The following is a 57671-nucleotide window of genomic DNA, read 5'->3' as shown; positions in this document are numbered from 1 at the left end:
CATCCGCATTCGTGGAACAACCCGCCGATACTCGACGGGCGCATTTATCACTGTACCCCGTAAGCGCGCATCTGTGACCGGGCTGTCCGATGCGGGGCATCCGCGGGCATGGCTGACCAGGCCCTTCCCCGGGGCGCGGAGCGGGCTATTGTGCGCTCCATGGAGACGCCTGACACGCCTGAGACGCCCGCCGCGACCACCGGGGACCGCGCCGGGGACGACGCAGCTCCGGGGAAGGGCGGCGGGGAGAAGGCCCCGGAGCCCACCGGGATCGCCGCCCAGGACTGGGACACGGCGGCCGCCGATCCGCAGTACCGGGCCGCCGTGGTGGATCTGCTCGGCGCCCTCGCGTACGGCGAGCTGGCCGCGTTCGAACGGCTGGCGGAGGACGCGAAGCTGGCGCCCACCCTCGAGGACAAGGCGGAGCTGGCGAAGATGGCGTCCGCCGAGTTCCACCACTTCGAGCGGCTTCGGGGGCGGCTCTCGGCGATCGGCGAGGAGCCCACGGAGGCGATGGAGCCGTTCGCGGCGGCGCTGGACGGGTTCCACCGTCAGACCGCGCCGTCCGACTGGCTGGAGGGCCTGGTCAAGGCGTACGTGGGCGATTCGATCGCCAGCGACTTCTACCGCGAGGTCGCGGCCCGGCTGGACTCCGGCACCCGTGATCTGGTGCTCCAGGTGCTCGACGACACCGGCCACGCGTCGTTCGCGATCGAGAAGGTGCGGGCCGCGATCGAGGCCGATCCGCGGGTCGGCGGGCGGCTGGCGCTGTGGGCGCGGCGGCTGATGGGCGAGGCGCTGTCGCAGGCCCAGCGGGTGGTCGCGGACCGCGACGCGCTCTCCACGATGCTGGTCGGCGGGCTGGCCGACGGCTTCGACCTGGCGGAGGTGGGCCGGATGTTCTCCCGGATCACCGAGGCCCACACCAAGCGGATGGCCGCCCTGGGGCTCGCCGCCTAGGTTCGAACGACTGCGGAACGGGGGGCTCCGGCGGCCGGCGGCGGTCCGGAGCCCGGTCCGAAATGGGTCTGTCCGAAAAAGGTCTATTGGAAAAGGTCTGTCGGAAAAGGTCCAAGGGGCAGGGCCCACGGCCCCGCGGCCACGGCCTTACGGCAGGGCCGAACGCCCGTGGCCCTACGCCGGGACCGAGCGCCGGCGGCGCGTCCTGGCCGGGCGGATGAGCAGCGACAGCAGCGCCGCCGCGAAGCCGAGCGCGACGATCAGCACGGCCGTCGTGTGGCCCGAGCCCAGCACCGTATGGGTCAGCAGAGCGCCCAGCAGCGCGGCGGCGGGGCCGGTGGACAGGACGAGGGGCCGTGCGGGCAGCCTTCGGGGGAGCCGTTGGAGCGCCCCGTACGCGATGACGAGACCGATCAGTACCGAGGCGAGCGCTTCCCAGAACAGCATTGGCGCGTCCTTCCCGTGAGCGGACCGGGACCGATACGTGATCACGAGTCGGTCACGCCCGTCCTACCCGTGCCCGACCGGAGGCAACCCTGTCCATGGGGGCGGTCTGTGGCGCGGGTCGAGCCGGGGGTGCGTGCGAGCGCAAACAGCGGCGGGGTCCGGTGGTCTTCGTGCCACCGGACCCCGCCGCTGTGGGTGAATCCTCTCAGGCCGCGCCGAAACCGACCTTGCGGGCGCTCGGCTCGCCGAGCTCGACGTAGGCGAGCCGGTCGGACGGGACCAGGACCTTGCGGCCGTGGGCGTCCTCCAGGGTCAGCACCTGAGCCTTGCCGCCGAGCGCCTCGGCCACCAGGCGCTCGACCTCCTCGGCAGACTGCCCGCTCTCCAAGGTGATCTCGCGGGGCGCGTGCTGCACGCCGATCTTGACCTCCACGGCCTTGTCCCTCCGACGGTCATTTGGGGTAGCGCGGCCATCCGCGCTGTACCCAGCACACACTAGCCCGGCCGGGACGCCGGCCGGGGGCCGCGGGCGCACGCCGGGAGCGAACACGCCCGCCACCGCGAACGCGCCTCTTCGCGGCCGGGAACGTTTCCCCGGCCGCTCAGCGGCCGCGCTGTCCGCCGCGCTCGGCGGTCCCGCTCAGTGGCCGCCCTCGGACCCGTGCAGCGGGAAGCCCGCGATACCCCGCCAGGCCAGCGAGGTGAGCAGCTGCACAGCGGTGTCCCGTGGCACGGCGCTCTCGCTGGAGAGCCAGTAGCGCGCGACCACCTGGGACACCCCGCCGAGGCCCACGGCCAGCAGCATCGACTCGTCCCGGGACAGCCCGGTGTCCTCGGCGATGACCTCGCAGATCGCCTCGGCGCACTGCAGCGAGACGCGGTCCACGCGCTCGCGCACCGCGGGCTCGTTGGTCAGATCGGACTCGAAGACGAGCCGGAAGGCACCGCCTTCCTCCTCGACGTAGGCGAAGTACGCCTCCATGGTCGCCGCGACGCGCTGCTTGTTCTCGGTGGTCGAGGCGAGCGCGGTGCGCACCGCCTGGAGCAGGGCGTCGCAGTGCTGGTCGAGCAGGGCCAGATACAGCTCCAGCTTGCCCGGGAAGTGCTGGTACAGCACTGGCTTGCTGACCCCGGCGCGCTCGGCGATGTCGTCCATCGCGGCCGCGTGGTAGCCCTGCGCGACAAAGACCTCCTGAGCCGCTCCCAGCAGCTGATTACGTCGGGCTCGGCGCGGCAGGCGCGTACCCCGTGGGCGCGCCTCGGTCTGCTCGATGGCTGTCACGCCGCCTCCCAATGAATGATCCCTGTGCACGATGTCCATCGCGCCCGCCATCGTACTTTTGGGTAACAGTGCGGCGCGCTGTTCGTGCGGAGAATTTCACGTACCGGACTCTATGAAAAGCCCATAAATGACGCTGGTCACCGGTAGTCCTCCTCGTTCTCCTCGACGACCCGTGCCTGTTCCGCCCGGTCGGCCTCGTTGGCTTCCATGGACTCGTCGGCCCTGGGCCGTTCGTCGCGGCGGGAGATCACCTCGCGGTGCTGTTCGACGGCGTCCGCCTCGGGAGCCTCGACGTCGCGCGTGGCGGCATCGTCGGTGTTCTCCACGGAGTCCTCGAAGGTGTCGGGGTCGGTTGGGTCGATGGACATGTACTCCCCTTCCCTGTTCCCTGTGGCGGCTTCGCACCGGTGGTTCGCCAGTGGTGGGCGCCAGTGATGGGTTCCCACTTACGGCGGCTTTCCACCGACGGCTGCCCAGTGGCGGCCATCCGGCGGCGAGCCAGTGGCAAGGTGATCGCCCTTGTGACTTACGAGCCTAGGAGAGGTCACTTTCGGACGCTACGTGGTCTGTGAGCGTGAACACACGGTCGCGCGCGTGATCGTCTCGTAACATTGCCGCATGTCCTCGACCGAGCCGCCGGAAGCCCGCATCGTCGCGGCGGTGCCGCCCGCGAGGCCCGTGCGGGTCGGAGCGGGTGAGAAGCTGCGAACCGCCGCCCTTCCGGGGCTCACGATGGCCGTGCGCTCCCGTCCGCCGTCCGTCTCCGGGCTGCCGCCCGCGCTCTTCGTCCACGGCCTCGGCGGCTCCTCGCAGAACTGGTCCGCGCTCATGGAACTGCTCGCCGACCGGGTGGACGGCGAGGCGCTCGACCTCCCCGGCTTCGGCGACTCCCCGCCGCCGGACGACGGCAACTACTCGATAACCGGCCATGCCCGCGCCGTGATCCGCTACCTCGACGCGCAGGCCCGCGGACCGGTCCATCTGGTCGGCAATTCGATGGGTGGCGCGATCGCCACCCGTGTCGCCGCGGTGCGGCCCGATCTGGTGCGCACCCTCACGCTCGTCTCGCCCGCGCTGCCCGAACTCCGCCCGCAGTGCACCGCGGTGCCGACCGGGCTGCTCGCGGTGCCCGGGGTGACCCGGCTGTTCACCCGCTTGACCAGGGACTGGGACGCGGAGCGGCGCACCCGCGAGGTGATGCTGCTCGTCTTCGGCGATCCGTCACTGGTCACCCGGGAGGCTTTCGCCCACGCGGTCGAGGAGTTCGAGCGCCGGCTCACCCTCCCGTACTTCTGGGACGCGCTCACCCGCTCGGCACGCGGTGTCGTCGACTCGTACACCCTGGGCGGTCAGCACTCGCTGTGGCGTCAGGCCGAGCGGGTGCTCGCCCCGACACTGCTCGTCTACGGCGGCCGCGACCAGTTGGTGTCCGTAAGGATGGCGGACCGGGCCAACGCCACCTTCCGCGACTCGCGTCTGTTGACGCTGTTGGACGCCGGGCATGTCGCGATGATGGAGTATCCCGGGGCGGTGGCGCGCGGGATGCGCGAGCTGCTCGACGACGTTGATCAACGAGATGACCGGGACAGCCGGGAGGCGCGGGGGGCCGTACCGGCGTCCGGTGCGGACGGGAGCGGTGCGGCGCGTGGGTAAACACAGCGCACGTGGCAGCCAGGAGGGCCGGGAGCGCCGGTCCGTCGCGGCGGGCTCCGGCCAGGGGCAGGGCTCGGGCCCCGAGTTCGTCGAGTACACCGCGTCCGGCGAGGCCCCCGCGGCCGACGGCGGCAGACCGGGGACCGGGCGCCGCCGGGCCGCGCCGGGACCCGGCGCCCCGGACCCCGGGGTCACCCCGCCGCAGGGCGTACCGAGGCTGCCGTACGGAGCCGACGGGCCCGCGGCGCGCACCAGGGGCGGACATCCCGAGCAGCGCGAGGCGGGCGGCGGCTGGGGCGCGGTCGGTGGCCGCGGCGGCGGTCCGGCCGGGGTCCCCGGCGGGCCCGGCGGTCCCCGCGGTCAGCGGCCCCCTTACGGCATGCGCACCATGAACCCGCCGCAGCGCCCGACCACGGGCGGCACGGGCGGCGCGGCCGGTCTGATGCCAGGACCGCGCAAGGAGTACATCGAGGCGTTCGACACCCCCGACGCCCTGGACTGCGACGGTGACGACGTCTTCGCCGCCGGTGCGCCGGGCGGAGTGCCCCCGCAGCGCTGTACGCAGCGGGCGGGCACCGCCTCCGAGGGGATCGGCGGCGGCTCCTCGGGCGGCGACGGCGGAAGTGGGCCGGGCGACGGCGAGCAGGAGCCCCCGGGCAAGGGGGCGCGCGGTGTCGCCAAGGGCGGTAAGGGGCGCACGTTCACCGGTGTCGCCGCTGCGGCCGTGACCACCGTGCTGGCCGTCGTGGTGGCCGGACAGGTCGCGAGCGGACCGCAGGGCGGCGGCGGTAAGACGCAGGCCCAGGGCGGCTCTGAGCGCGGCGGCGACGCCTCGTCCCGTGGCTCCCACGCCGACGACGGCCGCGGTGCGGCCCGCTCGGCGAACTCGCCCGCCCCCGTCACCTATGACGAGAAGATGGCGACCCCCTATCCGCTCGATGCCAAGCTGCGCGGATCCGGCGCCTTCCAGACCGTCGGCGGGCACGACAAGGCGCCCGGCCGCGGCCAGCTGCTGCGCTACCGCGTCGATGTGGAGAAGGGGCTGCCGCTCGACGGCGAGCTGTTCGCCGAGGCCGTGCACAAGACGCTGAACGACGACCGCAGTTGGGGGCACGGCGGCGTTCGCACCTTCGAGCGGGTCTCGTCCGGGCATGCGGACTTCGTGATCACCCTCGCGAGCCCCGGGACCACGGCGGCCTGGTGCGCCAAGTCCGGCCTGGACACCACCCAGGACAACGTCTCCTGCGACTCGGCGTCCACCGAGCGCGTCATGATCAACGCCTATCGGTGGGCGCAGGGCGCCAAGACCTTCGGCGACGACAAGATGCACTCCTACCGCCAGATGCTCATCAACCACGAGGTGGGCCACCGTCTCGGCCACAACCACGAGATCTGCTCCAAGCAGGGCGCGCTCGCGCCGGTGATGATGCAGCAGACCAAGTTCCTGTCGACGGACGGCGTCACCTGCCGCGCCAACGCCTGGCCGTTCCCCAAGGGCTGACGGGCCCGTACCGGCCCATATGGCGCCCGTATAGCGCCTCGCAACGCCCGAATTCCCGATAGGTCACGTGCGTTCACCCCTTCCGGTGGTGCGACGGACAACCGTCCATCACGCCACGGCCCTGCGCGCATAACGTGCTCCCGCTGCCTGATGGCGGCCGCCGCCGGTGACGGCGGCAGACGAACGGCCCGTTTGGGAGATCGGGGGTGCGCTCATGCGCGTGGGACTGCTTACGGAGGGTGGCTATCCGTATGCGACCGGTGATGCGCGGGTGTGGTGCGACCGGCTGGTGCGCGGGCTCGCCCAGCATGAGTTCGAGGTGTACGCGCTCAGCCGCGGCCCCGGTCAGGAGGGTGCGGGCTGGGGCGAACTGCCGCGGCACGTCGGCAGGGTGTGCACCGCGCCGCTGTGGGGAGAGCCCGAGCCCCGGCGGGGCGGGTGGGGCGGCCGTCGGCAGCGGCGGCGGTTCGCCGAGCACTTCGGGGAACTGGCCGCGGCGATCAGCGCGCCTTACGGTTCCGGCGCGCCCCATGGTTCCGGCGCCCCCTATGGTTCCGGTGCCCCCTATGGTTCCGGCGCGCCCCATGGCTCCGAAGCGCCCCATGGCTCCGCTGTGCCCGGGTGTTCCACGGACCAGGCGGACCGTTTCGCCAATGGTCTCCACGGCCTCGCGGACCTGGCGGGGGAGTACGGCGGACTGTCCGCCGCGCTCCGCTCCGAGGACGCCGTAAGGACGCTGGAGCGGGCCTGTCGCACCCTCGGGGCGCCGCACGGCGCGCAGCGGGCGCGGGTCGCCGATCTGCTGACCGTCATCGAGGCCCTGGAGCGCGCACTGCGCCCACTGTCGCTCGACTGGTACGGCGACGGGGCCGACGGCGACCCGGGGCTGTCCGGGGTGGATCTGTGCCACGCCGCGAACGGCGGCGCGGCCGTGCTCCCCGGGCTGCTGGCCAAGCGCCGCTTCGGCACCCCGCTGCTGCTCACCGAGTACGGCGTACGGCTGCGCGAGTGCTATCTGGCGGGTGCGGCGGGTGCGGCGGGTGCGGCCGGTGTGGCCGGTGTGGCCGGTGTGGCCGGTAAGGGGGGTGCGGCCGGTGCGGCCGGTGCGGCGGGTGCGGCCGGTAAGGGGGGTGCGGAGGGCGGACGGCCGCTCTCCGCACCCGTACGGTCCCTGCTGACCGCGTTCCACGGCCGGCTGGCCGCCGAGGCGTACGCGCGGGCGGATCTGATCACCCCCGGCAATACCCACACCCGCCGCTGGCAGGAACGGTGCGGCGCCGACCGGGAGCGGCTGCGCACCGTCTACCCGGGCATGGACGCCGCCCGCTTCGCGGAGGTCGGCGAGCAGGGCGCGGCCCCGTCCGAAGGCGACGACCGGACGCTGGTGTGGGTGGGCCGGATCGAGCCTCCCAAGGACGTCATCGCGCTGCTGCACGCCTTCGCGGAGGTGCGCCGGTGGCAGCCGGACGCACGGCTGAGGATCATCGAGACCCGGCGCGGCGAGGACCCGGAGCCGGACGGCTATCCGGCCCACTGCCGGGCGCTGGCCGACCATCTCTTCCCCGACGAGGCGGCGGACGCCCACTCCGCCGGTGACAACCCCGTCTCCTTCGAGCGGCTCGGCGACCCCGCGGTGCCGACCCTGGCCGACGCCTATGGGGCGGGCGGCGTCGTGGTGCTGTCCAGCGTGGTCGAGGGCTTTCCGGTCGGGTTGGTCGAGGCGATGTTCTGCGGACGGGCCACGGTGTCCACGGACGTGGGCGCGGTGTGCGAGGTCATCGGCGGCACCGGCCTCGTGGTGCCCCCGCGCAATCCCCGGGCGCTCGCGGACGCGTGCCTGGCGCTGCTGAGCGACGCCGAGCGCGGTGCGCGCCTGGGCGCCGCCGCGCGTGCCCGTGCGCTGGAGTTGTTCACGGTCGAGCAGAACGTCGCGGCGTTCCGCGGGATCTATCTGGAGCTGATGTCGCACTGCCCGGTGCCGCGCGAGGAGGTCGGCGAGGGCGGCGGGCCGCTGCCGTTCGCCCGCCCCGCCGAGGCCCATGTGCCCGGGAGCTGGACCGCGGGCCGCGACGGTGACGGCTTCGGTCACCGGCTGCCCGGCCCGGCCGCCTCCCGCCCCGCCCCGGAGCACACCCCCACCTGGGCCGGTCCACCGCCACGCGAACCGCTGGGCGTGGGCCCGCGCCCGTCCGAGGAGGGCCCATGACCACGCCTCCCCAGCGGAACAACCCGTTCGATCCGGCCGCCTCGGATCGTGGCTCCGCATCGGACCGTGGCCCCGTCCCCGATCGCGGCCTCGCCGCCCTGTCCGGGGCCGGTCGGGTGCCGGTCTCCCGGGTGCCGGTCTCCCGGCGGCCGGACGAGGCCTCCGTGCGCACCGGCGGGGGGAAGGGGCGGCGGGGGCCCGCCGATCCGGTGCGGGCGCTGATGCACCGCCACCACGACCTGTGCGCCCGCGCCGTCGATCCGCTGGAGATCGCCGCCGGGCTGGAGGCCCACGGTGTGACGGACCGCACCGCCGCGCGCTTCCGGCACCGCGATGTCTTCTCGCTCGCCGAGGAGCTGTACGCCCGGGTGCCGCGCGCCGAGGAGCCCGCGCTCCCGGCCGTCCCCGCGCCTGGGCGTGCGCTGGGCGTGCGGATGACGCTCGCGGCGCTGTGGCTGCTGCCGGGCGCCCTGTGCGCGGCGACCACCTCCGCCGCCCTCCGCGTCGATGCCATCCGTAAGGACACCACCGTCGGCCTCGCCCTGGGCGCGAGCGGCGCCGCCCTGACGCTCATCGGCCTGTGGCTGTGCCTGCGCCGCGGCCCACTGCGCTTCCGCGGGCGCGGGGGCGGGCGCGGGGGCGGGCGCGGGGGCCGTATCGCGCATGCCCTCGGCTCCGGCTGGCTGCTCGGCTACGCCGCCGCCGGGGACTGGCTGCTCACCGGGCTCCTCGACGGACGCCGCCCTTACGACGCGGCGCCCGCGGCGGAGGCCGCCGTCCTCCTCGCCCTGGCCGCCGCGCCCGCCGCGTGGTGCGCCCGCTGGTTCGCCGTCAGGGCGCGCCGCAGGCTGGCGGTCAGCCGTGGTCTCGAGGAGTTCGCGGCGGGGGTGCGCCCGCTGTTCGCGGGCGTGGTGACGGCCTTCCTCTCCGCTCTGGCGGCCGTGGTGCTCGCGGCACGGCTCACGGTGCCCGGATCGCCTCCCGCCGCCGCGCCCCTCTCGACGGCCGAGGCCGCCGTCGTGGCGCTCTGCGTGCTGCTCTTCGTCGCCCGGCTGCTCGCCGTCCACGGCTTCCGGAGGGCCGCGCTGAGCGGCATCGCCGCGGCCTGCGCGGTCCAGGCCGTGGCCCTGGCGATGGCGGCGGCCGCCCGGCTGCCGGGCGCCGCGCCGCTCGGGGAGCCCGTGGCACGGCTGACCGCCGCCCAGGGCGCGGCCGCCGTCCCAGCGGCCGCCTGCGGCGCCGCCGCGCTCGCCCTGCTGGCCCATGCGTTCGGCGCCCTGTGCCGGGCCTCCGCCCACGGCGACCCCGGCGCGGGTACCGCCCGGGCCGCCCGTGACACCCGTACGACCCGCACCGCCCCGGACCGCGCCCCGTAAGGCGTCCACCGCGCCCGTAAGGGGCCCACCGCGCCCGTAAGGCGCCCACCGAACCCGCCACCCCCCGTCCCTTCCCTTCCCTCTCGACGAGTCCGAGGAGCAACCACATGAGCTGCGACATGACCGATCAGCGCGCCGGTACGGGGAGGCGCGACCGATGAGAGTCCTGTTGCTCGGGTCCGGCGGATTTCTCGGCCGCTATGTGGCCGAGCACCTGCTCGCCGACCCTGCCGTCCAGCTCACCGCGCTCGGCCGCGGCGACGACGCCGATGTGCGGTTCGACCTCTCCAACGGCAGCCCGGGCGCGCTCACCCGCTTCCTCAACGCGGTCCACCCCGGCGTCGTGATCAACTGCGCCGGGGCGACCCGCGGCGGGGCGCGCGAGCTCACCCGGCACAACACCGTCGCCGTGGCCACCGTCTGCGAGTCGCTGCGCCGCAGCGGCTGCGGGGCCCGCCTCGTCCAGATCGGCTGCTCCTCCGAGTACGGGCCCTCGCAGCCCGGCTCGTCGACCGCCGAGGACGCCGTGCCGCGCCCCGGCGGCCCGTACGGCGTGAGCAAGCTCGCCGCGACCGAGCTGGTGCTGGGCTCCGGGCTGGACGCGGTGGTGCTGCGGGTCTTCTCGCCAGTGGGGCCCGGCACCCCGGCCGGGTCGCCGCTGGGGCGGCTCGCGGAGGCGATGCGGCGCGCGATGCAGTCCGGGGAGAGCGAGCTCAAGCTGAGCGGCCTGGGCGTGCAGCGCGACTTCGTGGACGTACGGGACGTGGCGCGGGCGGTCCACGCGGCCTCGCTGTCGGCCGCGCAGGGCGTGGTCAACATCGGCAGCGGGCGCGCCGTAAGGCTGCGCGAGGCGGCCTCCGTGCTCGCCAGGGTCGCGGGTTTCGGCGGCGCCCTGCACGAGATCGACAGCCCGCCGGGGCGCGGGGGGCCGCCTTACCTCCCGGCCGCCGCGGCCCACGTCCCGGCGCCCGCCCACCCCCATGGCGCGGCCCACGGCCATGCCACCGCCCACGGCCACGCACCCGCCCACCCCCAGGTGGCGGGCGAGCACGGTGGCGGCCCGGCAGGCGCCGGCGGCGCCTGCCGGGCCGCCACCTACCCGTACCCGGACGGCTGCGGCAGCTGGCAGCAGGCCGATGTGCGCACCGCCCGCGACCGGCTCGGCTGGCGCTCCAGGATCCCGCTGGAGGAGTCGCTCGCCGACATCTGGATGGAGGCGGCATGTCGCATCTGATCCCCGCGGACCCGGGGCACGAGGTCCCGGCCACCGCGGCCCGGCTGGGCTTCGGAGTGCCCGGCTACGCCCACCCCCTGGTGGCGCCCACCGAGTGGGCCGAGCTCACCCGCCCCGGCGCGCCCCTGCACTGGGCGGTCCTCAATGTGGCCCGCGGCCCCGGCTCGCGCAGGGATCCGCACTGTTTTACGGCGGCAGCCCGGCTGCGCGCCACGGGCGTACGGGTGCTGGGCCATCTCGACCTGCGGTGCGGCACCCGCCCCTTCGGCGAGTTGATCAGCGACGCGAACCACTTCCTGGACTGGTACCAGGTCGACGGCTTCTGTCTGGAGCGCTGCCCGGTGGACCGCCCCGGGCTGCCCGAGGTCCGCCGTACGGTGGCCACGCTGCGTGCGCTGCTGGGCGGGGCCTATCTGGTGCTCGGCCAGGGCATCCATCCCCATGAGGGCTATATGGAGCTCGCCGATCAGCTGGTGACCTTCCGGGGCTCGTGGCCGGACTACCGCTGGTCCCAGGTGGCCGAGTGGACCGCGGGATATCCGCCCGAACGGTTCTGCCACCAGGTGCACGGCGTCCCGCGCCGGCATCTCGAGGAAGCGCTGAGGATCGCCCGCTGGCAGGGCGCGGGCACGATCTACTTCACCGACCGTACGGCCCATCCCGAGGGACGGACCTGCATCGATTCCCCCTGGACGGCCCTGCCCGGCTACTGGGACGAAATCGTCTCGCGACTCGGACCACGTGTCATGGAATGAGATGGGGCGTGGCAGTGTTACGAGAAGAAAACCTCCCCGCTCACGCGGGGGTGAACCGTCTGCTCCCTCCCCTTACGGAGTCCCCGTGTCGCTGCCACCCCTGGTCGAGCCGGCTCCCGAGCTCACCGTCGACGAGGTCCGCAGGTACTCGCGCCATCTGATCATCCCCGATGTCGGGATGGACGGGCAGAAGCGGCTGAAGAACGCCAAGGTGCTCTGTGTGGGCGCCGGCGGCCTCGGCTCCCCGGCCCTGATGTACCTCGCCGCGGCCGGCGTGGGCACCCTCGGCATCGTGGAGTTCGACGAGGTCGACGAGTCCAACCTGCAGCGCCAGGTCATCCACAGCCAGGCGGACATCGGCCGGTCCAAGGCGGAGTCCGCCCGTGACACGGTCCTCGGCATCAACCCGTACGTGAACGTCGTGCTGCACGAGGGCCGCCTCGAGGCCGACAACGTGATGGAGATCTTCTCCCAGTACGACCTGATCGTGGACGGCACCGACAACTTCGCCACCCGCTATCTGGTCAACGACGCGTGCGTGCTGCTGAACAAGCCGTACGTCTGGGGTTCGATCTACCGCTTCGACGGCCAGGCGTCGGTCTTCTGGTCCGAGCACGGCCCCTGCTACCGCTGCCTGTACCCGGAGCCCCCGCCGCCCGGCATGGTCCCGTCCTGCGCCGAGGGCGGCGTGCTGGGCGTGCTGTGCGCCTCCATCGGCTCCATCCAGGTCACCGAGGCCATCAAGGTGCTCACCGGCACCGGGGACCCGCTGGTCGGCCGTCTGATGATCTACGACGCCCTGGAGATGACCTACCGCCAGGTCAAGGTCCGCAAGGACCCGAACTGCGCGGTCTGCGGCCCGAACCCGACCGTCACCGAGCTGATCGACTACGAGGCGTTCTGCGGTGTGGTGTCGGACGAGGCCCAGGAGGCGGCGGCCGGTTCGACGATCACTCCCAAGCAGCTCAAGGAGTGGATCGACGACGGCGAGAACATCGACATCATCGATGTCCGCGAGCCCAACGAGTACGAGATCGTCTCGATCCCCGGCGCCCGGCTGATCCCGAAGGACGGGTTCCTGATGGGCGGCGCCCTCCAGGACCTTCCGCAGGACAAGAAGATCGTCTTGCATTGCAAGACGGGTGTCCGGTCGGCGGAGGTCCTGGCCGTTCTGAAGTCCGCGGGCTTCTCCGACGCCGTCCACGTGGGCGGCGGCGTGATCGGCTGGGTCAACCAGATCGAGCCCGACAAGCCGGTCTACTGATCTCCGGTACGCACCGCCCGTAAGGGGGCCGGACCGCCGCGCCGACGGCGATCCGGCCCCCTTACGGTTGTCGTCGGCCTCCTTACGGGTGCCGCGAGAGCCTCAGCGGCACGTCTTGCCGCTCGCGGGCACCTTCCCGTCCAGCAGATAGGCGTTCACGGTCTTCGTCATGCAGGCGTTGCCGCTGTTGTACGCGCCATGGCCCTGCCCCTTGTAGGTGACCTCGACGCCCACGCCCTCGCCCAGCTCCTGGACCATCTTCCGGGCCCCCTCGTACGGCGTGGCCGGGTCGCCGGTGTTGCCGACCACGAGGATCGGCGCCGAGCCCTCGGCGCTGACGTCCGGGGTGTCCGTGGTGCCGTCCACCGGCCAGCCGGTGCAGCCGAGCAGGCCCCAGGCCAGATACTCGCCGAAGACCGGTGACGCCTTGCGGAAGCGCGGCAGCTGGGCCTTCACATCGGCCACCGTGTAACGCTGCCTGTCGTCCACGCAGTTGATGGCCGCGTTGGCGGCGTTGATGTTGCTGTAGTGGCCGTTCTCGTCGCGGCCGGACATCGAATCGGCCATGGCGAGCAGCATGTTGCCCTCCTCGAGCTGCATCGCCTCCTGCAGCCCGAGCGTCAGGTACTTCCAGCTCTCCTTGTCGTAGAGCGCGGCGGCGATACCGCTCAGCGCCCCGTCCTGGGTGAGCTTGCGGCCGCTCTCGGTGGACAGCGGCTTCTTGTCGAGCTTCTTCAGGAAGGCCACGATCCGGTCGGTGCCCGCCGCCGGGTCGCCGCCGGTCGGGCAGGCCGTGCCCTTCTTGGCGCAGTCCTCGAGGTAGTTGTCGAGCGCGAGCTGGAACCCCTTCGCCTGGCCGTAGGAGCCCTGCTCGGGGTCCTCGGTGGGGTCGACCACGGCGTCCAGGACCGCGCGTCCCACCCTCTTCGGGTACAGATGGGCGTAGACCCCGCCGAGTTCGGTGCCGTAGGAGATGCCGAAGTACGACAGCTTGTCGTCGCCCAGCACCTGCCGCATGAGGTCCATGTCACGCGCGGCGCTCACGGTGTCCACATGGCCCAGCACCTTGCCGGAGCGCTTCTCGCAGCCCTTGATGAACGCCTTGGCGTCCGCCATCGCGGTCTTGACCTCGGCGTCGTCGTCCGGCGTGCTGTCCACGGAGTTCGAGGCGTCGATCTCCTCGTCGCTCCGGCACCGCACCCCGGCGCTCTCGCCGACCCCGCGCGGATCGAAGCTGACGAGGTCGTAGCGTGAGCGCAGGGTGTCGTAGGCGGTGGCGAAACCGGGGAGCGAGGAGACACCGGAGCCGCCGGGTCCGCCGAAATTGAACACCAGGGAGCCGATGCGCTTGCCCGATCCGGTGGCCTTGGCGCGGATCATGGCCAGATCGATCGTTTCGCCGCTGGGCTTCGCGTAGTCAAGCGGCGCCTTGAGAGTGGCGCATTCCCACTCGCTTCCCGGCTTCTCACCGGTGCCCTGCATCGCGGTCGGGGCAGGGCAGGACGACCAGTTGAGCTTCTGAGCGGTGAGCGAGCCGGGGAGCCCGGAACCCGAAGGCGCGGCGGGGGCCGACGCCGAGGGCTCGGACGACGCCTTGCCCTGCTCGTTTCCCCCGTCGCCGTCGCAGCTCGCGACGGTGAGGAGGGTGACCATGGCGGTCATGGAGACCAGGGCCCTGGTCCGTATGGTGCGTGAGGAACTCGGCATATCCGGAGATCCTATGAGGAGGCGGGGGCGGAATCGTCGGCAACTCTTCTCGAAGCCGTCACGGTTCGCACGACGTTCGCGTGGCGTTCGCGCGGCGGGCCCGGCCGCGGACCCCGGGCTCTAGGTGCAGACCTTGCCCTTCGGAGGCACCGTGCCCTGGAGCAGATAGGCGTTGACCGTCTTTCGGACACAGGCGTTGCCGCTGTCGTACGCCCCATGGCCCTCGCCCTTGTAGGTGAGCTGGACGCCGACCCCGGGTCCCAGCTCCTTCGCCATCCGCGCGGCACCCTCGTACGGGGTGGCCGGGTCACCGGTGTTGCCGACGACCAGGATCGGCGCGGCCCCCTTGGCGCTCACGTCGGGCGTGGTCCAGGCGCCGTGGACCGGCCAGGCGGTGCACTGGGTCAGGCCCCACGCCATCATGTCGCCGAAGACGGGGGAGACCTTACGGAAGGTGGGCAGCTCCCGCTCGATGTCCGGGACCGTATAGCGCTGCTTGTAGTCGGCACAGGTGATGGCGGTAAGGGCGGACTGGAGAGTGCTGTAGCGGCCGTCCGGGCCGCGTCCGTTCATGGCGTCCCCCAGGGCCAGCAGGATCCTGCCGTCGCCCTGCTGGGCGGCCGCGATCCCCTGGGTGAGGTACTGCCAGTACTCCCGTGAGTACAGGGACTGCGCGATCCCGCCGTCGGCCAGGGACTCGGTCAGCTTCCGGCCTCCGTAGCCGCGCACCGGACGGCTGTCGAGCCGCTTCAGCAGCGTGCGGATCCGGTTCTGGGTGGGGCAGCTGTAGACGCTGGTCCTGGTGCACGCTTTCAGATAGTCGTCGAGGGCGCGCTGGAACCCCTTGGCCTGGCCGAGCGCGCCCTGTTCGGGCGTCTGCATGGGGTCCACGACCCCGTCGAAGAGGGCGCGCCCCACGTTCTTCGGGTACAGATGGGCGTAGACGCCGCCGAGTTCGGTGCCGTAGGAGACGCCGAAGTAGTGCATCTTCTTGTCGCCGAGGACGCGTCGCATGAGATCCATGTCACGGGCGGCGTTGGTGGTGCCGACGTACGGCAGGATCGGGCCGGAGTTCTTCTCGCATCCGGCGGCGTAGGTCTTCACCCGGCGGACCAGGCTCTTCACCTCGGCGCTGTCGTCCGGGGTGGAGTCGGCGGCGTAGTAGGCGTCGAGCTGCCGGTCCCCGAGGCAGCGCACCCCGCTGCTGCGGCCGACCCCGCGGGGGTCGAAGCTGACCAGGTCGTAGCGGGTGCGCAGTTGCTTGTAGCTGCTCGCGAGGGCCGGGAGGGTGGCCACGCCCGAGCCGCCGGGCCCGCCGAAGTTGAAGATCAGCGAGCCGATCCGGTGCCGCCGGTCGGTGGCCTTGGCGCGGATCATGGCGATGCCGATGGTCTTGCCGTGCGGCTTGCGGTAGTCCAGCGGCACATGGAGCGTCGCGCACTCCCACTCCCCGCCCGGGGCCTTGGTGGCGGCCGCGTCCTGGCTCGAGGAGGGGGCGGGGCAACTGGACCAGGCCGGCTTCTGGCGGGCCGAGGTGTCCGGCCGCCCGCCGTCGCCACCGCATCCTGCGGCCAGGGCGGTCAGCAGCAGGGCGGCGGACAGCGCACCGAGGCGCAGAGGTCGGGACACGGCGGCTCTCCCGTGGGTGGGGGTACCGCCATCGTGAGGGCCGGGCCCGCCGTACGCGCGCACAGCGGGGGCGTACGGGTGAGGGGAGCCCCGGGTGCCCGGCGACCGCGGGAGGGCGCTGGCGGGGCCTTTACAGGCGCCACAGCGCCTCTTCGCGGGTGAGCCTCACAGCGCCTCCACAGCGCCCTTTCGCGGGCGGGCACCGGCCCCGCGGCGCCCCGTCGCGGGCGAGCTACTGCCACGCCTCTTCGCGGGTGAGGTGGTCCTACAACGCCGCTTCGCGGGTGAGGTGGTTCTGCCACGCCTCTTCGCGGGTCAGGTGGCCCTACAACGCCTCTTTGCGGGTGAGGTGGGTGAAGGCCACCCAGCCGGGCAGCACCGGCAGCCAGAAGACCATCAGCCGGAAGAGCAGCACCGCGGGCGCCGCCGTCTCGTACGGCAGCCCGGCGAAGGTCAGACCCGCGATCAGGGCGGCCTCGACCGCGCCCACACCGCCCGGGGTGGGCGCCGCCGACCCCAGGGCGTTGCCCGCGAGGAAGACGACGGCGATGCTCGCGTAGCTCAGCTCACCGCCGAACGCCCGGATCGCGGAGTCGAGGCACATCACGTTCGCCGCGGTCAGCAGCAGGGTGCCGCCGATGCCCGCCATCAGCTTCTTGGGCCGCTGGAGCACGTCCAGCATGCGCGGCACGACGCCCGCGAACAGCGACCGCACCCGGGTGGACACGAACTTCCGCAGGACCGGAATGGCGGTCACCACCAGGACCAGGACGGCGGCCGTCAGCAGTCCGGCGATCACCGTCCGGGACGGCGACAGCGCCGGGGTGCGCTCGGTGCCGGTGATGTAGCCGAAGATCAGCAGCAGCACGATATGGCTGGCGAGCCCGAACAGCTGGGAGGCGCCCACACTGGCCACCGCGAGCCCCGGCCGCACCCCCGCGCGCTGCAGGAAGCGGGTGTTCAGGGCGACTCCGCCGACCGCCGCGGGCGCCACCAGCTTCACGAACGAGGCGGCCACCTGTGCCAGCACCGTCCGCCGGAGGGGCACCTTCTCCGGGACGAAGCCGAGCAGGCTCAGCGCCGCGGCCAGATAGGTGAGCGCGGAGAAGGCGAGCGCGAAGATGACCCAGATCCAGTTGGCCTCGCCGACCAGGGCGCCCAGCTTGAGATGGGTGAACTGGGACAGCAGGAAGTACGCGGCGAAGGCCCCGGCGCAGAAGCTGACCAGGGTGCGCGGCCTGATGCGCTCCAGCCGTTCGGGCTCTATCGGCGCCTGCGGCCTCACCAGCAGCACCTGCTGCCGGATCTGGGAGAGCAGATCCTCCTCGCGGGCGTCCTCCAGGGCCTCCTCGATGGCGCGCTTCTCCGCCTGCTTCTCGGCCTTGGCCGTCTTACGGTCGCCGGCGGCCGCCTCCGGGCCCCCGGCGGCCTCCTGCGCCTCCCGCGCCTCGGCCTCCCGGGCCTCCTTGGCCTCCTTGGCGGCGTGGGACGCCTCCAGGACGGCCTCCCGGTGGCGCTGGGCGCGTTCGCGCGCGAGCTGGCGCAGGGTCGCGCGGGTGCCCCGGCCGAGGGCCAGGGGCTGCAGCAGCGGAAGGCTGCCGGCGACCGCGTCCGGGCCGAGGACCTCCACCGCGGCGGTCACGGAGCGCTCGGCGCCCACCCGCAGGCCCAGGGTGGTCAGCAACTGTGCGATGTCCATCCGCAGCACCACGTCACCGGCCGCGATCTCGCCGCCGCGCAGATCGGTCAGGAAGACCGTGCCGTTGCGGTCGACCAGCAGGGCGTCGCTGTCCAGCCGCCGGTGGGCGATCCGCCGCGACTGGAGCGCCTGGACCTGGTGCCAGGCCCCGGCCAGCAGCTCGTCGGTGATCGCCTCGTCCGGCAGGGCGTGCAGCGGGCGCCCGCCGACGTGCTCGTAGACGAGCATCACTGCGTCCGGGCCCAGCTCGGAGGTGGCGATCAGCTTGGGCGCGTTGGCCCCGGCCGCGATGGCCGCGTAGGCGAGCAGCGCCTCCTGCTCCAGGGCCTGGCGCAGCGACTGGAGGCTGCGGGGCGGGGTGATCGTCCGCAGGGTCAGCCGCTGCCAGATGCCGTAGAAGAAGCCCTGGGCCTGCTGCTCCCGGTCGACGACGGTGACGTCCAGGGGCGGGCCGTCCTCCAGAGTGACCAGATAGCGGCGGCCGCGGTCGCCATGGCCGCCGTGCTCGTCCTCGGGCTCCTCGGCGCGCATGGCGCTGACCGGGTTGAAGCCGACCCGGCGCAGCCCGGCGAGCAGGTGCTGGCCGGTGGGGCGCACATTGGGGGAGCCGACCGCGTAGAGCGTGCCGTAGGCCACCGCCCAGCCGATGAGCACCGTAAGGATGATGGAGAACGGTGTGGTGTAGCCGCCCACGAGCACCGCGAAGGCGTCGAGCAGCAGTACGCACCACATGGCCACCCGCCAGCGCGGGCGCCGGGCCATGCCGACGGCCGTCATATAGGCGATGACGGGGGCGAGATAGCCGTGCACGGGGTCGCTGAACGCCCCGCCGGGGGCGGGCTGGGTGAGCGCCTCGCGGAGCGAGCCGGGGGCGCCTCTGGCGACCCAGAGGTCCATGGCGAGGGACACCCCGTGGGCCAGCACCGCGGCCAGCACGCCGTCGGCGATCCGCAGTCCGTCCCGTTTGATCAGCCGCTCGAAGGCGAAGGCCACCGGCAGGACGAGGACGGCCACCCCGGCCGTGAGCCCCGCGAAGTCGATCAGTAGCGGGGGCGCCTGGTTGGCGCCGTGCCCGATGTCCTTCTCCAGACCCGCGGTGGTGCCGTGGGCGAAGGCCGCGATGGCGAGCACGACGGCCATGCCGAGGATCCCGAGCAGCGTCCGCAGCAGATCGGAGGGGCGGTGCACACGGGCCGGCAGCAGTGGCTCGTCGCCGGAGACCCGGTCCACATGGCCCTCCGGTCCGTCCGGGCCGCAGTCATCCCCCGAGCCCGGGGCCTCTGTCTCCGGCCGGCCGGACGGTGTCGTGGAGTGCGGCAACGACTCCGGGGTGCGGGCCTCCTCCTCCGGAGGCTGCGCACCCTGCTGCTTCGCCGTCTCTTCTTGATCTCGTATCACCAGTCACCGCCCGGAAGATGGTGGCATGCCCGGGCTGCGGAGGGGGGCATCAGGGTGCATTTCGGGGACGTGGACCCCGAATGGTACGCCCTGCTGAGGATTCCCGCACAATGCGTGATCGAACCGCGATCCGGCCCGGAGCGGGCCCGCCGCCACCCTGCGCGGGGCGCGGTGCCGCGCTCCCCGGAGCGTGCGGAGGGGCGTGCGGCGAAGCGTGTGGCGCGGCTGTCGTCGGGGCTGTCGGTGGGGTGCGGCAGGATGGGACGGATGAGCCGGGAGAGCAGGGAGCCGGAGGACGGGGACAGCGCCGAGGAGCTGCCCGAGTACGCCGAGCGGGTGCTGGAGGTGGCCGAGCTGATCCCCTCCGGCCGCGTGATGACCTATGGGGACGTCGCCGAATGGCTGGAGGAGGGCGGCCCGCGCCAGGTGGGGCGGGTGATGGCGCTCTACGGGGGCGCCGTGCCGTGGTGGCGGGTGGTGCGCGCGGACGGTGTGCTGCTGCCCGGCCACGAGCTGCGCGCCCTCGACCACTACCGCGAGGAGGGCACCCCGCTGCGCGAGGCGGCGCGCTCGGCCCAGGGCCATGTGCCGCGGATCGACATGGCCAGGGCGCGGTGGGACGGGGGCGGGCAGGACCACGGCCGGTAGCGGGGCGGCGTTCGGAAGCGCCCCGGGACCGGGGCTGCCGTCCTCGGGGGCGGCGGGCGCGCGGCCGTGCCGGGACGCGGTGGGCGCGGGGGCGTACGCGTGTGCGGCGGGCTCACGGCCGTACGGGTGTCCGGTGAGCGTGAGCCCGTACCGGTGTGCCGTGAGCGTGAGCCCGTACCGGTGCGCTGTGGGCGCGGGACCGTACCGGTGTGGTGTGGGCGCGGGACCGTACCGGCGTGGGGCGGGCTCGCGGTCGTACCGGCGGTATCCACAGCCATACGGGTGAGGCCCCGCGGCGCATGAGAGGCTGTCCCGCACCCAGCCAACCCACCAGGACCGGCGATCCAACGTGAGCTCCTCCCCCTCGGCCCTTCCGCGGCAGCGGCAGGCACGGCGGCCGTCCGCGCGGCAGTCGTCCGCAGGGCATCCGGCACAGGGCGTCTACCGCCTGCTCCGCCGTCGGCCGGAGCCCGGTGCCCTTCCTGTCCTGGACGCACGGCAGCGCGCTGTGGTTGAGCACCGGGACGGTCCTCTGCTGGTGCTCGCCGGGCCCGGCACGGGCAAGACGACGACGCTCGTGGAGGCGGTGGCGCGCCGGGTGCGCGAGGGCGCGGACCCCGAGCGGCTCCTGGTGCTCACCTTCAGCCGTAAGGCGGCCGTCGAACTGCGCGACCGCATGTCCGCGCGCCTGGGCGGCGCGAGCGCCCCGCGGGCCACGACCTTCCACTCCTATTGCTACGCACTGGTCCGCGCCCACCAGGACGTCGATCTCTTCGTCGATCCGCTGCGGCTGCTCTCCGGACCGGAGCAGGACGTCGTCGTCCGGGAGCTGCTCGCCGGTCAGGCCGAGCTGGCGAGCGAGGGCCGGGCCTTCGTCCGCTGGCCGGACGACCTGCGCGCCTGCCTGACCACGCGGGGCTTCGCCGACGAGGTGCGCGCGGTGCTGGCCCGCAGCCGGGAGCTGGGCCTCGGCCCGCGGTCGCTGGAGGAGTTCGCCGAGCGCACCGGGCGCCCCGACTGGTCCGCCGCGGCCGGCTTCCTCGCCGAGTACCTCGACGTCCTGGACGCCCAGGGGGTGCTGGACTACGCGGAGCTGGTGCACCGCGCGGTGCTGCTGGCCGGACGGCCGGAGGTCGCGGCCGAGCTGGCGGGGCGGTACGACGCGGTGTTCGTCGACGAGTACCAGGACACCGACGTGGCCCAGGGGCGGCTGCTGCGGGCGCTGGCGGGCGACGGCAGGACCCTGCTCGCCTTCGGCGACCCCGATCAGTCCATCTACGCCTTCCGCGGTGCCGACGTGGGCGGCATCCTCCGCTTCCGCGAGGACTTCCCGCGGACGAACGGGCGGCCCGCGGACACGGAGGTGCTCACCGTCTCCCGCCGCTCGGGGGCCGCCCTGCTCGCGGCCACCCGGCGGATCGCGGGCCGGATGCCGCTCACCCGGCTGCCCGTGCGAGCCGTAAGGGCGCACCGGGAACTCGCGGCCACCCGTGACGGCGGCCGCGTCGAGGCGTACACGTACCCGACCGCGGGCGCCGAGCTCGACAATGTGGCCGACATCCTGCGCCGCGCCCATCTGGAGGACGGGGTGCCTTGGCGCGAGATGGCCGTCCTGGTGCGCGCCGGGGGGCGCTCGATTCCGGGTGTGCGCCGGGCGCTCACCTCGGCCGGCGTCCCGGTCGAGGTGGACGGCGATGACATCCCGTTGCGCCATGAGCCCGCCGTGGCCCCCTTGCTGACGGCGCTGCGGGCGGCCGCCACGGCCGCGCTGCCGGACAGCGGCGGGCTGTCCGCGGTCCTCGGCGTCGAGACCGCCCTGACCCTGCTCGCCTCGCCCCTCGGCGGTATGGACGCCGCCGATCTGCGCCGCCTGGGCCGCGCGCTGCGCGAGGAGGAGCGGTCCGCCGGGCGGGCGGTGCCGCGCCCCTCCGACGTCCTGCTCACCGAGGCGCTCGCCGAGCCGGAGCGGCTGGCCGTCCACGACCCGGCGTACGCGCGCGGCGCCCAGAACCTCGGGCGGCTGCTGCGCACGGCCCGGGAGGCGCTGGCCCGGGGCGGCACCGCGGAACAGGCGCTGTGGGGGCTGTGGGACGGCACCCCCTGGCCCGGCCGCCTGGAGCGGGCGGCGCAGCGCGGCGGCACCGCCGGGCGGAACGCGGACCGCGACCTGGACGCGGTGTGCGCGCTGTTCGAGACCGCGACGCGCGCCGAGGAGCGCACCGGCGGCCGCGGCGCCCTCAACTTCCTGGAGGAGATCGACGCCCAGGACATAGCGGCCGACACCCTCTCCCGCCGGATGGTCCGCCCCGACGCCGTACGGCTGATGACCGCCCACCGCTCCAAGGGGCTGGAATGGGCCCTGGTGGTCGTCGCGGGGGTGCAGGAGGGGCTGTGGCCCGATCTGCGGCGGCGCGGCTCGCTCCTGGAGGCCGACCGGATCGGCCGGGACGGGCTGGCCGAGCCGCTGCCGCCGGGCGCCCTGCTGGCCGAGGAGCGGCGGCTGTTCTACGTGGCGGCGACGCGCGCCAAGGAGCGGCTCGTGGTCACCGCCGTCAAGGCCGCCTCCGAGGACGGGGACCAGCCCTCCCGCTTCCTGGCCGAGCTGGGCGTCCCGCCCACCGACGTCACCCATCGGCCGCGCCGCCCGCTGTCCGTCGCCGCGCTCGTGGCCGAGCTGCGCGCCGCCACCGTCGACCCGGACGCCTCGGATGCGCTGCGGGACGCCGCCGCGCGCCGGCTGGCGCGGCTCGCGGCGCTGCGCGACGAGGAGGGCCGCCCGCTGGTCCCGGCTGCCCACCCCTACCGCTGGTGGGGGCTGTACGAGCCGACGCACAGCGAGGTCCCGCTGCGCGACCGGGACCGGCCCGTGGCGCTGTCCGGCAGCGCGCTCGACCAGCTCGTGAACACCTGCTCGCTCCAGTGGTTCCTGGGGCGCGAGGTGAAGGCGGACGCGCCCTCGACGGCCGCCCAGGGCTTCGGCAACGTCGTGCACGTCCTGGCCGACGAGGTCGCCTCCGGCCGCACCCCGGCCGATCTCGCGGTCCTCATGGAGCGCCTGGACTCCGTATGGGACGCGCTCGCCTTCGACGCCCCCTGGAAGTCACGGCAGGAGAAGGAGCAGGCACGAGCGGCCCTGGAGCGCTTTCTGCAGTGGCATGTGATGGAGCGCGGCGGCCGCACCCCGGTCGCCACCGAGCACTCCTTCGACGTCACCCTCGAAGCCGACGTCTATAAGGTGCGCATCCGCGGCAGCATGGACCGCGTCGAGACGGACGCCCAGGGGCGCGCCTATGTGGTCGACTTCAAGACCGGTAAGCAGGCCGTGACCCGTGGCGATGTCGAGCACCACCCCCAGCTTGCGGTCTATCAGCTGGCGGTGCGCGAGGGCGCCGTGGACGACGTCTTCGACGGCGGGCGCCCCGAGCCGGGCGGCGCGGAGCTCGTCCAGCTGCGGCAGGGCGCCGCCAAGAAGGACGGCGGCGACGACGTCCCCAAGGTCCAGGCCCAGGAGCCGCTGGACGGGGAGTGGGTGGGGCAGCTGCTCGCCACCGCGGCCGGGCGCGTCCTGGACGAGCGGTTCACCCCGAGCACGGGCGACCACTGCGAGCGCTGCGCCTTCCGGGGCGCGTGCAGCGCGCGGGCGGAGGGGCGCCATGTGGTCGAGTGACGCTGTCGGGTACGGGTACGGGGCCGGGGCCGGGGCGGGGCGGCGCGGGGCTGATGCCATGGCCCGTCAGGCCGTGACCCCGGGGCGGCCGTCGACCGGCGCGGCGGGGCGTGTCGGTGGGCACCGATAGCCTCACTGGAGTGTCAGCCCGCATCACCGATCCCGAGGAGCTCAAGGAACTCCTCGGGATCCCGTTCACCCCGGAGCAGGTGGCGTGCATCACCGCACGGCCCGCCCCGCAGGTGATCGTCGCCGGGGCGGGCTCCGGCAAGACCACGGTGATGGCCGCCCGTGTCGTCTGGCTGGTCGGCACCGGGCAGGTCGCGCCCGACCGGGTGCTCGGCCTCACCTTCACCAACAAGGCCGCCGGAGAGCTGGCGGAGCGCGTCCGTAAGGCCCTCGTCACGGCGGGCATCGTGGACCTCGACCCGGATCCGGGCGCCGCCGAGGAGGCCCCCGGCGAGCCCGTCATCTCCACCTACCACGCGTTCGCCGGGCAGTTGCTCAAGGACCACGGGCTGCGCGTCGGCCTCGAGCCGAGCGCCCGGCTGCTCGCCGACGCCACCCGGTTCCAGCTCGCCGCGCGCGTCCTGAGCTCCGCCCCCGGCCCGTATCCGGCGCTCACCCGCCCGTTCTCCGACCTGGTCACCGATCTGCTCGCGCTCGACGCCGAGCTCGCCGAGCACCTCGTCCCCACCGGGCGGCTGCGCGCGTACGACACCGAGTTGCTGCGGACGCTGGAGGGCACGCGGCTCACCAACGAGGCGCTGCGCAAGGTGCCCGAGGCCGCCCGCGCCCGCCAGGAGCTGCTGGGCCTGGTCGAGGCGTACCGCGAGGAGAAGCACCGCCGCGATCTGCTCGACTTCGGCGACCAGATCGCCCATTCGGCCACCCTGGCCCTGGACCACCCGGAGGTCGGCCGGATCCTGCGCGAGCAGTTCTCGGTCGTGCTGCTCGACGAGTACCAGGACACCTCCGTCGCCCAGCGGCTGCTGCTGTCCGGCCTCTTCGGCGGCGGCACCGGACACCCCGTCACCGCCGTCGGCGACCCCTGTCAGGCCATCTACGGCTGGCGCGGCGCCTCCGTGGCCAACCTGGACGACTTCCCCGAGCACTTCCCGCACGCCGACGGCAGCCCGGCCGGGCGCTTCGCGCTCAGCGAGAACCGGCGCAGCGGCGGCCGCCTCCTGGACCTCGCCAACGGGCTGGCCGCCCCGCTGCGCGCGATGCACGAGGGCGTCGAGGCGCTGCGCCCCGCGCCCGGCGCCGAGCGGGACGGAGCGGTGCGCTGCGCGCTGCTGCCCACCCACGCCGAGGAGCTGGCCTGGCTCGCCGACTCCATCGCCCATCTGGTGCGCACCGGCACCCCGCCCGGTGAGATCGCGGTGCTGTGCCGCACGGCGGGCGACTTCGCGCAGATTCAGGGCGGGTTGGTGGAGCGGGACATTCCGGTGGAGGTGGTGGGCCTGTCGGGGCTGCTGCATCTGCCGGAGGTCGCCGATCTGGTGGCCGTCTGCGAGGTCCTCCAGGACCCGGGGGCCAACGCCGCGCTGGTCCGTCTGCTCACCGGGCCGCGCTGGCGGATCGGCCCCCGCGACCTCGCGCTGCTCGGCCGCCGCGCCCGCGCGCTGGTCTCTTACGGTGGGCCGGACGGTGCGGAGGACGATCCGGACCGACGGCTCGCCGAGGCCGTCGAGGGCACCGACCCCGCCGAGGTGATCTCCCTCGCCGACGCACTCGACACCTTCCTGGAGGCGGGCGGCGGCCCGGACGACGGGCTGCCCTTCTCGGCCGACGCACGGGTCCGGTTCGCCCGGCTCGCCGCCGAACTCCGCGAGCTGCGCCGCTCGCTGGCCGATCCGCTGATGGACGTCCTCCACCGGGTCCTGGCCACCACGGGCCTCGAGGTCGAGCTGTCCGCCTCACCGCACGCCCTGGCCGCGCGCCGCCGCGAGACGCTCGGCAACTTCCTGGACGTCGCGGCCGCCTTCGCGGGCCGGGAGGGCGGGGCGGCCGTGGACGGCGAGGCCACCCTGCGGGGCTTCCTCGGCTTCCTGCGCACCGCCGCGCAGTACGAGAAGGGGCTCGACAACGCCCTGCCCGGCGGCGAGAACACGGTCAAGGTGCTCACCGCCCACAAGGCCAAGGGGCTGGAGTGGGATGTGGTGGCGGTGCCGGGGCTGGTCGCCAAGCAGTTCCCGAGCGAACAGTCCCGCGAGTCCTGGACGGCGAACGCGAAGGTGCTGCCGCACGAGCTGCGCGGTGACGCCCGGACCCTCCCGGACGTCACCGCCTGGGACAGCAAGGGGATCGCGGCCTTCAAGGACGCCATGAAGGGGCATCAGCGGACCGAGGAGCTGCGGCTGGGCTATGTGACCTTCACCCGGCCGCGCTCGCTGCTGCTCGGCTCCGGGCACTGGTGGGGCCCCACCCAGAAGCGTCCGCGCGGCCCGTCGGGCTTCCTGGACGCCCTGCGCGAGCACTGCGAGGCCGGGTACGGCGAGATCGAGGCATGGGCCGAACCGCCGGAGGAGGGCGCGGAGAACCCGGCCCTGCGGGAGTCGGCGGCCGACCGGGCCTGGCCGCTTCCGCTGGACCCGGACGCGCTGCGCCACCGGCGCCGCGCCGCCGATGTGGTGCTCGCCCATCTGGCGCGCATCGAGTCGGCGGGGGAGGGGGCTACCGCGCGGGACGAGGGGCACCCCCCGGCGGACGGGGACCTCTTTCCGGAGCCCCCGGAGGAGCTTGAACCCCCGGAGGACCCGGAGTGGCCCGAGCCTCCGGAGGATCCTTACGGTTCGTACGAGGACGGGCTCTACGAGGACGGGCTCTACGAGGACGGGCTCTACGAGGACGGGCTCTACGAGGACGGGCTCTACGAGGACGGGCTGTACGAGGACCGGCTGTACGAGGACGGGCCGTACGGTGACGTGCCGCACGGCGAGGGGCGGCACGGCGACGCGCCGCACGGCGAGGGGCAGCCCCCCGATCCTTACGGCGGGCCGGAACCTGGTGTACCGGAATCCGATGTGCCCGATGTCACGCCGGAACCGGCCGAGGACGAGCTGGCGCCCGAGGAGGCCCGGCTGGTCGGCTCCTGGGACCGCGATCTGGACGCGCTCGCCGGAGAGCTGCGCCGGGCCCGCGAGACCGTGCACGAGGTGCCCCTGCCGGGCACGCTCACCGCGTCCCAGCTGCTGCGCCTCGCCGCCGACCCGGACGGCTTCGCACGGGAGCTGGCCCGCCCCATGCCCCGGCCGCCACGCCCCGCCGCGCGGCGGGGCACCCGCTTCCACGCCTGGGTCGAGTCGCGCTTCGAGGCGCTGCCGCTGCCCTTCCTCGGCCCGGACGAGCTGCCGGGCGGCGAGGACGACGAGGCGGAGATCGCCGACGAGCGGGATCTGACCGCGCTCAAGGAGGCGTTCGCCCGCACGCCGTACGCCCGTCGCACCCCTTACCGCGTGGAGGTGCCGGTCCAGCTGACCCTGGCGGGCCGCACCATCCGCGGCCGGATCGACGCGGTGTACCGCGAGTCCGGCACGGGTTCCGAGGACGGCCCGCGCTACGAGATCGTCGACTGGAAGACCGGCCGCTCCCAGGACGCCGACCCGCTCCAGCTGGCCATCTACCGCGTCGCCTGGGCCGAACAGCACGGACTGCCCCTGTCGGCGGTCACGGCGGCCTTCGTGTACGTACGCAGCGGTGAGGTGGTCCGTCCCACCGGGCTGCCCGGCCGGGCCGGGCTCGAGCGCGTCCTGCTCGGGGAGCCGGGGGACGCGGAAAACGGCGGGAACGGGAACGAAGACGGGGCCGTCGGCGGGGACGGGAACGGGGACGTCGGTGGGAACGGGAACGGGGCCGTCGGCGGGGACGGAGACGGGGACGTCGGCGGGGACGCGACCGGAAGTGACCGTATCGATGCCGGAACCATTACCGAGAGCGAGCACACCTGAGCGGCCCGGAGGCCCCCGCCCTCGCCCGGCCGCGAGCCGGATAGGCTCACATGCATGAGCAACACCCCGGACACGGACAACGCCGTCCGCGCCTTTGTGGACGGCCATGGCGCCGCCTTCCTCGCCGAGCTCTCGGAGTGGCTGCGCATCCCGTCCGTATCCGCCGACCCCGCCCGCGCCGACGACGTCCGGCGCGGCGCCCAGTGGCTCAGGGACCACCTGGCCGCCACGGGCTTCCCGGTGACTGAGATATGGGACACACCGGGCGCCCCGGCCGTGTTCGCCGAATGGCCGTCCGGTGATCCCGACGCCCTTACGGTGCTCGTCTACGGTCACCACGACGTCCAGCCCGCCGACCGTGCGGACGGCTGGCGCACCGACCCCTTCGAGCCCGTCATCGAGGACGGCAGGCTCTACGCCCGCGGCGCCGCCGACGACAAGGGGCAGGTGCTCTTCCACACCCTGGGGATGCGGGCGCATCTTGCCGCGACCGGCCGGGTCGCGCCCGCGGTGAACCTCAAGCTGCTGATCGAGGGCGAGGAGGAGTCCGGCTCGCCGCACTTCCCCGAGCTGGTCCGTGCGCACGCCGACCGGCTGGCCTGCGACACCGTGATCGTCTCGGACACCGGGATGTGGTCCGAGGACACCCCGACCGTCTGCACCGGCATGCGGGGCCTCGTCGAGTGCCAGATCGATCTCCACGGCCCAGGCCAGGACATCCACTCCGGCTCCTTCGGCGGTGCGGTCCCCAACCCGGCCACCGAGGCCGCCCGGCTGGTCGCCGCGCTGCACGACGACGACCGTAAGGTGGCGATCCCCGGCTTCTACGACGGCGTCGTGGAGCTGACCGACCGTGAGCGTCGGCTCTTCGCCGAGCTGCCGTTCGACGAGGCGGGCTGGCTGCGGACCGCCCATTCAGGGGCCGCGCTCGGCGAGGCCGGGTACTCCACCCTGGAGCGGATCTGGGCCCGTCCGACCGCCGAGGTCAACGGCATCGGCGGGGGCTACCAGGGGCCGGGCGGAAAGACCATCGTGCCCTCGGCCGCCCAGCTGAAGCTGTCCTTCCGGCTGGTGGCGGGCCAGGACGTGGAGAAGATCCAGACGGCCGTACGGGACTGGGTCGCCGCCCTGCTCCCGGCCGGGATCCGCCATGAGATCACCTATTGGGGCGCCACCCGCCCCTGTCTGACCCCGCTGGACCACCCCGCGCTCCAGTCGGTCGTCCGCGCCATGGGGCGCGCCTTCGGCCAGAAGGTCCGCTTCACCCGCGAGGGCGGATCGGGCCCCGCCGCCGATCTCCAGGACATCCTCGGCGCTCCGGTGCTCTTCCTGGGCATCTCGGTGCCGTCCGACGGCTGGCACGCGCCCAACGAGAAGGTCGAGCTCGGCCTGCTCATGAAGGGCGCCGAGACGGCCGCCCACCTCTGGGCCGAACTCGCCGAGAATGGACGGGAATAGCTTGCTCATGTACGTGAACCACCCATTGCTCTGGGGGAGTTGGAAGCAGCCGTGACCACCTCGACCGACCACGCCACCGACCGGCCGATCACGCTCAGCGCCCCGAGTGGCATCGACCGCTCCGCGCACCACCGCTTGGACGAGGCGTGGCTGGCCGCGGCGTGGAGCCACCCGACGACGCGCGTCTTCGTGGTCTCCGGCGGCCAGGCCCTGGTGGACGACACCCCGGACGGCCGTACCGAGCTCGTCATGACCCCGTCCTTCGAGGCCCCGCCCACCGAGAACCACCGCTACTTCCTGGGCACCGACCAGGAGGGCGTGCGCTACTTCGCGCTGCAGAAGGACTCCCTGCCGGGGCGAATGGACCAGTCGGCACGCCCCGCCGGGCTGCGCGAGGCGGGCGCGCTGCTGTCCGAGCGCGACGCGGGGCTGCTGGTGCACGCCGTCGCGCTGGAGAACTGGCAGCGGCTGCACCGCTTCTGCTCACGCTGCGGTCAGCGCACGGTGATCGCGGCGGCGGGCCATATCCGCCGCTGCCCGGCGTGCGGGGCCGAGCACTACCCGCGCACCGACCCCGCCGTGATCATGCTGGTGAAGGACGATCAGGACCGGGCGCTGCTGGGACGCCAGGTGCACTGGCCGGAGGGGCGCTTCTCGACGCTGGCGGGCTTCGTGGAGCCGGGCGAGTCGATCGAGCAGGCCGTGGTCCGCGAGGTGGCGGAGGAGGCGGGCGTCACGGTCGGCGAGGTCGAGTACGTGGCCAGCCAGCCGTGGCCGTTCCCGTCCAGCCTGATGCTCGGCTTCATGGCCCAGGCCACGTCCTCCCGGATCCAGGTGGACGGGGAGGAGATCCACGAGGCGCGCTGGTTCTCCCGGGACGACCTGCGGGCCGCGATCGAGTCCGGGGAGGTCCTGCCTCCCTCCGGAATCTCGATCGCGGCCCGGCTGATCGAGCTCTGGTACGGCGAGCCGCTGCCGCGGGGCTGAGGCAGGGGCCGCGGGACCGGCTCGGAGGCCGCGGGGCCGGGTCGGAGCCGGCGGGCCCGGCTCGGAGACGGCCGGGTCGGAGGCCGTTGGCCCGGAAACGGCCGGGTCAGGGGCCGCTGGCTCGGAGCCCGGCCTCGACCTGCCGACTCAGAGCCCGACCTTGGCCTTGACCTGCGCCAGGGACGGGTTGGTCAGGGTCGACCCATCGGGGAAGAGAACGGTCGGCACGGTCTGGTTGCCGCCGTTCGCCTTCTCGACGAAGGCCGCGGACTCCGGGTCCTGCTCGATGTTGATCTCGGTGTAGGCGATGCCCTCGCGGTCCATCTGCCCCTTCAGGCGTCGGCAGTAGCCGCACCAGGTGGTGCTGTACATCGTCACAGTGCCGGACATCGGTCTTCGCTCTCCTCGGGGTCGTGGTGGGTGGGCAGAAGGTGAACGCTCACCTTCCGCCGGTGATTCCCGGATTCATATGACCGGAAGGCCATGGCTGTGGACAACCGGCATCGGGCGTCTCAGGAGACCTGGCAGCATGGCGGGGTGACTGCAGCAACGTCCTCCACTCTGTTCCCGCAGGGCTCCACGCCCGGTGCCTACGCGGCCACGCCGCGTGACGCCGACGCGGTGCTCGACGGGCTCGACCCCGAGCAGCGCGAGGTGGCGACGTCCCTGCACGGCGCGGTGTGCGTGCTGGCAGGGGCGGGCACCGGCAAGACCCGCGCCATCACCCACCGGATCGCCTATGGGGTGCGCGCGGGGATACTCCAGCCGGCCAGTGTGCTGGCCGTCACCTTCACCAACCGCGCGGCGGGGGAGATGCGCGGCCGGCTGCGGCAGCTCGGCGCGGGCGGGGTGCAGGCGCGCACCTTCCACTCGGCGGCCCTGCGCCAGCTGCAGTACTTCTGGCCCAAGGCGGTCGGTGGTGAGGTGCCGCGGCTGGTCGAGCGCAAGGTGCAGCTCGTGGCCGAGGCCGCGGCCCGGTGCCGGGTCCGGCTGGACCGCAATGAGCTGCGGGACGTGACCGGCGAGATCGAATGGTCGAAGGTCACCCAGACCGTGCCCGAGGACTATCCGGCCGTGGCGGCCAAGTCCGGCCGTGAGGCCCCCCGGGACGCCGCCGAGATCGGCCGGATCTACGCCACCTATGAGCAGTTGAAGCGCGACCGCGGCGTCATCGACTTCGAGGATGTGCTGCTCCTCACGGTCGGTGTGCTCCAGGAGCGGCCGGACATCGCCGATCAGGTGCGCCGTCAGTACCAGCACTTCGTGGTCGACGAGTACCAGGACGTCAGCCCGCTGCAGCAGCGGCTGCTGGATCTGTGGCTGGGCGAGCGGGAGAGCCTCTGTGTGGTCGGCGACGCCAGCCAGACCATCTACTCCTTCACCGGCGCCACCCCCGACCATCTGCTGAACTTCCGCACCCGCCACCCCCGGGCCACCGTGGTCAAGCTGATCCGGGACTACCGCTCGACTCCCCAGGTGGTCCACCTGGCCAATGGGCTGCTGTCCCAGGCCCGTGGCCGGGCCGCCGAGCACCGGCTGGAGCTGGTCTCCCAGCGGGAGGCGGGCCCCGACCCGGTTTACGCCGCCTATGCGGACGAGCCGGCCGAGGCCGAGGGCACCGCACGCCGGATCCGGGAGCTGATCACCCCGGTCGAGCAGGGGGGCGGCGGGATCCCGGCGAGCCAGATCGCGATCCTGTACCGGGTCAACGCCCAGTCGGAGCTGTATGAGCAGGCGCTGGCCGATGCCCAGGTGCCCTATCAGCTGCGCGGCGCCGAGCGGTTCTTCGAGCGGCCCGAGGTGCGCGAGGCGGGGCTGCTGCTGCGCGGCGCGGCCCGTGGGGGCAGCGCCGATCCGGCGCTGGCGGACGCCGACATCCCGTCCCAGGTGCGGGCCGTGCTGACCACCCGTGGCTGGACGCCCGAACCCCCGGCGGGCTCGGGCGCGGTGCGCGACCGCTGGGAGTCCCTGGCCGCCCTGGTGCGGCTTGCCGAGGACTTCGCGGCGAGCCGTCCCGGGGCCACGCTCTCCGATCTGGTGGCGGAGCTCGATGAGCGGGCGGCGGCGCAGCACGCCCCGACCGTCGAGGGGGTGACCCTCGCCTCACTCCACGCGGCCAAGGGCCTCGAATGGGACGCCGTCTTCCTGGTCGGTCTCACCGAGGGAATGATGCCGATCACCTACGCCAAGACGGAGCAGCAGATCGAGGAGGAGCGTCGGCTGCTCTATGTGGGGGTCACCCGCGCCCGCCGCCATCTGGCGCTGTCCTGGGCGCTCTCGCGGGCTCCGGGCGGCCGGGCCTCCCGCCGCCCCACCCGTTTTCTCAACGGGCTGCGGCCCGGCTCCCAGGCCATCGGCGCCCGCACCCCGGGCGGGGGCGGCGGGATCGAGCGCGGGGCGGCGGCCCCGGGCGGCGGCGGGGTGCGCAGGCGGCGCGGCCCGGTCCACTGCCGGGTGTGCGGCCGGGCGCTGACCGACGCGGGCGAGATGAAGCTGATGCGCTGCGAGGGCTGCCCGTCCGAGTTGGACGAGGCGCTCTATGAGCGACTGCGCGACTGGCGGGCGGAGCAGGCGGGGCAACTGGGGCAGCCGACATACTGCGTGTTCACCGACAAGACGCTGCTGGCGATCGCAGAGGCCGTCCCGGGAACCGAACCGGAGCTCGCCCGCATCTCCGGTGTCGGAAGGCGCAAGCTGGACCGGTTCGGGGCCGATGTTCTCGCGCTGTGCGCGGGCCGGGAACTGCCCTCCGCGCTCGACGACGAGGGCGACGCCGATGCCGGGGGAAGCCATTCGGGTGACCCTTGGCAAAACTCGACGGAAAAATAGTTTGCGCGCGTGGAGGGCATACCCATAGCCTTCCGAGCACGGAAGACAACGGCCCTTCCAGGAGCCGAGGATTCCGTGTTGTACTTGAACACCCGGACTGGTTTCGGACCGGTCCCTGAGACGCCGAGAGGAGGCGAAGACCAGTGATCAGCTTCATCAACACCATCAAAAAGGCCGATCGGTCGGTCGTCGCCACATGCCTGCTCGGCTCTGAGCTCCCTGGCACCGGTATGCCCGGAGCCAATGAGGCGCGTCTCAGCGAGCGACCGATCCAGGCACCTGCGGTAGCAGCAGCGGCAGAAGCAATGGCCTATGCCTTTGCGGCCAATGGTGCCGAATCCCGGACGACGCAGCAGCACCACAAGACGTGGGCCTTCCGCAGGCTCGAACCCTGGAGTTATCCAGCCTGATCCAGGATCAGGTCGGCACCTTCCAGGGCCGCGGAACCCACACCGGGATCCGCGGCCCTTTTGATTTGCCAGAGCCCGGCCACCAGCCGGACTGAAGAGACGAGGAACACACACCGTGCAACTCAACGCACACGCCCCGTCCGCATCGACCGACCTGAACCGCCCGCCTGACTCCTCGGAGGACTCCTTGACCCCGCTCACCGCCCTCACCGAACTCGATGAGGCCATCGAGAACCTGGGTGTAGCCGTTCCGTGCCGCTCGTACGACCCGGAGGTCTTCTTCGCCGAGTCCCCGGCCGACGTCGAGTACGCGAAGTCGCTGTGCCAGACCTGCCCGCTGCGGGAGGCCTGTCTCGCCGGCGCCAAGGACCGCCGTGAGCCCTGGGGCGTCTGGGGCGGCGAGCTCTTCGTCCAGGGCGTGGTGGTGGCCCGCAAGCGGCCGCGTGGTCGCCCGCGTAAGAACCCGGTCGCGGCATGAGCACCATCGGCACCATCGATCGCCCAGCGACGCACGACCCCATGAAGCAGGTCCCGACGATGACCCCACCGGTCTCCGAAACACCCGCACCCGATACTTCCGGTGCGCCCGAGGCGCGCCAGAACAGGAACCGAGAAATGCAACTCATGCAAGAAGCCCTGGCACGTGCGCATATGCACGACCGGCTGCAGGAGGCCGAGTCCGAACGGCAGGCCGTTCGGCTCGCGGCCGCCCGCCGGATGCAGCGGCGTGCGGAGCGTGCCTCGCTCCGCGCCCGCCGCGCCCTGGCCATGGCGGTCATGCAGTAACCACCATGTGCGGCATCGGCCAGAGGCGGAGCTGACACACAACACACGCCGACGGGTCCTACGCCGACCCATCGCGTGACCCACGGGGGCCGGTCCGATCGGACCGGCCCTTCGGCTGTTCCGAGGCGCCCGCGCTCAGCCCGCGGTCTCCGCGCTCAAGCCCGAGGTCTACCGAACTCAGGCCGAGGTCTCCGTATTCTCAGGCCGAGGTCTCCGCGGCCTCGGGCTCCTCCTCGGCGCCGTCCGCCGTCTCTTTCGCGGCCGCTGCTGCGGAGTCTGCTTCGGCGCGGCCCTCGGACTCCGGGTCTGCGGCGAAGCCGGGGACCCATGCCTCGAGCTCATCCCGCATCCGCACCGTGGCACCCAGCTGGCACAGCACCCCGATGGTGCTCAGGGTCACCCGGTGAATCAGCAGATAGGCGGGCGGCAGATTCAGCTGATTGCCCAGCTCATAGACGGGGGAGTGACGGTCGGCCATCCGCGCCGCCTGGCTGCGCAGCCACTGCCGGTCGAAAAGGAACGCGTCGACCTGGGCCGGTTCGAGCATCGGCAGCAGGAAGTCCAGCAGATCATCCGGGTCGAGCTCGATCGTCGGCTTGACGAACCCCTCACCGCGCATCAGGTCATAGACCCCCGCGGCATCGCCCTCGAGCGCCATGCGCAGCGCGATGCCGATGGGCTCCGGAAGCCCTCCCGGGAGCCGGTCCACCGAACCGAAGTCCAGAACGCCCAGCTTCCACTGCTCCGACGGCCCGTCCGGGGCGTCACCGGTCAGCAGCCGGAAGTTCCCCGGGTGCGGATCGGCGTGCAGCAGCCCGGTGCGGGACGCCCCCGAGAAGAGAAAACGGGCCAGCAGCTGCCCGGCGCGGTCCCGCTCCTCCTGGGTGCCGTCGGCTATCACCTCGGAGAGCGGCACCCCCTCCAGCCATTCGGTGATCAGTATCTGGTCGCTCTGATGCACCACCTCGGGCACCACGATCTCCGTGTCCTGTGCGTACTCCTCCGCGTGGATGCGCTGGGACGCCGCCTCCAGTTCGTAGTCCAGCTCCTCGGCGACCCGCTCACGCAACTCCGCGATCAGCGGCTTGATGTCCAGCCCCGGCACCAGCGGCCCCAGCACCCGGGCGAACCGGCTCAGTTGGTTGAGGTCGGACAGCAGCGCCTCGCCCGCCCCGGGGTACTGCACCTTGACCGCCACCGCGCGCCCGTCGTGCCAGACCGCCCGGTGCACCTGCCCGATCGAGGCGGCCGCAGCGGGCTTGTCCTCGAACTCCTGGAACAGCTCCGGCCAGTCCGGGCCCAGCCGCTCCTCCAGCGCCGCGTGGACCGTGCGGGTCGGCATGGGAGGGGCCGCTTCCTGGAGCTTGGTCAGGGCCGCCCGGTAGGGCCTGGCTATCTCCTCGGGCAGCGCCGACTCGAAGACGGACATGGCCTGCCCGAGCTTCATGGCCCCGCCCTTGAGCTCGCCGAGGACCTTGAACATCTGCTCCGCGGTGCGCTGCTGCACCTCGCGTGCGACGATCTCCGCCGGCCGTCCCCCTATCCGCTTCCCGAGCCCCCATGTGGCGCGCCCCGCGAATCCCAAGGGCAGCGCCGCCAGTTTGGCGGTACGGGTGATCGCCTTGCGCGGCAGATCGGTCATGCGCCCCTCCAACTACAGCCGTGCCATCCCGGAAGGTGGCCTCCGGGCCCCCGTGCCCACTCCGCGGACGTGGGTCACCCGGACATTGTCGCGTGCGGTGCCTCTGCGGCCGAGGCATATACGGCATCCTCCTCCCCGGCCGCTCCACAGCCGCAGCCGGGATGTGCCTCGATCGGGCGCGCATCCCAGACGAGTGAGGGAAGCGCCAGCTCCCACCGGACTCCCGCGCCCCCGGAGGGGCGGCCGTCGAGGTAGGCCAGCGCCTGCACCGCGGTGAGCCCCGCCACCACCATCGCCAGCGCCGTGTCACAGGCCGGAGCGGTCGGCCGGCGCCCGGACCGCCATTGCGCGAGCATCCGCGGCCAGACCGGCTCCCGGTCGGCGCGGCCCGCCGCGGCGCAGCCCGCGCAGGGCGTGATCCCCGGCACCACCAGCGGGCCCACCACCCCTGTCGACTCGATGACTCCCGCATAGAGATGGGGTGTGCCGGAGGAGAGCAGCGGCCGGGCCTGCTCCGGATCCGGTGCGTACGCCGCGAGGCCGTCACGTGGGGCGATCACCACCAGCGCCAGCCCGGGCTCGGCCGAGGCGGCCCGCTCTTCCGAGAGGGCGGCCCGCTTTGCCGAGGCGGCCCGCTCTCCTGAAAGGGCCTTCTCTCCTGAAGTGACCTTCTCTCGTGAAGGGGCCCGCTTTGCCGCGGCGGTCCGCAGCCGCGCCGATCGGCGGGGGAGCGGGGCGGGCGCGGCCCGGCGCACCACGCGGCGTGCCGCCAGATCCCGGCGCTCCCCGATCTGCTCGGCCGACAGCCCGCCGGGAGCCACATCCCAGGGCTCGACACAGCCACCGTCCACCACATCGACCCGGCCGACCCCCGCCCCGGACAGCGCGGCCGCGACCGCCGCCCCGACCCGGCCCGCCCCGCGCACCTGAACCCGCATCGCCCGCCGCGCGGCGAGCAGCCGCGCCGCCGCTCCGGGCTCCGGATGCAACACCGACAGCGCCCCCGCGTCGGGCCGCAGCCGGTCCAGGGCCGCGGCGGGCTCGCCGCCGTCCCTCGGCTCGTCCAGCAGACCGGCCGCCGCCAGTCGGTCCACCAGTGCGTCGGCCCGCCCCTCCGGCAGCCCGATGGCGCGGGCCTCCTGCCGCAGCAGCGGCAGACCGCGGGTGCCGTCCAGCAGCTCCAGAAAGCTGCCCGTGGCCGTGTCCACCGGCCCCATCACCACCGCATGCGCCCGGGCCACCCCGAACTGCACCGTGTCCCGGCTCCGCCAGCCGCGCCGCAGCGCGGGCTTGAGCATCGGATGCATCGCCGCCCCCCGTCTGATGTGCCTGTCCGTTGAACCGCCCTCAGCATGCGGCCCGCCGCCCGGCCCCCGCAGCGCGTTATCCACAGGCAGTGGAATAAGTCGTACGAACGCCGGTCGTACAAACCGTGCACACCGTGGAGTGGTTCGGTCCGCAACCGTCGGCGGGGCGGGACTTCCCCGGCTGCCAGCGGGTAACGTCGGGGCGTGTCCGCCGACCCGCCCCCTCGCGCCTCGGGACAGAACGTCTCCCGCAGCGCCGCGAGCGCACCGAGCACCGTTCCGAGCCCGCAGAGCCGAGGCTCCGACGCGAGCGCGGTCGAGGTCCGCCGGAGCACCCGGCGGCGCAGGACGGTCTCCGCCTATCGCGAGGGCGACCGTACCGTCGTCCTCATCCCCGCCCGGATGTCCGCGGCGGAGGAGCAGCGCTGGGTGAGGGTCATGCTGGAGAAACTCGCGGCCCAGGAGAGCAAGCGGATGCTGGGCGACGCGGAGCTGGCCGCCCGCGCCGAGTGGCTCTCCGGCCAGTACCTGGGCGGGCGGGCCCGGCCCGACTCCGTCCGCTGGGTCACCAACCAGAACACCCGCTGGGGGTCGTGCACCCCGGCCGAGGGCAGCATCCGGCTCTCGCACCGGCTCCAGGGCATGCCGGAGTACGTCGTGGACTATGTGCTCCTCCACGAGCTGGCCCACCTGCTGGTGCCGGGGCACGGCCGTCGCTTCTGGCAGCTCCTGGAGGCGTATCCGCGGACCGAGCGGGCGCGCGGCTATCTCGAAGGGGTGGTCGCCGCCGCACGGTTGCCGCACCTCTCCGGGGCCCCGGACGACCAGCCATAGGGCGACCGTGCCCAGGCGACGCGGGATCAGCGCCCCGGCGGTGCCGGGCCGGCCCCGGGCCGTGCGGGAACCACGTCCAGGTTCCCTGCGTCGCTCATAGTCGGCGGCAGCGGCTAGCCTGGCGCGCAACGCACACACCGGTACGGCGATGGGGGACGGTCCTAACGTATGGCCAGGGAATTCCAGCGCGGCCACAAGGCCAGGATCAGCGATCTGACGGCCGGGAGGGATCTGTACGTCGGGGTGCAGATCGCCGGACCCGGCCTGACCTTCGACATCAGCTGCTTCGGTCTCGACGCGAACGAGCGGCTGTCGGACGACCGCTACTTCATCTTCTTCAACCAGCCGAAGTCCCCTGAAGAAGCGATACAGCAGCTCGGGCCGCAGGCCGGTGACACGGATTCGTTCCGCGTCACGCTCGACAACGTCCCGCCCGCCATCCAGAAGCTCTCCTTCACCGCGACCATCGACGGCGCCGGGCAGATGTCACAGGTCGGCCCCGGCTATCTCCGGATCGTCGCGGGCGGCGAGGAAGTGGCCCGGTACTCCTTCACCGGCTCGGAGTTCAGCACCGAACGCGCCGTGATGCTGGGCGACTTCTACCTCAAGGACGTCTGGCGGTTCGCCGCCGTCGGGCAGGGCTTCGACGGCGGCCTGGAAGCGCTGCTCAAGAACTTCGGCGGTGAGGTGGCCGAGGAAGAGCCCGCCCCCGCGCCCGCCCAGGGCGCCACGCCCGGTTTCGCGCCGCCCGGCCAGGCCGCTCCCGCACCGGGCTTCGCACCCCCGGCCGGGACCCCCGCCCCGTCGGCACCTCCGGCCCCGGCCCCGCCCGCACCGCAGCCCGCCCCCGCCTTCGGCGCTCCCCAGGGGACGCCGCCCCAGGGAATGCCACCCCAGGGGACGCCGCCTCCGGGTACGCCCCACGGCACGCCCCCGCAGGGAGCTCAGCCGCCCGCCCCCGGCACCCCGCAGATGCACGGCGCCCCCACCATCGCCGCGCCCATCGCGCCCCCCGGCCAGGTGCCGCCCCCCGGTCAGGTACCGCCCCCGGGCCAGGTGCCGCCGCCCCCGCCGCCGGGCCAGTTCCCGGGCCAGCAGCCCCCGTTCGGCCAGCAGCCGGGCCAGGCCCCGCCCGCCCCCGCGCCGTACGGCCAGCCCTACCCCGCCCAGCCCTACCCCGGTCAGCCCGGCCAGCCCGCCCCTTACGGTCAGCCGCACCCCATGGGCGGCGTCCCCCAGGGTGGTGGCGCGCTCGGGCTCCAGGCCGCGCTCTCCAAGTACCGCGAGGCGCCCACCGGCCAGCGCTGGACGCCGCAGAACTCCCGGCTGATGCGGGTCGACCTCGGCGTCGGCGGCCAGCCCGTGCTCGCCCGCCAGGGCACGATGGTGCTCTACCAGGGGAAGGTCGACTTCAGCTATAAGGGCGCCGGTTTCCGCGGTCGGATCGTAGGCAACGCGACCGGCCAGGAGATGCAGCTGATGCGCTGCACCGGCCAGGGCCAGGTCTTCCTCGCCGAGAACGCCGCCGAGCTCCACCCGATCGAGCTCCAGGGCGACGCCATCTGTGTCTCCGCCGAGAACGTGCTCGCCTTCGACGAGTCGCTGCACCACGAGGTGCGCCGGATCGAGGGTCACGGCATCCCCGGCGGCGCGCTGTTCACCATGCAGTTCCAGGGCACCGGGACCGTCGTGGTGAAGACCGAGGGCACGCCGGTCGTCCTCCCCGTCACCCCGACCACCTTCGCCGACAGCAACGCCATCGTGGCGTGGTCCGCCGGAGCACAGGTGATCATCTCCAGCCAGGTGCGGCTGCGCCGCAGCGCCTACCCCGGCCACAGCGGGGAGACCGTGAACCTCCAGTTCCGTGGCGCGCCAGGCAACTTCATCGTCGTCCAGCCCTACGAGGTCTGAGGGAGCCCGATATGGACCAGCAAATGATCTCGGGCTTCGCACCCGCCCCGGTCGCCGCCCGGATGGAGAACCACGGCGCCAGCATGCTCAAGGTCGCCATGCAGAGCGGCCAGGACCTCTTCGCCCGCACCGGCTCGATGGTGGCGTACGAGGGCTTCGTCCAGTACGAGCCCAACCCGCCCGCGGTACGGCAGATGGCCTCCCAGTGGCTGACCGGCGAGGGCGCCCCGCTGATGCGGTGCAGCGGCGACGGGCTGCTCTACCTCGCCGACTACGGGGCCAACGTCGTCTGCATCAACCTCAACGGCGACTCGCTGTCGGTCAACGGCACCAACCTCCTCGCCTTCGACGCGCATCTCCAGTGGGGTGTCGAACGCGTCAAGGGCATCGCCAAGTTCGCCGGGCAGGGCCTGTTCAACGTGGGCGTCTCCGGCACCGGCTGGGTCGCCCTGACCTCCCGCGGCACCCCCATCGTGGTCGACTGCGGCCGCGGCGAGGACGAGACCTATGTGGACCCGGACGCGCTCGTGGCCTGGTCCTCCGGGCTCAAGGTGAAGGGCAAGCGCAGCTTCAAGGCGTCGTCCCTGATCGGCCGGGGCAGCGGCGAGGCGTATCAGCTCGGCTTCTCCGGGCAGGGCTTCGTCGTCGTACAGCCCAGTGAGGACAGCACCGACCGGCTCCGGGCCCGGGGCTGAGGGGGAGGGACACCAGATGCAGAGCCCGCTTTTCGCCTTCACCGAGGCCCAGACGCAGGACCGCTACGCGCTCCAGAACCCGCATCTGCTGCGGGTCGCCCTGGGCGGCCATGAGGATGTGCTCGCCCGTAAGGGCAGCATGGTCGCCTATCAGGGGCTCATCGAGTTCGACGGCGAGTACCAGACGCCCGGGCAGCACAGGGCCCGGAGCCGTACCGGTGAGGGCCTGGACCTGATGCGCTGCTCCGGGCAGGGCACGGTCTACCTCGCCAACCTCGCCCAGCACATCCATGTGATGGACGTGGACCACGACGGGCTGACCGTCGACAGCTCCTATGTGCTCGCGCTGGACTCCACGCTGCACTGGGAGTCGATCGCGGTGGACAGCCAGTTCGGGATCTCCGGGTCCGGCAAGTACAACCTCAACATCTCCGGCCAGGGCAAGGTGGCGCTGATGACCTCGGGGCAGCCGCTGCTGCTCCAGGTCACCCCGGACAAGTACGTCAACGCCGACGCGGACGCCATCGTCGCCTGGTCCAGCTCGCTGCGGGTCCAGATGCAGGCGCAGACGCACTCCTCGGGCGTCTGGCGGCGGCGCGGCAACACGGGCGAGGGCTGGGAGCTCAGCTTCCTCGGCCAGGGTTACGCCCTGGTGCAGCCCAGCGAGCTGCTCCCGCCGCAGAACGCGGTGGTCGGAGGCGGTATGGCCGCGCAGTTCGGCATGGGCCAGCAGGGCGCCCGCGGCCAGAACCAGGGCAACATCTTCAGCAACTGACCGAGGTCACCGCTGATGGAGCACGGCGGCCGCGGACTCCTCGGGTCCGCGGCCGCACCGCATTCCGGCAAGCTCCTCAGAGGGACTCAACAAGCTCCTCAGAGCGACTCAACGGGCTCCTCAGAGCAGCGCGCGGGTGCGCGTCACCAGATGCCGTACCGACTCGTCGGCCACGTCCGCCACCTCGGCGTAGCCGAACCAGCGCAGATCCAGCGACTCGTCGCTGATCGCCGCCACCGCGCCCCGGGGCGCCACCGCCGCGTACTGCACGTCCAGGTGCCAGGCGCAGGGGGTCTGGTGCCGGTCGAGCCGCACCGGGCCGCCCGGCAGCAGCGTCAGCCCCTCGATCCCGGACTCCTCGGTGGCCTCGCGCAGTGCCGCGCCCGCGAGCGTGGTGTCGTCCGGCTCGCAGTGGCCGCCCATCTGGAGCCACATCCGCAGCTTCCGGTGCAGGGTGAGCAGCACCTGCTCCCGGTCCGGGTCGATCACCAGCGCGCTCGCCGTGATGTGGCCGTCCCCGCACGCCTTCCACATGCCGTCCGGATACGCGGCCAGGTGGTCGCCGTACAGCCGCCGCAGCCGCTCCTGGGCGGCATCCGGCGCGGGCCACTCGGTGAGCACCCGCGCCGCGTCCTGGTGCAGACTCACTTCTCGCCGTCGCCCCGGTCGCCGCCCTCGCGGTCGTCCGTGCCGCCCTCGCGGCCCTTACGGAGGTCGGGCCCCTCGGAGCCGCCCTTACGGTCCTCATCGCCGCCCGCCGCCTCGCCGAGCATCTTGTCCAGCTCGGAGAAGTCCAGCTGTTCGCCGTGGACGAAGCCGTCCGGGTCGTCGAGGTCCTGTGCCGTCGGCAGCATGTCCGGGTGCGCCCACAGACCGTCGCGCCCCTCCAGTCCGCGGGCGTCGGTGAGGGAGGCCCACAGCCGGGAGGCGTCCCGCAGCCGGCGCGGCCGCAGCTCCAGGCCGATCAGCGTGGCGAAGGTCTGCTCGGCGGGGCCGCCGCTCGCCCGGCGCCGCCGCAGCGTCTCGCGCAGGGCGTCGGCGGACGGCAGATGCGGCTTGGCGGCGGCGTGCACCACCGCGTCCACCCAGCCCTCCACCAGCGCCAGGGCGGTCTCCAGACGCGCCAGCGCGGCCTTCTGCTCGGGGGTGTCCTCGGGCTGGAACATGCCCTGCTGCAGCGCTTCCTGCAGCTGCTCGGGGTGGGTCGGGTCGAGCTGGCCGACCGCGTCCTCCAGCTTCGCGGTGTCGACCTTGATGCCGCGGGCGTACCCCTCGACCGCGCCGAAGAGGTGCGAGCGCAGCCACGGCACATGGGCGAACAGCCGCTGGTGGGCCGCCTCGCGCAGCGCCAGATACAGCCGGACCTCTTCCTTGGGCACGCCGAGGCCGGAACCGAGTGCCGCGATGTTGACCGGCAGGAGCGCCGCCTTGCCCGCCGGGCCGAGCGGCAGCCCGATGTCGGTCGAGCCGACCACCTCGCCGGCCAGCACGCCCAGCGCCTGCCCGATCTGGGTGCCGAACATGGCGCCGCCCATGGAGCGCATCATCCCGAGCAGCGGGCCGGCCATGGCCTGCATCTCCTCGGGCAGCACATCGCCCATGGCGGCGCCGACGCGCTCGGCGACCGGGTCCACCAGGTCCTTCCACACCGGCAGGGTCGCCTCGACCCATTCGGCGCGGCTCCAGGCCACCGCGGTCCCCGAACCCGAGGGCAGCGAGGTGACGCCGTCCAGCCACAGGTCCGCGAGCCGCACGGCCTCCTGGACCGCGGCGCGGTCGGCGGGGCCGACGCTCTCGTCCTTGCTGCCGTCGGCGGTGCCGCGCGCGACGGTCTGGCGGGCGATGTCCTTGGCCATGTCCCAGTTCACCGGGCCGCCCTCGTACGAGAGCATCTGCCCGAGCTGCTGGAACGCGGCGCCCAGGTCGCCCGGGTTCAGCGAACCGAACATCGCGGCGAACGGATTCTCCGCGCCGCCCGCTCCGCCGGTTCCGCCGCCGAACCCGAAGGGATTCGCGGGGCCCTGCTCGCCGCCCTGGCCGCCCTTCTTCTTGCCGTCGTCGCCGTCCTCCGGCTCCTCCGGCGGAAGGCCGAATCCGAATGGGGTGTCACTCACGGGTTTCCTCGGCTCGTTGGGCCACCGGCCCCGGGCCGGTGGCGGATGCCCGACATCACCACCCAGCCTAGACACCTCGCCGGTTTCCGGGCTCGGTGCTTCGCTGATCGCCGCCCTGCGGCAGGATGGACGTCACCTGGTACGTATGCGTGCATGCGCTGCGTACTGAAGACAACCGCTGGAGACGCCCGGTGAGTTCCCCAGACCGAGAAGTTCGCGCTGCGCGAAACGATACGGCCCGTACCGCACGACGCCCCGTCGTGGCGGTGACCGGTGCCGCCTCGGGCCCAGGTGCCCTGCTCACGCAGCGGCTCGCGGAGTCCGAAGAGGTCAAGCAGGTCCTGGCCATCGACGAGCGCCGCGGTGAGGTGACCGAGGCGCAGTGGCATGTGCTGGACGTCCGCGATCCGGCCATCGCCGAGAAGCTGCGCGGCGCCGATGTGGTGGTCCATCTCGCCGTCGACCTGGATCTGGGCACCGACGCCGCCGCCCGCACCGCCTACAACGTGCGCGGCACCCAGACCGTCCTGACCGCCGCCGCCGCGGCCGGGGTGCGCCGGGTGGTGCTGTGCACCTCCGCGATGGTCTACGGGGCGCTCCCCGACAACGCCGTGCCGCTCGCCGAGGACGCGGAGCTGCGGGCGACCGCCGAGGCCACCGGTGTCGGTGACCTCCTGGAGATCGAGCGGCTCGGGGAGCGTGCGCCCCGGGCCCATCCGGGGCTGAACGTGACCGTGGTGCGCCCGGCGCTCCTGGTCGGCGGCACGGACACCGCGCTCACCCGCTACTTCGAGTCACCGCGGCTGCTGGTCGTCGCCGGATCCCGTCCCACCTGGCAGTTCTGCCATATGGAGGACCTGGTCGGCGCGCTGGAGTACGCCGCCCTGGAGAAGGTCGAGGGCGAGCTGGCGGTCGGGTGCGAGGGCTGGCTGGAGCAGGAGGAGGTCGAGGAGCTGTCCGGGATCCGGCGGATGGAGCTGCCCTCGGCGGTGGCCCTGGGCGCCGCCTCCCGGCTGCACCGGCTCGGTCTGACACCGTCCCCGGCGGGCGATCTCGCGTACACGATGCACCCCTGGGCGGTCAGCGGCAGCAGGCTGCACGCGGCGGGCTGGCGGCCGCGCTGGACCAATGAGGAGGTCCTGGCGGAGCTGCTGGAGGAGGTCGCCGGCCGCCATACGGTCGCCGGGCGGCGTCTCGGCCGTAAGGACGCCACGACGCTCGGCGCCGCGGGCGCGACCGTGGCCCTGGTGGGCACCGCGGCGATCGTGCGCCGCGCCCGTAAGGCGCGCCGCCGGGCCTGAGACACCAGGCCCCGGAAGATGTTTTCCGGGATCCGGTAGTCATGGCTTCATCGATTCCCTGGGAGCGGGACGGTACGGCACGATGGACGACATGGCACATTCGTACGATCATCCTGGCGAGCTCGCGGCCGCCCACCCCATCCGGCTGCTGGCCGTCCGTGACACGCCCCTGTCCGTGGACGAGGTGTTCGGGGCGGTGGGCGATGCCGCGGCGGGGGGTACGGCGCTGTTCGTGGGCACCGTGCGCAATCACGACGGAGGCGCGGAGGTCGGCGCCCTCGGCTACTCCGCGCACCCGACCGCCGAGGCCGAGCTGCGCCGGGTGGCCGAGAAGGTCGTGGCCGACTTCCCGGTACGTGCGCTGGCCGCCGTGCATCGGGTGGGCGATCTGGTGATCGGCGATCTGGCCGTGGTGGTGGCCGTCTCCTGCCCGCACCGCGCGGAGGCGTTCGCGGCCTGCCGTCGGCTGATCGACGACCTCAAGAGCGAGGTCCCGATCTGGAAGCACCAGACCTTTGCGGACGGCACCGAGGAATGGGTGGGCGCGTAGCGCCTCGTTGGGGGGTGGTGGTCGGGCGACGGGAGGGCGGGTGGGCGCGTAGCGCCTCGTTGGGGGGTGGTGGTCGGGCGACGGGAGGGCGGGTGGGCGCGTAGGTCGAGGAATGGGTGGGCGCGTAGGGGGAATGCGCATGCGCGTGGGGGCGCGGAAGGGTGTACTCCGCTTGCGTAACCCCCACCCTGCCGTAAGCGTTGACCTGGCAGAGGATTAATCTGCTCATCTGTCAGTCGCGGTCCTGAACCGCGATTTTTCAAGGGGTTCGGGAGGCTGCTGTGGCCGCGCTTCTCTGGTTGCTGATTCCGTTGTTCGCGGCGATAGGCGCGGCGATATACGCCGGCATAGCCGCCCGAGCCGGTAAACGGAAGTCCGGGGGGGACGTGGCTGAGCTGGCCGGATACGCCCGCTTCCGCGAGGCGATGGAGCGCCGGCCCTCCGATTCGGACGCCGCGGCCTGAGCCCGCCACCCCGTCCGCGCCGCCCCTCGTACGGACGGCCCCGACGGTGGACTGACGGACGCGTCCCGTACTGTCGTTCCATGCCACGCCGCACCGCGACGATGCTCGCCTCCCTTCTGATGCTGATCGCGCTGCTCTGCGCAGGAGTGCTGATCCCGGTGCCGTACGCGGAGATGTCGCCCGGGCCGACGTACAACACTCTGGGTGAGCACAACGGGGAGTGCGTGCTCCAGATCTCCGGCCGCAAGAACTGTGAGACCACCGGCGGGCATCTGAACATGACCACGGTCCGGGTCACCGGCTCCGAGTACCGGATGAACCTCGTGGAGGCCGTCTACGGCTGGCTGGCGCACGATGACGTGGTCGTGCCGCACAGCATCCTCTACCCGGACGACAAGACCCCGGACCAGGTGGACCAGCAGAACGCCGAGGAGTTCACCCAGTCCCAGGAGTCCGCCAAGGTCGCGGCGCTGCGGGCACTGAAGAAGCCGGTCACCGCGCATGTGATCGTCGGCGCGGTCCAGAAGGGCGCCCCGGCCCAGGGCAAGCTGCACGCGGGCGATGTGATCAAGTCGGTGGACGGCACGGCGGTGCGCGAGCCCGATGACGTGGCCAAGCTCGTCACCAAGCACAAGCCGGGCCAGAAGGTGGTCTTCTCGGTCATCCCGGCCAAGAACGTGGCGGCGGCGGAGAAGAGCGGTAAGCAGCCCACCGGCGAGGAGCGCGTCTCGATCACCACCACGAAGGCGGACAAGGGCCCGGCCCGCGCCATCGTGGGCATCCAGGCCGGGAGCGACTACACCCTCCCGTTCCGGATCGACATCAAGCTCGCGGACGTGGGCGGGCCCAGCGCCGGTCTGATGTTCGCGCTGGGGATCGTGGACCGGCTCTCGCCCGGCGATCTCACCGGCGGGAAGTTCATCGCGGGCACCGGGACGATCGACGACAAGGGCACCGTCGGTCCCATCGGCGGCATCGAGATGAAGACGATCGGCGCACGCGAGGCGGGCGCCCGCTACTTCCTCACGCCCAAGGAGAACTGCGCGGCCGCCGCCAAGGACGTGCCGAGCGGGCTGCGGCTGGTCAAGGTGCACACGATCGACGACGCGCTCAAGGCGCTCGAGAAGATCCGTAAGGGGGACACCGCCGGTCTGCCGAAGTGCACGACGGGCTGAGCGGCGCCCCCGTTGCGGGGTCGGGTCGCGGGGTCAGTCGGTGGCGAAGGTCGCGGGGGTCAGTCGGTGGCGAAGGTGGCGGCGAGCGCGTCCGCCAGGCCCGGCACCAGACCGGCCCCGGTGAGCACCTCGGTCGGGGAGTCCTTCTCCCGCAGCCGCAGGGCGGACTCGCGCCCGCCGTCCCGCAGCACGGCCACGGTCATCCGGACCTCCTGGCGGTCCGGGTGGTCGGCGACCCACTTGGCCAGCGCCGCCTCGTCCAGGCCCTCGGGCACCGAGTTCTCGGCGGACGGCGGCAGCATCTGCCGCTCCACGGTCAGGGCGCAGCCGGTCACCGCGTCCGGCCAGGCGATGGTGGCGAGGAACTCGTCCAGCGGGGCGCCGGAGGGCAGCTCGTCCTGCTCGATGGGGGTCAGGGAGGCGGTCTCCGCGCCGCCCTCGTCAAGGCCGAGCTGAGCGGCGAGGCCGGGCTCCTCGGTGCGCAGCCGGGCGGTGTCGACAAGGGCGAAGAGCCGGGCGGGCTGGTCCCAGCCGAGCCCCGAGGCGTACTCGTCGATTTCGAGGACGGCTCGGGTCAGGGGATTCGAGGCCAGCGGGTCGGTGCCGGGGGTTGCGTTGGACATGGTTCATATCGTGCCCTGTTCGGACCCGGAAACGGGAACTGAGTAAAGCCTGAGTAAGTTGCATCAGGTGGGCCCTGGAGTTCAGGGTCCCTCAATCGACAGCGAACTTCGAGGTGCGCACCTTGGCTTTCCAGATGCCGGACCGCGGCGGAGGCCCGACGGGGCCGCGGGTGAGAGTCGGCCGTCCGTCCCGGCGTGCCAGGACCCTGCTCATGACCCTGGGCGTGCTGGCCGTGTTGGCCATGCTCTTTGTCATGTTTGCCGGATTTTGGACGGATTGGCTCTGGTATCGCTCGCTTCATTACTCTTCCGTCTTCAGTACCACCCTGAAGACGAAGATCGGGCTGTTCTTCGTCTTCGGCGTGCTGATGGCCACGGCAGTCGGGATCAACATCTGGCTGGCCCACCGGCTGCGGCCGCCGCTGAGCGCGATGTCCATGGAGCAGCAGAGCCTGGACCGCTACCGGATGGGCATCGCCCCGTTCAAGAAGTGGGTGCTGCTCGCGGTCACCGCCCTGGTGGGGCTGATCGCGGGCGCCTCGGCGGCCGGTCAGTGGCGCATCTGGCTGCTGTGGGTCAACGGGGTGCCGTTCGGCCAGAAGGACCCGCAGTTCCACAAGGACGTGGCGTTCTACGCCTTCGATCTGCCCTGGTACCGGTTCCTGCTGAGCTTCGGCTTCGCGGCCACGGTGCTCTCGCTGATCGCCGCCGCCCTGGTGCACTACCTCTACGGGGGCCTGCGGGTCACCAGCCCCGGCGCCCGCGCGACCGCCGCCGCCACCGGCCATCTGTCGGTGCTGCTGGGCGTCTTCGTGGCGCTCAAGGCGGTGGCGTACTGGCTGGACCGCTACGGCCTCGCGGTGAAGTCCAGCGACTTCAAGGCGACGGGCAACTGGACGGGTCTGCGCTATGTGGACGCCAACGCCTATCTGCCCGCCAAGACGATCCTGTTCTGCATCGCGGCCATCTGCGCGGTGCTCTTCTTCGCCACGCTGTGGCGCCGTACCTGGCAGTTGCCGGTCATCGGCTTCGGGCTGATGGTGCTGTCGGCGATCCTGATCGGCGGGCTCTACCCGGCGATCGTGCAGAAGTTCCAGGTCCAGCCGAACGAGCAGGCCAAGGAGGCGCCGTACATCCAGAAGAACATCGAGGCCACGCGCAAGGCGTACGGCATCGATGACTCCAAGGTGGCGGACTACTCCGGCAAGAACGACAGCGACGGCGGCGACAAGCTCCGTAAGGACGCCAATACGACGGCCAGTTACCGGCTGATCGACCCCAGCGTCATCTCGCCGACCTTCCAGCAGCTCCAGCAGGAGCGTAAGTACTACCAGTTCCCCTCGACGCTCGACGTCGACCGCTACAAGGGTGCCGACGGCAAGGACCAGGACACCGTCGTCGGTGTCCGCGAGCTGAACCTCGACGGCATCCCCAAGCGGAACTGGATCAACGACCACTTCACCTACACCCACGGCTACGGCATGGTGGCGGCGAAGGGCACCACGACCGACCCCAACGCGGACCCGGCGGGCTCGCCGGACTTCACCGAGTCCGGGCTGCCCACCAAGGGTTCGAGCGGCGGCGGTGTCGGCACCTACAAGCAACAGGTCTACTACGGCGAGAAGACCGACCAGTACTCGATAGTCGGCGGCCCCCAGAAGGAGCTCGACTACGAGAAGAACGGCGAGCGGACCACCAGCTACAAGGGCAAGAGCGGGGTCAGCCTCTCCAACCCGGTCAACCGCGCCGCCTACGCGGTGGCGTTCGGCGAGCCCCAGATCCTCTACTCGGGCGCGATCGGGGACGGTTCGCGGATCCTGTACAACCGCACCCCCAAGGAGCGCGTCGAGAAGGTCGCCCCCTGGCTGACCATCGACGGTGACGCCTATCCGGCCGTCGTCCATGGCCGGATCAAGTGGATCGTGGACGCCTACACCACGACCAACGGCTATCCGTACGCCTCGCGGACGACCCTGGGCGACAGCACGGCCGACTCGCTGAGCGACGGGGACCGTTCGGTGGTCGCGCAGCAGAACAAGGTCAACTACATCCGCAACTCGGTCAAGGCGACCGTGGACGCCTATGACGGCACCGTCAAGCTCTACGAGTGGGACTCCAAGGACCCGGTCCTGAAGACCTGGGAGAAGGCGTTCCCGGGCACGGTCGAGCCCAAGGAGAAGATCAGCGGTGAGCTGATGGAGCATCTGCGGTATCCGCAGGACCTGTTCAAGGTCCAGCGCGAGCTGCTGACCCGCTACCACGTCACCGACCCCACGCAGTTCTACAGCGGCAGTGACGCCTGGCAGGTGCCCGAGGACCCGACCCACAAGGAGGGGAACGCGGTCCCGCCGTACTACCTGAGCATGAAGATGCCCGACCAGAAGGGGCAGACGTTCTCGCTGACGACGACCTTCACCCCCAACGGGCGTCCCAACCTGGGGGCGTTCATGTCGATCGACGCGGATGCCAACAGTAAGGACTACGGCACGATAAGACTGCTGAAGGTCACCTCCAACGTGCCCGGTCCACAACAGGTGCAGAGCGAGCTTAACGGTGATCCGGAAGTCGCCGAGTTCGTCCGTAACCTGAGAGGCACCGACTCCGACATCGAGTACGGCAATCTGCTCACCGTGCCACTGGACAACGGCTTCCTCTATATCGAGCCCGTCTACGCCCGCGGTGGTAGCGCCAACTACCCGCTGCTGAAGAAGGTCGGCGTCTCCTACGGCAAGGAGACCGTCTTCAAGGACACCCTGGGCGAGGCCCTGGACGCGGTCTTCGGCAAGTCCTCCGAGCCGCGGCCACCGGGCGACGGCGGCCAGGCGGAACCGCCGTCGAGTGCCAACCCCACGGTAAAGGAGGCCCTGAAGGACGCTCAGGACGCCTATCAGGACGCCCAGGACGCCCTCCAGAAGCAGCCGCAGGACTGGGAGGCGTACGGCAGGGCCCAGGAGGATCTGAGGGCCGCGCTGGACCGCGCCGCCAAGGCCGAGAACAAGGCGGCCGGCGACAAACAGGGGCAGCGGCAGAACCAGCCACGGAGCCAGAGCGCCGGCGGCGATTCCGACAAGAAGGGCGGCTGACCCTTGACGACCTGCGAGAACGGCCGGGCGGCCGACCCCTCGCGCCGTGGTACGGTGGTTGCACCACGGCGCGGGGTGGAGCAGCTCGGTAGCTCGCTGGGCTCATAACCCAGAGGTCGCAGGTTCAAATCCTGTCCCCGCTACTGACACACGAGGCCCGGATCCGCAAGGATCCGGGCCTCGTTGTGTGTTGTATGAGCGTCCACTCGGGGAATGCGGATACAAGCGTTTGGGTTGTCTCTCTGTGGGCATGTCGACAAAACGCTGAAGTGACCTCGTCGGCTGCGGTATACCAGGTGTACGCCGGATGCGGGTGATGCCACGATGGGATTTATGGGGGACAGGGTCAGTCTGTTGGAGACAGGGCGTTTTGCGCACACGCATGACGATGCCGAGGAGGAGACCCGGCACCGTCGTGCCGCCGAGGCCGGTGACACCGCCGCGATGAGCGCACTCGGCGCGCTGCTGCTGCGCTGCGGCGACCTCGACGGCGCCGAACCGCAACTGCGGGGAGCCACCGCGGCGGGCGATCGCGCCGCCGCCAACAACCTCGGCGTCCTGCTGCACCAGCGCGGCTACACCGACGAGGCCGCCGGCTGGTGGCGCATAGCCGCCGTCGCCGGATCCCCCGCCGCGGCCCACGCCCTGGGCCGCCATCACCGCGAGCGGGGCGACGAGCCCGCCGCCGAGTACTGGCTGCGCCAGTCCGCCGAGTCCGGCCACACCCTGGGCGCGTACGCGCTGGGCGATCTGCTGGAGCACCGCAGCGACATCGGGGCCGAGCGCTGGTTCCGTACGGCCGCCGAGCGCGGCCACCGCGAGGCCGCGTACCGCCTCGCCCGCATCCTCGACGACCGCGGCGACGAGGGGGACGAGCCGGCGGCCGAGCGCCGCCGTGGCGCCGACGGGGGTGGCCGGGAGGAGGCCGAGCAGTGGTACCGGCAGGCCGCCGCGCGGGGCCACCGGCGGGCCGCCCTCCACCTCGGCACGCTGCTGGAGAAGCGCGGCGAGACCAAGGAGGCCGGGCGCTGGTACCTGACCTCCGCCAAGGACGGCGAGGCCCGGGCCGCCTGCGCGCTGGGCTTCCTGCTGCGTGACGCGGGCGACACCGACAGCGCCGCCGTCTGGTGGCACCGGGCGGCCCAGGACGGCGACGGCAACGCCGCCAACGCGCTGGGCGCGCTCCACGCCGACCGTGGCGAGACCCAGACCGCCGAGCGCTGGTACCGCGCCGCGCTCGACGCCGGGGACATCAACGGCGCCTACAACCTCGGGCTGCTCTGCGCCGAGCAGGGCCGCACCGCCCAGGCCGAGCAGTGGTACCGCCGCGCCGCCTACGCGGGCCACCGGGAGGCCGCCAACGCGGTCGCCGTGATGCTGCTCCAGCGCGGCGACGCGGCGGGCGCCGAGCCGTGGTTCTCCAAGGCGGCCGAGGCGGGCAGCGTCGACGCCGCGTTCAACCTGGGCATCCTGCACGCGGGCCGGGGCGAGGACCGGGCGGCCCGGCAGTGGTACGAGCGGGCCGCGGCCGCCGGGCACACCGAGGCCGCGCTGCAGGTCGGCCTCGCCGTGCAGCGGGAGGGCGACCTCCAGAGCGCCGAGCGCCATCTGCGCTGCGCCGCGGGCGGCGGCAGCGCCGAGGGCGCCTTCCGGCTGGCCGCGCTGCTGGACCGCTCCGCGGTCGGCGGCGACCCGGCGACCGGCACCGGCTTCGGCAGCTCGTCCGGGACCCGCTTCCCGACCCCGCCGCCGGACGACGGCTCCGGGCCGCACGTCCCCGAGTACGAGGAGTGGTACGAGCGCGCCGCCCGCCAGGGTCACCGGCGGGCCCAGGTGCGGGTGGGCATGTTCGCGGCCGCGCGCGGCGACGTGGTCGAGGCCGCGCGCTGGTACCGCATGGCCGCCGAGGCGGGCAGCAGCAACGGGGCGTTCAACCTGGGCCTGCTGCTGGCCCGGGAGGGCAGCGAGCCGGAGGCGGCCCTGTGGTGGACGCGTGCCGCCGAGTCGGGACACGGCCGGGCCGCGCTGCGGCTCGCGCTGCTGGCGGCCCGTCGCGGGGCGCTCGCCGAGGGGCAGCGGTGGTGCGCGCGGGCGGTCGAGCTGGGCCCCGCGGAGGTCGCCGAGCGCGCGGCCCGGCTGCGAGAGGCGCTCCAGCAGGAGCTGACGGCGTAGGGCGGCGGGGCTCGCGACGGAGCGCGCCGGGCCGGACCTCCGGCCCGGACCCCGGCCCGGATCCGGCCCAGGTGCTCGCGGGCGAGCGCACCGGCCCGGATCCGGCCCAGGCCCGCCGGATCCGCCGCGGTGACCCACCGCCGGGCGTCTCGCCGATAACCGGTTTGCTCCCGCTGTCCACCCCGGGTTAAGGTTGCTACACAACGACGCGGGGTGGAGCAGCTCGGTAGCTCGCTGGGCTCATAACCCAGAGGTCGCAGGTTCAAATCCTGTCCCCGCTACCAATGGCGAAGGCCCGGATCCTCAAGGATCCGGGCCTTTCGTCTGTTACGGCCTTCTCAGGCCGCCGTCACGGCTTGCTCAGGCCGCGCAGTCGGGGCACAGCCCCCGGTACGTCACCTCGACCGCGGAGATCGCGAATCCGTAGCGCTCCTGCGTGGGCAGATCGGCGAGCAGGTCGCCGGAGGGGTGGACATCGCGGATCGTGCCGCAGCGTGCGCACACCAGGTGCTGATGCGCATGATGCGCGTTCGGGTCGTAGCGCTTGGCTCTGCCGTCCGTGCTGACCTCGATCACCTCGCCGAGCGTGACGAGCTCGCCGAGGGTGTTGTACACGGTCGCGCGGGAGATCTCGGGCAGTCGCTCGGCCGCCAGCGCGTGGACTTCGTCGGCGGTGTAGTGCACATGGTCCCCGTCGAGGACCTCGGCGACGACACGCCGCTGCGCCGTCAGCCTCCAGCCGCGTCCCCTGAGCCGTTCCAGCAGGTCACTCATGCCATTCACCTATCAGTCAGATAAGGACAAGGGTAGCAGCGGACGGGTCCTTGGCCAGATCGGGTACGAGTTTCAAAGCCTTCTTGACTTAGACAATGTCCAATGTAGGATCGTGACCAGCCCCAGGCCAAGGGACGGAATGCGAGTACGCGGGAGGCGCACGTGACGGTCCAGGACAACATCACTGGCCCGCTGACCACGGAGTCCGGGGCTCCGGTGGCGGACAACCAGAACAGCGAGACGGCGGGCGCCGGCGGTCCGGTCCTCATCCAGGACCAGCACCTGATCGAGAAGCTCGCCCACTTCAACCGCGAGCGGATCCCGGAGCGGATCGTGCACGCGCGGGGCGCCGGCGCGTACGGCACCTTCACCGTGACCGCGGATGTGACGAAGTACACCCGCGCCGCGTTCCTCTCCGAGGTCGGCAAGGAGACCGAGACGTTCCTGCGCTTCTCGACGGTCGCCGGCAACCTCGGCTCGGCGGACGCGGTGCGCGACCCGCGCGGTTTCGCGCTGAAGTTCTACACCGAGGACGGCAACTACGACCTGGTCGGGAACAACACCCCGGTGTTCTTCATCAAGGACGCCATCAAGTTCCCCGACTTCATCCACACCCAGAAGCGCGACCCGTACACCGGCTCGCAGGAGGCGGACAACGTCTGGGACTTCTGGGGGCTCTCGCCCGAGGCCACCCACCAGGTGACCTGGCTGTTCGGCGACCGTGGCATCCCCGCCTCGTACCGCCACATGAACGGGTACGGTTCGCACACCTACCAGTGGAACAACGCCGCGGGCGAGGTCTTCTGGGTGAAGTACCACTTCAAGACCGACCAGGGGATCAAGAACCTCACCGCCGCCGAGGCGGCCGAGACCGCGGGTCTCGACCCGGACAGCCACCAGCGCGATCTGCGCGAGGCCATCGAGCGGGGCGACTTCCCGACCTGGACCGTGCAGGTGCAGATCATGCCGGCGGCCGACGCGGCGAACTACCGCTTCAACCCGTTCGACCTGACCAAGATCTGGCCGCACGAGGACTACCCGCCGATCGAGATCGGCAAGCTGGAGCTCAACCGCAACCCGCGGAACATCTTCGCCGAGGTCGAGCAGTCGATCTTCTCGCCCGCCCACTTCGTGCCGGGCATCGGCCCGTCCCCGGACAAGATGCTCCAGGGCCGCCTGTTCGCGTACGGCGACGCCCACCGCTACCGCGTCGGCATCAATGCCGACCACCTGCCGGTGAACCGTCCGCACGCGGCCGAGGCGCGCACGTACGGCCGGGACGGCTTCCTGTACGACGGGCGTCACGCGGGCGCCAAGAACTACGAGCCCAACAGCTTCGGCGGCCCGGCCGAGACCGGCAGGGCGCTGTGGCAGCCGTCCCCGGTATCCGGCCGGACCGGGGACCACGAGGCCCCCTCGCACGCCGAGGACGACGACTTCGTCCAGGCGGGCAACCTCTACCGGCTGATGTCGGACGACGAGAAGGAGCGCCTGATCGAGAATCTGGCGCAGTTCATCGCCAAGGTCTCCCGCGATGACATCGCGCAGCGGGCGATCGAGAACTTCCGCAAGGCGGACGCCGACTACGGCAAGCGGCTGGAGGCCGCGGTCCAGGCCCTGCGCGGCTGACGGACGCTTGCCGTATCAACCGAAGAGGCCGGACGCCGTTGGGCTCCGGCCTCTTCGGGTGCCGGTTCGTGGCGGGCGCGGTGTCAGGTCCTCACGCCGGTACGGGCTGGGGCGCCGGGGCCCAGCAGCGGATGATGTCGCGCACGGACACCACCCCGACCGGGTCGCCCGCGTCGAGGACGACCAGATGGCGGAAGCCGCCCTGGGACATCGCGCGGGCCGCCTCGTCCAGCGTCCACTCGGGGGCGGCGAAGACGACATCGGCGGTGGTGTGGTCGTGTGCGGCCTCCTGGTCGGGGTCCTGGCCCGCCCCCAGCGAGTTGAGGATGTCGCGCTCGGTGAGAATCCCCAGGCCGCTGGTGTCGGGATCGAGCACGATGGCCGATCCCACCCGGCGGGCCGACATCAGCCGGGCGGCCTGGCGGAGCGTATGCGCGGGGCCGATGGTGAGGACCACCGAGCTCATGGCGTCACGGACGTGCATGGGCATGGATGGAGCCACCTCCTTGGTGAATCCCAGATCCCATTAGAGAAAGGATTCACAAGTTCACAAGGTCTGGAATTCTCATGTTCACATGCCTCGGTGGGTCCAACAAGGGCGCGCGGAAGCCGATCCGCCGCGCGGCGCGCCCCGCGCTCCGGTTCACACTCCGGCCAGCACCGGAAGGCCCCTTATGGCCGCAGGTAGTCCAGCATCACCCCGTGCAGCAGCCCATTGGACGCCGCCGCATCGCCGCTGTTCGGGCCCGGTACGCCGTCGAGTCCGGTGAAGCGGCCGCCCGCCTCCTGGACGATCACCGCGTTGGCCGCCATGTCCCACAGCGACAATTCCGGTTCGGCGCAGATGTCCACCGAGCCCTCGGCCACCATCATGTACGGCCAGAAGTCGCCGTAGCCACGGGTGCGCCAGCAGGCGCGGGTCAGATCGAGGAAGCCGTTCAGCCTGCCGCGCTCCTCCCAGCCGCTGAGCGAGGAGTACGCGAACGAGGCGTCCGAGAGGTTGCTCACCTTCGAGACCGTCAGCCGGCTCGCGGAGGACAGGCTGCGCCCGGTGTACGCCCCGAGCCCCTCCGCGGCCCACCAGCGCCGTCCCAGCGCCGGTGCGGAGACTACCCCGACCACCGGCCGGTCGCCGCCCTCGCCGCGCTCCATGAGGGCGATCAGGGTGGCCCAGACCGGGACCCCGCGCACATAGTTCTTGGTGCCGTCGATCGGGTCGACCACCCAGCGCCGAGGACCGGTGCCCTCGCTGCCGAACTCCTCGCCGAGCACCGCGTCGCGCGGCCGGGCGCGCTGGAGCGAGGTGCGGATCAGCTCCTCGGCCGCCTTGTCGGCCTCGCTCACCGGCGTCATATCGGGTTTTGTCTCGACCTTGAGGTCGAGCGCCTTGAACCGCTCCATGGTGGTCGCGTCGGCGGCGTCGGCGAGAACGTGGGCGAGACGCAGGTCATCGTGGTAGTCGGGCATGGCCGAACAGTATCGACAGGAAAAGACGCGGAGCCACACGACTCCACAACGACCAGGGGACTCCGGCCGGACGGGTCCGCCCGCGCGCGGCTCTTGACTTCATCTGGCGGCCCGTCAATTCTGTCGGGCACATGCCGGGCCGGGAGGCGACGATGCCCGCTCTGGGAGGCGACGATGCCCGCAGCGCGTGAATCCTTACTCGACGCGGCCTTCGCCACGCTCGAGCGCCGTCCGTGGCGGAGGGTGAAGATGTCCGAGGTCGCGGCGGCGGCCGGGGTCTCCCGACAGACCCTCTACAACGAGTTCGGCAGCAAGGAGGGCCTCGCCCGCGCTCTGGTGCGGCGCGAGGCCGACGCCTATCTGCGCGGAGTCGAGCGTGCGCTGTCCGGGGTGTCCGGCGCGGCGGCCCCCAGGGAGCGGCTGGCCGCCGCGGCGGTGTGGACCGTTCGCTCGGCGGCCGAGAACCCACTGGTGCGGGCGGTGCTCACGGGCTGCTGGACCGAGCGGCTGCCGACGTCCGTAAGGACGGCACTGCCGGAGGAGCCGGAGCCGCTGCCCGCACCGGGCGAGCTGATCGGCGAGGCGCGGGACCGGGCGGTGCGGCTGCTGGCGGGCGACTGGCCGCCTGGCGCGGTCGAGTTGCCGCTGGCCTGTGAGGCGGTCGCCAGGCTGGCCCTGTCGTACGTGGTGGCGCCCGCCCCGGCGGCGGATGTGGCCCGTATGGTGCGCACCGTGCTGGCTTGAGGCGGCCGGGTCTCGGCGGGCCGATGGCCTCAGTGGGCCGGCAGGTCTCGGTGTGCCGATGGCCTCAGTGGGCCGAGCCCGAGAGCTGGAGTCCTATGACGCCGACGATCACCAGCGTGATGGAGATCACCTTGAGCGTGGAGACGAGGTCGCCGAGGAAGACCATGCCGTAGATCGCGGTCCCGGCGGCCCCGATCCCCGTCCACACCGCGTACGCGGGCCCCACGTCGAGCTTCTTCAGGGACAGCGTCAGCAGTCCGAAGCTGCCGAGCGCGAAGGCGCAGAAGGCGATGGTCGGCCAGAGGCGGGTGAAGCCGTGCGAGAGCTTGAGGCAGACGGCGAAGCCGGTTTCGAGTAGCCCGGCGACCACGACCAGCAGCCACGCCATAGAGATGCCCTCCCGTGCCGCCGTGGGCTGCCGTCGCCCGGGGCATCCCCGGTCGCCTGGATTGCTGGAGCCGCCTGGATTGCTTGTTGCGATTATCCATTTACCGCCCGGATGGAGCGGCAAACACGCTCCCCAGGAGGTGTCCGGCGAACCGTGCCGCCTGCGGCGGGCTGT

General features: G+C 72.5%; 46 protein-coding genes and 2 tRNA genes. 31 read left to right on the top strand and 17 right to left on the bottom strand.

The features are described from left to right. Positions 1-150: 150 nt before the first annotated feature. A complete protein-coding gene (locus NP777_RS26550) occupies positions 151-960 on the top strand; it encodes a ferritin-like fold-containing protein (protein ID WP_256652786.1) in 810 nt (269 codons plus the stop codon). Between the two features lie 174 nt (positions 961-1134). Here the strand turns inward: NP777_RS26550 and NP777_RS26545 are convergent, their stop codons facing one another. The 4 genes from NP777_RS26545 to NP777_RS26530 all read right to left on the bottom strand — a co-directional run bounded on the left by NP777_RS26545 (position 1135) and on the right by NP777_RS26530 (position 3057). Further along, entirely contained in the window at positions 1135-1407 is a 273-nt protein-coding gene (locus tag NP777_RS26545) for a hypothetical protein (RefSeq protein ID WP_256652705.1), read from the bottom strand. 205 nt (positions 1408-1612) lie between these two features. Continuing rightward, positions 1613-1840, bottom strand: a complete 228-nt coding sequence (locus tag NP777_RS26540) for a DUF3107 domain-containing protein (RefSeq protein ID WP_020868598.1) — start codon at positions 1838-1840, stop codon at positions 1613-1615. Between the two features lie 207 nt (positions 1841-2047). Further along, the gene (locus tag NP777_RS26535) at positions 2048-2689 is read right to left on the bottom strand and encodes a TetR/AcrR family transcriptional regulator (protein ID WP_044570254.1); all 642 of its coding nucleotides are present in this window, start codon (positions 2687-2689) and stop codon (positions 2048-2050) included. A gap of 137 nt (positions 2690-2826) precedes the next feature. After that, on the bottom strand, positions 2827-3057 hold the full coding sequence (locus NP777_RS26530; protein ID WP_256652704.1) for a hypothetical protein: 231 nt from the start codon (positions 3055-3057) through the stop codon (positions 2827-2829). A 250-nt stretch (positions 3058-3307) separates the two neighbouring features. Here NP777_RS26530 and NP777_RS26525 point away from each other — a divergent pair, with 250 nt between their 5' ends. From NP777_RS26525 to moeZ, 7 genes are all read left to right on the top strand, one after another. Beyond that, positions 3308-4342, top strand: a complete 1035-nt coding sequence (locus tag NP777_RS26525; RefSeq protein WP_256652703.1) for an alpha/beta fold hydrolase — start codon at positions 3308-3310, stop codon at positions 4340-4342. Further along, the gene (locus tag NP777_RS26520) at positions 4326-5843 is read left to right on the top strand and encodes a DUF3152 domain-containing protein (protein WP_256652702.1); all 1518 of its coding nucleotides are present in this window, start codon (positions 4326-4328) and stop codon (positions 5841-5843) included. Before NP777_RS26525 ends, NP777_RS26520 begins: the two co-directional genes overlap by 17 nt. 214 nt (positions 5844-6057) lie before the next feature. Further along, positions 6058-8049 (top strand): DUF3492 domain-containing protein, encoded by a 1992-nt coding sequence (locus NP777_RS26515; RefSeq protein ID WP_256652701.1) that lies wholly within the window; start codon positions 6058-6060, stop codon positions 8047-8049. Next, entirely contained in the window at positions 8046-9425 is a 1380-nt protein-coding gene (locus NP777_RS26510) for a hypothetical protein (RefSeq protein ID WP_256652700.1), read from the top strand. Before NP777_RS26515 ends, NP777_RS26510 begins: the two co-directional genes overlap by 4 nt. Positions 9426-9582: 157 nt before the next feature. Beyond that, complete coding sequence (locus NP777_RS26505; RefSeq protein WP_256652699.1) at positions 9583-10659, top strand: NAD-dependent epimerase/dehydratase family protein; 1077 nt, start codon at positions 9583-9585, stop codon at positions 10657-10659. Next, a complete protein-coding gene (locus NP777_RS26500; protein WP_256652698.1) occupies positions 10647-11414 on the top strand; it encodes a spherulation-specific family 4 protein in 768 nt (255 codons plus the stop codon). The genes NP777_RS26505 and NP777_RS26500 overlap by 13 nt, the downstream gene beginning before the upstream one ends. A gap of 85 nt (positions 11415-11499) precedes the next feature. Next, positions 11500-12678, top strand: coding sequence for an adenylyltransferase/sulfurtransferase MoeZ (gene moeZ, locus NP777_RS26495; protein WP_044570234.1), 1179 nt, complete (start codon positions 11500-11502; stop codon positions 12676-12678). Between the two features lie 102 nt (positions 12679-12780). Here moeZ and NP777_RS26490 read toward each other — a convergent pair whose 3' ends face one another. The 3 genes from NP777_RS26490 to NP777_RS26480 all read right to left on the bottom strand — a co-directional run bounded on the left by NP777_RS26490 (position 12781) and on the right by NP777_RS26480 (position 19111). After that, the gene (locus NP777_RS26490) at positions 12781-14385 is read right to left on the bottom strand and encodes an alpha/beta hydrolase (protein WP_256652697.1); all 1605 of its coding nucleotides are present in this window, start codon (positions 14383-14385) and stop codon (positions 12781-12783) included. 120 nt (positions 14386-14505) lie between these two features. Next, positions 14506-16014 carry an alpha/beta hydrolase gene (locus tag NP777_RS26485; RefSeq protein WP_256652696.1) on the bottom strand — a complete coding sequence of 503 codons (1509 nt, stop codon included), beginning with the start codon at positions 16012-16014 and terminating at the stop codon, positions 14506-14508. A 325-nt stretch (positions 16015-16339) separates the two neighbouring features. Then, complete coding sequence (locus NP777_RS26480) at positions 16340-19111, bottom strand: lysylphosphatidylglycerol synthase transmembrane domain-containing protein (RefSeq protein WP_256652695.1); 2772 nt, start codon at positions 19109-19111, stop codon at positions 16340-16342. Positions 19112-19378: 267 nt separating this feature from the next. Between NP777_RS26480 and NP777_RS26475 the strand changes: the two genes are divergently transcribed. The 5 genes from NP777_RS26475 to nudC all read left to right on the top strand — a co-directional run bounded on the left by NP777_RS26475 (position 19379) and on the right by nudC (position 29824). After that, positions 19379-19759 (top strand): MGMT family protein, encoded by a 381-nt coding sequence (locus NP777_RS26475; RefSeq protein ID WP_305890151.1) that lies wholly within the window; start codon positions 19379-19381, stop codon positions 19757-19759. 349 nt (positions 19760-20108) lie between these two features. Continuing rightward, on the top strand, positions 20109-23426 hold the full coding sequence (locus NP777_RS26470; RefSeq protein ID WP_391858580.1) for an ATP-dependent helicase: 3318 nt from the start codon (positions 20109-20111) through the stop codon (positions 23424-23426). A 140-nt stretch (positions 23427-23566) separates the two neighbouring features. Then, complete coding sequence (locus NP777_RS26465; RefSeq protein ID WP_256652694.1) at positions 23567-27379, top strand: UvrD-helicase domain-containing protein; 3813 nt, start codon at positions 23567-23569, stop codon at positions 27377-27379. A 54-nt stretch (positions 27380-27433) separates the two neighbouring features. Then, entirely contained in the window at positions 27434-28837 is a 1404-nt protein-coding gene (locus NP777_RS26460; protein WP_256652693.1) for a dipeptidase, read from the top strand. Positions 28838-28888: 51 nt separating this feature from the next. Next, the gene (gene nudC / locus NP777_RS26455) at positions 28889-29824 is read left to right on the top strand and encodes an NAD(+) diphosphatase (protein WP_256652692.1); all 936 of its coding nucleotides are present in this window, start codon (positions 28889-28891) and stop codon (positions 29822-29824) included. Positions 29825-29971: 147 nt separating this feature from the next. On the opposite strand, the gene NP777_RS26450 is transcribed toward nudC, so the two are convergent. After that, a complete protein-coding gene (locus tag NP777_RS26450; protein ID WP_198273792.1) occupies positions 29972-30214 on the bottom strand; it encodes a mycoredoxin in 243 nt (80 codons plus the stop codon). A gap of 147 nt (positions 30215-30361) precedes the next feature. On the opposite strand from NP777_RS26450, the gene NP777_RS26445 reads away from it, so the two are divergent. The 4 genes from NP777_RS26445 to NP777_RS26430 all read left to right on the top strand — a co-directional run bounded on the left by NP777_RS26445 (position 30362) and on the right by NP777_RS26430 (position 33849). Then, positions 30362-32653 carry an ATP-dependent DNA helicase UvrD2 gene (locus NP777_RS26445; RefSeq protein ID WP_391858579.1) on the top strand — a complete coding sequence of 764 codons (2292 nt, stop codon included), beginning with the start codon at positions 30362-30364 and terminating at the stop codon, positions 32651-32653. Between the two features lie 143 nt (positions 32654-32796). Continuing rightward, positions 32797-33063: a hypothetical protein gene (locus NP777_RS26440; RefSeq protein WP_256652690.1), complete on the top strand. Its 267-nt coding sequence runs from the start codon at positions 32797-32799 to the stop codon at positions 33061-33063. A 115-nt stretch (positions 33064-33178) separates the two neighbouring features. Further along, positions 33179-33541: a WhiB family transcriptional regulator gene (locus tag NP777_RS26435; RefSeq protein ID WP_020868576.1), complete on the top strand. Its 363-nt coding sequence runs from the start codon at positions 33179-33181 to the stop codon at positions 33539-33541. Continuing rightward, positions 33538-33849, top strand: coding sequence for a hypothetical protein (locus NP777_RS26430; protein ID WP_137979441.1), 312 nt, complete (start codon positions 33538-33540; stop codon positions 33847-33849). The genes NP777_RS26435 and NP777_RS26430 overlap by 4 nt, the downstream gene beginning before the upstream one ends. Before the next feature lie 199 nt (positions 33850-34048). On the opposite strand, the gene NP777_RS26425 is transcribed toward NP777_RS26430, so the two are convergent. Beyond that, positions 34049-35491 carry an ABC1 kinase family protein gene (locus NP777_RS26425; protein WP_256652689.1) on the bottom strand — a complete coding sequence of 481 codons (1443 nt, stop codon included), beginning with the start codon at positions 35489-35491 and terminating at the stop codon, positions 34049-34051. A 74-nt stretch (positions 35492-35565) separates the two neighbouring features. Next, positions 35566-36798 carry a ThiF family adenylyltransferase gene (locus tag NP777_RS26420; RefSeq protein ID WP_256652688.1) on the bottom strand — a complete coding sequence of 411 codons (1233 nt, stop codon included), beginning with the start codon at positions 36796-36798 and terminating at the stop codon, positions 35566-35568. Positions 36799-37002: 204 nt separating this feature from the next. On the opposite strand from NP777_RS26420, the gene NP777_RS26415 reads away from it, so the two are divergent. The 4 genes from NP777_RS26415 (at position 37003) to NP777_RS26400 (ending at position 41013) form a co-directional block, all read left to right on the top strand. Further along, positions 37003-37632, top strand: coding sequence for a M48 metallopeptidase family protein (locus NP777_RS26415; RefSeq protein WP_256652687.1), 630 nt, complete (start codon positions 37003-37005; stop codon positions 37630-37632). Between the two features lie 168 nt (positions 37633-37800). Beyond that, complete coding sequence (locus NP777_RS26410) at positions 37801-39543, top strand: TerD family protein (RefSeq protein WP_256652686.1); 1743 nt, start codon at positions 37801-37803, stop codon at positions 39541-39543. 11 nt (positions 39544-39554) lie between these two features. Next, positions 39555-40238, top strand: a complete 684-nt coding sequence (locus tag NP777_RS26405) for an AIM24 family protein (protein WP_037952321.1) — start codon at positions 39555-39557, stop codon at positions 40236-40238. A 16-nt stretch (positions 40239-40254) separates the two neighbouring features. After that, a complete protein-coding gene (locus tag NP777_RS26400) occupies positions 40255-41013 on the top strand; it encodes an AIM24 family protein (RefSeq protein WP_256652685.1) in 759 nt (252 codons plus the stop codon). A gap of 120 nt (positions 41014-41133) precedes the next feature. Here NP777_RS26400 and NP777_RS26395 read toward each other — a convergent pair whose 3' ends face one another. Both NP777_RS26395 and NP777_RS26390 read right to left on the bottom strand, forming a co-directional pair. Beyond that, entirely contained in the window at positions 41134-41661 is a 528-nt protein-coding gene (locus NP777_RS26395; protein ID WP_256652684.1) for an NUDIX hydrolase, read from the bottom strand. Then, positions 41658-43127: a zinc-dependent metalloprotease gene (locus tag NP777_RS26390; protein WP_256652683.1), complete on the bottom strand. Its 1470-nt coding sequence runs from the start codon at positions 43125-43127 to the stop codon at positions 41658-41660. The genes NP777_RS26395 and NP777_RS26390 overlap by 4 nt, the downstream gene beginning before the upstream one ends. 191 nt (positions 43128-43318) lie before the next feature. Between NP777_RS26390 and NP777_RS26385 the strand changes: the two genes are divergently transcribed. The 4 genes from NP777_RS26385 to NP777_RS26370 all read left to right on the top strand — a co-directional run bounded on the left by NP777_RS26385 (position 43319) and on the right by NP777_RS26370 (position 46617). Then, positions 43319-44428 (top strand): NAD-dependent epimerase/dehydratase family protein, encoded by a 1110-nt coding sequence (locus NP777_RS26385; protein ID WP_210950783.1) that lies wholly within the window; start codon positions 43319-43321, stop codon positions 44426-44428. An 82-nt stretch (positions 44429-44510) separates the two neighbouring features. Continuing rightward, complete coding sequence (locus NP777_RS26380; RefSeq protein ID WP_037952335.1) at positions 44511-44978, top strand: molybdenum cofactor biosynthesis protein MoaE; 468 nt, start codon at positions 44511-44513, stop codon at positions 44976-44978. A 281-nt stretch (positions 44979-45259) separates the two neighbouring features. Continuing rightward, positions 45260-45442, top strand: a complete 183-nt coding sequence (locus NP777_RS26375) for a hypothetical protein (protein WP_020868566.1) — start codon at positions 45260-45262, stop codon at positions 45440-45442. Positions 45443-45522: 80 nt separating this feature from the next. Continuing rightward, entirely contained in the window at positions 45523-46617 is a 1095-nt protein-coding gene (locus tag NP777_RS26370) for a YlbL family protein (RefSeq protein ID WP_256652682.1), read from the top strand. A gap of 59 nt (positions 46618-46676) precedes the next feature. Here NP777_RS26370 and NP777_RS26365 read toward each other — a convergent pair whose 3' ends face one another. Next, positions 46677-47240 carry a PPA1309 family protein gene (locus NP777_RS26365; protein ID WP_256652681.1) on the bottom strand — a complete coding sequence of 188 codons (564 nt, stop codon included), beginning with the start codon at positions 47238-47240 and terminating at the stop codon, positions 46677-46679. A gap of 134 nt (positions 47241-47374) precedes the next feature. Between NP777_RS26365 and NP777_RS26360 the strand changes: the two genes are divergently transcribed. The 4 genes from NP777_RS26360 to NP777_RS26345 all read left to right on the top strand — a co-directional run bounded on the left by NP777_RS26360 (position 47375) and on the right by NP777_RS26345 (position 52779). Next, positions 47375-50323, top strand: a complete 2949-nt coding sequence (locus tag NP777_RS26360; RefSeq protein ID WP_256652783.1) for a UPF0182 family membrane protein — start codon at positions 47375-47377, stop codon at positions 50321-50323. Positions 50324-50392: 69 nt separating this feature from the next. Next, positions 50393-50466: transfer RNA gene (locus NP777_RS26355), tRNA-Met, on the top strand. A gap of 181 nt (positions 50467-50647) precedes the next feature. Continuing rightward, positions 50648-52495: a tetratricopeptide repeat protein gene (locus tag NP777_RS26350; RefSeq protein ID WP_256652680.1), complete on the top strand. Its 1848-nt coding sequence runs from the start codon at positions 50648-50650 to the stop codon at positions 52493-52495. Positions 52496-52702: 207 nt separating this feature from the next. Continuing rightward, a tRNA-Met gene (locus tag NP777_RS26345) sits at positions 52703-52779 on the top strand. Between the two features lie 76 nt (positions 52780-52855). Here the strand turns inward: NP777_RS26345 and NP777_RS26340 are convergent. Further along, complete coding sequence (locus tag NP777_RS26340; RefSeq protein WP_137979451.1) at positions 52856-53269, bottom strand: Fur family transcriptional regulator; 414 nt, start codon at positions 53267-53269, stop codon at positions 52856-52858. Positions 53270-53431: 162 nt separating this feature from the next. Between NP777_RS26340 and NP777_RS26335 the strand changes: the two genes are divergently transcribed. Further along, positions 53432-54898 (top strand): catalase, encoded by a 1467-nt coding sequence (locus tag NP777_RS26335; protein ID WP_256652679.1) that lies wholly within the window; start codon positions 53432-53434, stop codon positions 54896-54898. Positions 54899-54989: 91 nt separating this feature from the next. Here NP777_RS26335 and NP777_RS26330 read toward each other — a convergent pair whose 3' ends face one another. Together NP777_RS26330 and hisN are read right to left on the bottom strand one after the other, a co-directional pair. Beyond that, positions 54990-55382, bottom strand: coding sequence for a CBS domain-containing protein (locus NP777_RS26330; protein WP_256652782.1), 393 nt, complete (start codon positions 55380-55382; stop codon positions 54990-54992). Positions 55383-55570: 188 nt separating this feature from the next. After that, complete coding sequence (gene hisN, locus NP777_RS26325) at positions 55571-56365, bottom strand: histidinol-phosphatase (protein WP_256652678.1); 795 nt, start codon at positions 56363-56365, stop codon at positions 55571-55573. A 174-nt stretch (positions 56366-56539) separates the two neighbouring features. Between hisN and NP777_RS26320 the strand changes: the two genes are divergently transcribed. Continuing rightward, positions 56540-57109 carry a TetR/AcrR family transcriptional regulator gene (locus NP777_RS26320; RefSeq protein ID WP_256652677.1) on the top strand — a complete coding sequence of 190 codons (570 nt, stop codon included), beginning with the start codon at positions 56540-56542 and terminating at the stop codon, positions 57107-57109. A 64-nt stretch (positions 57110-57173) separates the two neighbouring features. On the opposite strand, the gene NP777_RS26315 is transcribed toward NP777_RS26320, so the two are convergent. Then, on the bottom strand, positions 57174-57497 hold the full coding sequence (locus NP777_RS26315) for a DMT family transporter (RefSeq protein WP_046090402.1): 324 nt from the start codon (positions 57495-57497) through the stop codon (positions 57174-57176). Between the last annotated feature and the right edge of the window lie 174 nt (positions 57498-57671).

This window comes from Streptomyces rugosispiralis (assembly GCF_024505145.1).
GTDB lineage: Bacteria > Actinomycetota > Actinomycetes > Streptomycetales > Streptomycetaceae > Streptomyces > Streptomyces rugosispiralis.
This window is presented reverse-complemented; position numbering and strand designations above follow the sequence as displayed.

Coding starts and splice junctions, on each gene's coding strand:
- NP777_RS26510 (WP_256652700.1), top strand. CDS start 8,046: ATGACCACGCCTCCCCAGCGGAACAACCCGTTCGATCCGGCCGCCTCG.
- NP777_RS26515 (WP_256652701.1), top strand. CDS start 6,058: ATGCGCGTGGGACTGCTTACGGAGGGTGGCTATCCGTATGCGACCGGT.
- NP777_RS26430 (WP_137979441.1), top strand. CDS start 33,538: ATGAGCACCATCGGCACCATCGATCGCCCAGCGACGCACGACCCCATG.
- NP777_RS26490 (WP_256652697.1), bottom strand. CDS start 14,385: ATGCCGAGTTCCTCACGCACCATACGGACCAGGGCCCTGGTCTCCATG.
- NP777_RS26340 (WP_137979451.1), bottom strand. CDS start 53,269: ATGAGTGACCTGCTGGAACGGCTCAGGGGACGCGGCTGGAGGCTGACG.
- NP777_RS26500 (WP_256652698.1), top strand. CDS start 10,647: ATGTCGCATCTGATCCCCGCGGACCCGGGGCACGAGGTCCCGGCCACC.
- NP777_RS26410 (WP_256652686.1), top strand. CDS start 37,801: ATGGCCAGGGAATTCCAGCGCGGCCACAAGGCCAGGATCAGCGATCTG.
- NP777_RS26475 (WP_305890151.1), top strand. CDS start 19,379: ATGAGCCGGGAGAGCAGGGAGCCGGAGGACGGGGACAGCGCCGAGGAG.
- NP777_RS26330 (WP_256652782.1), bottom strand. CDS start 55,382: ATGCACGTCCGTGACGCCATGAGCTCGGTGGTCCTCACCATCGGCCCC.
- NP777_RS26505 (WP_256652699.1), top strand. CDS start 9,583: ATGAGAGTCCTGTTGCTCGGGTCCGGCGGATTTCTCGGCCGCTATGTG.
- NP777_RS26350 (WP_256652680.1), top strand. CDS start 50,648: ATGGGATTTATGGGGGACAGGGTCAGTCTGTTGGAGACAGGGCGTTTT.
- NP777_RS26525 (WP_256652703.1), top strand. CDS start 3,308: ATGTCCTCGACCGAGCCGCCGGAAGCCCGCATCGTCGCGGCGGTGCCG.
- NP777_RS26320 (WP_256652677.1), top strand. CDS start 56,540: ATGCCCGCAGCGCGTGAATCCTTACTCGACGCGGCCTTCGCCACGCTC.
- NP777_RS26425 (WP_256652689.1), bottom strand. CDS start 35,491: ATGACCGATCTGCCGCGCAAGGCGATCACCCGTACCGCCAAACTGGCG.
- NP777_RS26450 (WP_198273792.1), bottom strand. CDS start 30,214: ATGTCCGGCACTGTGACGATGTACAGCACCACCTGGTGCGGCTACTGC.
- NP777_RS26530 (WP_256652704.1), bottom strand. CDS start 3,057: ATGTCCATCGACCCAACCGACCCCGACACCTTCGAGGACTCCGTGGAG.
- NP777_RS26315 (WP_046090402.1), bottom strand. CDS start 57,497: ATGGCGTGGCTGCTGGTCGTGGTCGCCGGGCTACTCGAAACCGGCTTC.
- NP777_RS26460 (WP_256652693.1), top strand. CDS start 27,434: ATGAGCAACACCCCGGACACGGACAACGCCGTCCGCGCCTTTGTGGAC.
- hisN (WP_256652678.1), bottom strand. CDS start 56,365: ATGCCCGACTACCACGATGACCTGCGTCTCGCCCACGTTCTCGCCGAC.
- NP777_RS26370 (WP_256652682.1), top strand. CDS start 45,523: ATGCCACGCCGCACCGCGACGATGCTCGCCTCCCTTCTGATGCTGATC.
- NP777_RS26360 (WP_256652783.1), top strand. CDS start 47,375: ATGCCGGACCGCGGCGGAGGCCCGACGGGGCCGCGGGTGAGAGTCGGC.
- NP777_RS26405 (WP_037952321.1), top strand. CDS start 39,555: ATGGACCAGCAAATGATCTCGGGCTTCGCACCCGCCCCGGTCGCCGCC.
- NP777_RS26420 (WP_256652688.1), bottom strand. CDS start 36,798: ATGCATCCGATGCTCAAGCCCGCGCTGCGGCGCGGCTGGCGGAGCCGG.
- NP777_RS26545 (WP_256652705.1), bottom strand. CDS start 1,407: ATGCTGTTCTGGGAAGCGCTCGCCTCGGTACTGATCGGTCTCGTCATC.
- NP777_RS26380 (WP_037952335.1), top strand. CDS start 44,511: ATGGACGACATGGCACATTCGTACGATCATCCTGGCGAGCTCGCGGCC.
- NP777_RS26400 (WP_256652685.1), top strand. CDS start 40,255: ATGCAGAGCCCGCTTTTCGCCTTCACCGAGGCCCAGACGCAGGACCGC.
- NP777_RS26365 (WP_256652681.1), bottom strand. CDS start 47,240: ATGTCCAACGCAACCCCCGGCACCGACCCGCTGGCCTCGAATCCCCTG.